50 protein-coding genes and 1 riboswitch (1 of these 51 only partly in view) are annotated in these 57,671 nt (G+C 47.7%); of the genes, 10 read left to right on the top strand and 40 right to left on the bottom strand.

Annotated elements, in window-relative coordinates:
- From icmF to GC097_RS19930, 6 genes are all read right to left on the bottom strand, one after another.
- A protein-coding gene (gene icmF, locus GC097_RS19955; RefSeq protein ID WP_171685058.1) for a fused isobutyryl-CoA mutase/GTPase IcmF crosses the window boundary here: on the bottom strand, positions 1-2,860 show its 5' portion. 377 nt of this gene lie to the left of the window's left edge; the window shows 2,860 of its 3,237 coding nt (coding positions 1-2,860); it begins with the start codon at positions 2,858-2,860; the stop codon falls past the left edge of the window.
- A 29-nt stretch (positions 2,861-2,889) separates the two neighbouring features.
- Positions 2,890-3,798, bottom strand: a complete 909-nt coding sequence (gene prpB / locus GC097_RS19950; RefSeq protein WP_171685057.1) for a methylisocitrate lyase — start codon at positions 3,796-3,798, stop codon at positions 2,890-2,892.
- A gap of 35 nt (positions 3,799-3,833) precedes the next feature.
- Positions 3,834-5,282 (bottom strand): bifunctional 2-methylcitrate dehydratase/aconitate hydratase, encoded by a 1,449-nt coding sequence (locus GC097_RS19945; RefSeq protein ID WP_171685056.1) that lies wholly within the window; start codon positions 5,280-5,282, stop codon positions 3,834-3,836.
- Positions 5,283-5,321: 39 nt separating this feature from the next.
- Positions 5,322-6,431 carry a citrate synthase gene (gene mmgD / locus GC097_RS19940; protein WP_171685055.1) on the bottom strand — a complete coding sequence of 370 codons (1,110 nt, stop codon included), beginning with the start codon at positions 6,429-6,431 and terminating at the stop codon, positions 5,322-5,324.
- 34 nt (positions 6,432-6,465) lie between these two features.
- On the bottom strand, positions 6,466-7,608 hold the full coding sequence (locus GC097_RS19935; protein ID WP_171685054.1) for an acyl-CoA dehydrogenase: 1,143 nt from the start codon (positions 7,606-7,608) through the stop codon (positions 6,466-6,468).
- 207 nt (positions 7,609-7,815) lie between these two features.
- Complete coding sequence (locus GC097_RS19930) at positions 7,816-8,787, bottom strand: Gfo/Idh/MocA family protein (protein WP_171685053.1); 972 nt, start codon at positions 8,785-8,787, stop codon at positions 7,816-7,818.
- Positions 8,788-9,044: 257 nt separating this feature from the next.
- On the opposite strand from GC097_RS19930, the gene GC097_RS19925 reads away from it, so the two are divergent.
- Positions 9,045-9,449, top strand: coding sequence for a CBS domain-containing protein (locus GC097_RS19925; protein WP_171685052.1), 405 nt, complete (start codon positions 9,045-9,047; stop codon positions 9,447-9,449).
- A gap of 96 nt (positions 9,450-9,545) precedes the next feature.
- Here the strand turns inward: GC097_RS19925 and GC097_RS19920 are convergent, their stop codons facing one another.
- Together GC097_RS19920 and GC097_RS19915 are read right to left on the bottom strand one after the other, a co-directional pair.
- Positions 9,546-10,382 carry a sugar phosphate isomerase/epimerase family protein gene (locus tag GC097_RS19920; RefSeq protein WP_171685051.1) on the bottom strand — a complete coding sequence of 279 codons (837 nt, stop codon included), beginning with the start codon at positions 10,380-10,382 and terminating at the stop codon, positions 9,546-9,548.
- Between the two features lie 108 nt (positions 10,383-10,490).
- Positions 10,491-11,996 (bottom strand): DUF4153 domain-containing protein, encoded by a 1,506-nt coding sequence (locus GC097_RS19915; RefSeq protein WP_171685050.1) that lies wholly within the window; start codon positions 11,994-11,996, stop codon positions 10,491-10,493.
- A 141-nt stretch (positions 11,997-12,137) separates the two neighbouring features.
- On the opposite strand from GC097_RS19915, the gene GC097_RS19910 reads away from it, so the two are divergent.
- Complete coding sequence (locus tag GC097_RS19910) at positions 12,138-13,928, top strand: ABC transporter substrate-binding protein (protein ID WP_171685049.1); 1,791 nt, start codon at positions 12,138-12,140, stop codon at positions 13,926-13,928.
- Between the two features lie 9 nt (positions 13,929-13,937).
- Here the strand turns inward: GC097_RS19910 and GC097_RS19905 are convergent, their stop codons facing one another.
- From GC097_RS19905 to GC097_RS19865, 9 genes are all read right to left on the bottom strand, one after another.
- Positions 13,938-15,887, bottom strand: a complete 1,950-nt coding sequence (locus GC097_RS19905) for an ATP-dependent DNA helicase (RefSeq protein WP_171685048.1) — start codon at positions 15,885-15,887, stop codon at positions 13,938-13,940.
- Between the two features lie 146 nt (positions 15,888-16,033).
- On the bottom strand, positions 16,034-16,912 hold the full coding sequence (locus GC097_RS19900) for a radical SAM/SPASM domain-containing protein (RefSeq protein WP_171685047.1): 879 nt from the start codon (positions 16,910-16,912) through the stop codon (positions 16,034-16,036).
- A gap of 83 nt (positions 16,913-16,995) precedes the next feature.
- Positions 16,996-17,790 carry a lipid II flippase Amj family protein gene (locus GC097_RS19895; protein ID WP_171685202.1) on the bottom strand — a complete coding sequence of 265 codons (795 nt, stop codon included), beginning with the start codon at positions 17,788-17,790 and terminating at the stop codon, positions 16,996-16,998.
- A gap of 2 nt (positions 17,791-17,792) precedes the next feature.
- Positions 17,793-18,218 carry an SRPBCC family protein gene (locus GC097_RS19890; RefSeq protein WP_171685046.1) on the bottom strand — a complete coding sequence of 142 codons (426 nt, stop codon included), beginning with the start codon at positions 18,216-18,218 and terminating at the stop codon, positions 17,793-17,795.
- Positions 18,219-18,247: 29 nt separating this feature from the next.
- Positions 18,248-18,724: an HAD family hydrolase gene (locus GC097_RS19885; protein WP_171685045.1), complete on the bottom strand. Its 477-nt coding sequence runs from the start codon at positions 18,722-18,724 to the stop codon at positions 18,248-18,250.
- A 291-nt stretch (positions 18,725-19,015) separates the two neighbouring features.
- Complete coding sequence (locus tag GC097_RS34410) at positions 19,016-19,279, bottom strand: GNAT family N-acetyltransferase (RefSeq protein ID WP_246294355.1); 264 nt, start codon at positions 19,277-19,279, stop codon at positions 19,016-19,018.
- Positions 19,280-19,305: 26 nt separating this feature from the next.
- Positions 19,306-19,761, bottom strand: a complete 456-nt coding sequence (locus GC097_RS19875) for an NUDIX domain-containing protein (RefSeq protein WP_171685044.1) — start codon at positions 19,759-19,761, stop codon at positions 19,306-19,308.
- Between the two features lie 368 nt (positions 19,762-20,129).
- The gene (locus tag GC097_RS19870; protein ID WP_171685043.1) at positions 20,130-22,037 is read right to left on the bottom strand and encodes an ABC transporter ATP-binding protein; all 1,908 of its coding nucleotides are present in this window, start codon (positions 22,035-22,037) and stop codon (positions 20,130-20,132) included.
- Positions 22,034-23,797 carry an ABC transporter ATP-binding protein gene (locus GC097_RS19865; protein ID WP_171685042.1) on the bottom strand — a complete coding sequence of 588 codons (1,764 nt, stop codon included), beginning with the start codon at positions 23,795-23,797 and terminating at the stop codon, positions 22,034-22,036. Before GC097_RS19865 ends, GC097_RS19870 begins: the two co-directional genes overlap by 4 nt.
- Positions 23,798-24,057: 260 nt before the next feature.
- On the opposite strand from GC097_RS19865, the gene GC097_RS19860 reads away from it, so the two are divergent.
- A complete protein-coding gene (locus GC097_RS19860; protein ID WP_312875709.1) occupies positions 24,058-25,677 on the top strand; it encodes a PucR family transcriptional regulator in 1,620 nt (539 codons plus the stop codon).
- Here GC097_RS19860 and GC097_RS19855 read toward each other — a convergent pair.
- The 10 genes from GC097_RS19855 to GC097_RS19810 form a co-directional block, all read right to left on the bottom strand.
- A complete protein-coding gene (locus tag GC097_RS19855; RefSeq protein ID WP_171685040.1) occupies positions 25,674-25,889 on the bottom strand; it encodes a hypothetical protein in 216 nt (71 codons plus the stop codon). The two genes, GC097_RS19860 and GC097_RS19855, sit on opposite strands and share 4 nt — an antisense overlap.
- Positions 25,882-27,321, bottom strand: a complete 1,440-nt coding sequence (hydA, locus tag GC097_RS19850) for a dihydropyrimidinase (protein WP_171685039.1) — start codon at positions 27,319-27,321, stop codon at positions 25,882-25,884. The genes GC097_RS19855 and hydA overlap by 8 nt, the downstream gene beginning before the upstream one ends.
- A gap of 2 nt (positions 27,322-27,323) precedes the next feature.
- Entirely contained in the window at positions 27,324-28,616 is a 1,293-nt protein-coding gene (gene preA, locus GC097_RS19845; RefSeq protein ID WP_171685038.1) for an NAD-dependent dihydropyrimidine dehydrogenase subunit PreA, read from the bottom strand.
- 41 nt (positions 28,617-28,657) lie between these two features.
- On the bottom strand, positions 28,658-30,022 hold the full coding sequence (locus tag GC097_RS19840; RefSeq protein WP_171685037.1) for an NAD(P)-dependent oxidoreductase: 1,365 nt from the start codon (positions 30,020-30,022) through the stop codon (positions 28,658-28,660).
- Between the two features lie 49 nt (positions 30,023-30,071).
- Positions 30,072-31,346 carry a M20 family metallo-hydrolase gene (locus tag GC097_RS19835; protein ID WP_171685036.1) on the bottom strand — a complete coding sequence of 425 codons (1,275 nt, stop codon included), beginning with the start codon at positions 31,344-31,346 and terminating at the stop codon, positions 30,072-30,074.
- A 3-nt stretch (positions 31,347-31,349) separates the two neighbouring features.
- Positions 31,350-32,738 (bottom strand): aspartate aminotransferase family protein, encoded by a 1,389-nt coding sequence (locus tag GC097_RS19830; protein ID WP_246294354.1) that lies wholly within the window; start codon positions 32,736-32,738, stop codon positions 31,350-31,352.
- A 359-nt stretch (positions 32,739-33,097) separates the two neighbouring features.
- Positions 33,098-34,021, bottom strand: coding sequence for a S66 peptidase family protein (locus tag GC097_RS19825; RefSeq protein ID WP_171685035.1), 924 nt, complete (start codon positions 34,019-34,021; stop codon positions 33,098-33,100).
- Positions 34,022-34,109: 88 nt separating this feature from the next.
- Complete coding sequence (locus GC097_RS19820) at positions 34,110-35,030, bottom strand: tyrosine-type recombinase/integrase (protein ID WP_246294353.1); 921 nt, start codon at positions 35,028-35,030, stop codon at positions 34,110-34,112.
- A gap of 124 nt (positions 35,031-35,154) precedes the next feature.
- A complete protein-coding gene (locus tag GC097_RS19815) occupies positions 35,155-35,409 on the bottom strand; it encodes a YolD-like family protein (RefSeq protein WP_171685034.1) in 255 nt (84 codons plus the stop codon).
- A 22-nt stretch (positions 35,410-35,431) separates the two neighbouring features.
- Positions 35,432-35,635, bottom strand: coding sequence for a YwbE family protein (locus GC097_RS19810; RefSeq protein WP_171685199.1), 204 nt, complete (start codon positions 35,633-35,635; stop codon positions 35,432-35,434).
- A gap of 160 nt (positions 35,636-35,795) precedes the next feature.
- On the opposite strand from GC097_RS19810, the gene GC097_RS19805 reads away from it, so the two are divergent.
- Positions 35,796-36,536 (top strand): YqjF family protein, encoded by a 741-nt coding sequence (locus GC097_RS19805; RefSeq protein WP_171685033.1) that lies wholly within the window; start codon positions 35,796-35,798, stop codon positions 36,534-36,536.
- Between the two features lie 106 nt (positions 36,537-36,642).
- Here GC097_RS19805 and GC097_RS19800 read toward each other — a convergent pair whose 3' ends face one another.
- Positions 36,643-37,821 carry an MFS transporter gene (locus GC097_RS19800; protein ID WP_171685032.1) on the bottom strand — a complete coding sequence of 393 codons (1,179 nt, stop codon included), beginning with the start codon at positions 37,819-37,821 and terminating at the stop codon, positions 36,643-36,645.
- A gap of 138 nt (positions 37,822-37,959) precedes the next feature.
- Between GC097_RS19800 and GC097_RS19795 the strand changes: the two genes are divergently transcribed.
- A complete protein-coding gene (locus GC097_RS19795) occupies positions 37,960-38,823 on the top strand; it encodes an AraC family transcriptional regulator (RefSeq protein ID WP_171685031.1) in 864 nt (287 codons plus the stop codon).
- A gap of 138 nt (positions 38,824-38,961) precedes the next feature.
- On the top strand, positions 38,962-39,243 hold the full coding sequence (locus GC097_RS19790) for a hypothetical protein (RefSeq protein WP_171685030.1): 282 nt from the start codon (positions 38,962-38,964) through the stop codon (positions 39,241-39,243).
- A 486-nt stretch (positions 39,244-39,729) separates the two neighbouring features.
- Here GC097_RS19790 and GC097_RS19785 read toward each other — a convergent pair whose 3' ends face one another.
- Positions 39,730-40,449, bottom strand: a complete 720-nt coding sequence (locus GC097_RS19785) for a YebC/PmpR family DNA-binding transcriptional regulator (RefSeq protein ID WP_171685029.1) — start codon at positions 40,447-40,449, stop codon at positions 39,730-39,732.
- 123 nt (positions 40,450-40,572) lie between these two features.
- A complete protein-coding gene (locus GC097_RS19780) occupies positions 40,573-42,612 on the bottom strand; it encodes a Na+/H+ antiporter (protein ID WP_171685028.1) in 2,040 nt (679 codons plus the stop codon).
- Positions 42,613-42,940: 328 nt separating this feature from the next.
- Between GC097_RS19780 and GC097_RS19775 the strand changes: the two genes are divergently transcribed.
- Together GC097_RS19775 and GC097_RS19770 are read left to right on the top strand one after the other, a co-directional pair.
- On the top strand, positions 42,941-43,372 hold the full coding sequence (locus tag GC097_RS19775) for a helical membrane plugin domain-containing protein (protein ID WP_171685027.1): 432 nt from the start codon (positions 42,941-42,943) through the stop codon (positions 43,370-43,372).
- A 21-nt stretch (positions 43,373-43,393) separates the two neighbouring features.
- Complete coding sequence (locus tag GC097_RS19770) at positions 43,394-44,575, top strand: NAD(P)/FAD-dependent oxidoreductase (protein ID WP_171685026.1); 1,182 nt, start codon at positions 43,394-43,396, stop codon at positions 44,573-44,575.
- 68 nt (positions 44,576-44,643) lie between these two features.
- Here the strand turns inward: GC097_RS19770 and GC097_RS19765 are convergent, their stop codons facing one another.
- Positions 44,644-45,099, bottom strand: a complete 456-nt coding sequence (locus GC097_RS19765) for a CBS domain-containing protein (RefSeq protein WP_171685025.1) — start codon at positions 45,097-45,099, stop codon at positions 44,644-44,646.
- A gap of 137 nt (positions 45,100-45,236) precedes the next feature.
- On the opposite strand from GC097_RS19765, the gene GC097_RS19760 reads away from it, so the two are divergent.
- The gene (locus GC097_RS19760; RefSeq protein WP_171685024.1) at positions 45,237-45,662 is read left to right on the top strand and encodes a MarR family winged helix-turn-helix transcriptional regulator; all 426 of its coding nucleotides are present in this window, start codon (positions 45,237-45,239) and stop codon (positions 45,660-45,662) included.
- A 66-nt stretch (positions 45,663-45,728) separates the two neighbouring features.
- Here GC097_RS19760 and GC097_RS19755 read toward each other — a convergent pair whose 3' ends face one another.
- From GC097_RS19755 to GC097_RS19725, 7 genes are all read right to left on the bottom strand, one after another.
- On the bottom strand, positions 45,729-46,661 hold the full coding sequence (locus GC097_RS19755; RefSeq protein ID WP_171685023.1) for an NAD(P)/FAD-dependent oxidoreductase: 933 nt from the start codon (positions 46,659-46,661) through the stop codon (positions 45,729-45,731).
- Positions 46,662-46,836: 175 nt separating this feature from the next.
- Complete coding sequence (locus GC097_RS19750; protein WP_171685022.1) at positions 46,837-47,670, bottom strand: bifunctional 5,10-methylenetetrahydrofolate dehydrogenase/5,10-methenyltetrahydrofolate cyclohydrolase; 834 nt, start codon at positions 47,668-47,670, stop codon at positions 46,837-46,839.
- Between the two features lie 46 nt (positions 47,671-47,716).
- Positions 47,717-47,796, bottom strand: a riboswitch (ZMP/ZTP riboswitch).
- Between the two features lie 52 nt (positions 47,797-47,848).
- Positions 47,849-49,171, bottom strand: coding sequence for an MFS transporter (locus tag GC097_RS19745; protein WP_171685021.1), 1,323 nt, complete (start codon positions 49,169-49,171; stop codon positions 47,849-47,851).
- A 66-nt stretch (positions 49,172-49,237) separates the two neighbouring features.
- Positions 49,238-50,407: a hypothetical protein gene (locus tag GC097_RS19740; RefSeq protein ID WP_171685020.1), complete on the bottom strand. Its 1,170-nt coding sequence runs from the start codon at positions 50,405-50,407 to the stop codon at positions 49,238-49,240.
- 155 nt (positions 50,408-50,562) lie between these two features.
- Positions 50,563-51,525, bottom strand: a complete 963-nt coding sequence (locus tag GC097_RS19735) for a Gfo/Idh/MocA family protein (protein WP_171685019.1) — start codon at positions 51,523-51,525, stop codon at positions 50,563-50,565.
- A gap of 759 nt (positions 51,526-52,284) precedes the next feature.
- Entirely contained in the window at positions 52,285-53,256 is a 972-nt protein-coding gene (gene ltrA, locus GC097_RS19730) for a group II intron reverse transcriptase/maturase (protein ID WP_246294351.1), read from the bottom strand.
- A gap of 632 nt (positions 53,257-53,888) precedes the next feature.
- Positions 53,889-55,412, bottom strand: a complete 1,524-nt coding sequence (locus tag GC097_RS19725; protein ID WP_171685018.1) for an MDR family MFS transporter — start codon at positions 55,410-55,412, stop codon at positions 53,889-53,891.
- A 404-nt stretch (positions 55,413-55,816) separates the two neighbouring features.
- On the opposite strand from GC097_RS19725, the gene GC097_RS19720 reads away from it, so the two are divergent.
- Entirely contained in the window at positions 55,817-56,254 is a 438-nt protein-coding gene (locus GC097_RS19720; RefSeq protein WP_216625832.1) for a MarR family transcriptional regulator, read from the top strand.
- 97 nt (positions 56,255-56,351) lie between these two features.
- Here the strand turns inward: GC097_RS19720 and GC097_RS19715 are convergent, their stop codons facing one another.
- Both GC097_RS19715 and GC097_RS19710 read right to left on the bottom strand, forming a co-directional pair.
- Positions 56,352-56,555 carry a hypothetical protein gene (locus GC097_RS19715; RefSeq protein ID WP_171685016.1) on the bottom strand — a complete coding sequence of 68 codons (204 nt, stop codon included), beginning with the start codon at positions 56,553-56,555 and terminating at the stop codon, positions 56,352-56,354.
- 155 nt (positions 56,556-56,710) lie between these two features.
- A complete protein-coding gene (locus tag GC097_RS19710) occupies positions 56,711-57,628 on the bottom strand; it encodes an aldo/keto reductase (RefSeq protein ID WP_171685015.1) in 918 nt (305 codons plus the stop codon).
- Positions 57,629-57,671 lie beyond the last annotated feature (43 nt).

Raw genomic sequence — 57,671 nt, 5'->3', positions numbered from 1 at the left:
GCACGCCCCCCCGATCGCTAATCCGTTCCAGCTCTTGCAGAACAGCTTCTTCGACCAGGTCCGTCAATTCCTCAATGAGGAATGAGCCCTGCAGCATGTTTTCGTTTTTGACAAAACCAAGCTCCTTCGTAATGATTAACTGTATCGCCATCGCCCGGCGAACTGATTCCTCCGTAGGTGTCGTTACCGCCTCATCATAAGAATTCGTGTGCAGCGAATTGCAGTTGTCGAGCAGCGCCATCAGCGCTTGAAGGGTCGTTCGGATATCATTGAAATCCATTTCCTGCGCATGCAGCGAGCGCCCTGAGGTTTGTATGTGATATTTCAGCTTTTGACTGCGATCGTTCCCGCCATATTTGTGTTTCATCGCTGCTGCCCATATTCTGCGCGCTACGCGCCCAATGACTGTGTATTCCGGATCCAGCCCATTGCTGAAAAAGAAGGACAGATTCGGGGCAAAGTCATCGATCAACATCCCACGGGACAAATAGTACTCCACATACGTAAAACCGTTAGCCAGCGTAAAAGCGAGCTGTGAAATCGGGTTCGCCCCAGCCTCCGCGATGTGATAACCCGAGATGGAAACCGAATAATAATTACGCACTTCCTGATCGATAAAATATTGCTGAATGTCGCCCATCATCCGGAGCGCAAATTCCGTGGAAAAAATGCAGGTGTTCTGTCCCTGATCCTCTTTCAAAATATCGGCCTGCACCGTCCCCCTTACCGATTTCAGCGTTGTCCTGCGTATTTCGGCCGCCTCCAGGCTGGTCGGCGCTCTCCCGCTGCTCTGCGTGAAACGCGCTAATTGATCATCCATCGCCGTATTCATATACATCGCCAAAATAATCGGGGCAGGACCATTTATCGTCATCGAAACGGACGTCATCCCATCGCATAGATCAAAACCGGCATACAGCTTTTTCATATCGTCCAACGTGCAAATGCTGACGCCGCTTTCGCCGATTTTCCCATAAATGTCTTGCCGTTCATCGGGGTCCTCGCCGTACAGCGTGACGGAATCAAAGGCCGTGCTGAGACGTTTTGCTTGATCATTTTGAGACAAATAGTGAAATCTCAGATTCGTGCGCTGAGGCGATCCTTCACCTGCGAACTGACGTTTGGGATCCTCTGCCGTTCGTTTGAAAGGAAATACGCCGGCAGTATACGGAAATTCGCCAGGCACATTTTCGCGGTAGAGCCATCGAACAATATCCCCGGCATCCCTGAATTTCGGCAGGCTGATTTTCGGGATATCCAGTCCCGATAAGCTTGTCGTGGTAAGCTCGGTAACGATTTCCTTATCGCGCACACGGGTGACGAACGATTTGCCCGCGTATTGTTTTTGACGTTCGGGCCATTGCGTAAGCATGCGAAGCGTATCTTTGTGCATCCGATTCTCGTAACTCAGCTTAAGAGCTTGCAGCGCAGCTAAGCTTTCACCCGAAGCTTGCTCTTGCCCAAGGGCAGCAATAGCTCCATCGATCCGGTAGCAGGCGCTCGCAAGCTCTGCCTCTTGGTTCGAAAAAGCATGATACGACCGGACGGTCTGTACGATTTCACCTAAATAACGCGTGCGATCCGCCGGAATGATGACGTGAGTTTTCTGATGCGCAGCGGACGGTAAGCGATTCACCGGCCACCCAAGCGCACATTTGCGGTTCAAAGTATCGATTAATGCTGCGAATAACGTATCCACGCCGACATCGTTAAATTGACTGGCCATCGTGCCATAGACCGGCATCGCTTCGTAAGGCTCATCGAATCTTCCGTGATTTCGCTGCACCTGCTTCTGCACATCCCGAAGCGCGTCCGCCGAGCCTCTCCGGTCGAATTTATTTATCGCCACCAAATCCGCGTAATCGAGCATATCGATCTTCTCTAATTGCGAAGGCGCACCGAATTCGCTGGTCATGACATAGAGCGACACATCGGCAAGCTTCGTAATCCGGTGATCTCCTTGACCGATTCCGCTCGTTTCGATGAGCACCAAATCAAAGCCCGCCTCCTGGAGAACTTGAATGGCCGGGATTAGCGCAGCGGACAGTTCGTTGCCCGATTCCCGCGTTGCCATGCTGCGCATATACACACGGTCGGAATGTACAGCGTTCATGCGAATCCGGTCTCCAAGCAAAGCTCCCCCGCTTCGCTGCTTGGTCGGATCGACCGACAGAATGGCGATCGTTTTATCGGGGTATTGCCGGAGGAACCGCTGCACGATTTCATCCGTTAAGGAGCTTTTGCCCGCTCCTCCCGTGCCGGTAATCCCCACAACCGGGCATGCGGGCACTTCGGCTTGCAGACGATTCTGCCCTTTAAACGAGCTTCCCTCCGGAGCTTCACAAGCGAGTTCTGCCGCTGTAATACGCTTGGCAAGCAACTTGTGATCCTTCCCTGCTTCGACAACTGCTCCTCCCTGTTTCAAATCAGCAACCGTACAGAAATCGCATGCCTTCATCATGAAAGCAATCATCCCTTGAAGCCCCAGTTCTCTGCCATCGTCCGGTGAAAAAAGGCGCGTAACGCCATAATCATGAAGCCGTTTGATCTCGGAAGGCAGAATAACGCCGCCTCCGCCGCCAAACACCTTGATGCCTGCGGCCCCTTTTTCCCGCAGCAAATCCATCATATACGTGAAAAACTCGACATGTCCGCCTTGGTAGGAAGAAACGGCAATGCCCTGTACATCCTCCTGAATGGCCGCCTGCACGATTTCCTGGACAGACCGGTTATGCCCAAGATGGATGACTTCCGCTCCGCTGGCTTGAAGGATTCGACGCATAATCGTTATGGACACATCATGCCCGTCGAATAGCGCGGAGGCGGTGACGAATCTTATTTTATGCTTGCCGGATGACACCGCTGCACCTCCTTCCCTCGGAGTGAGGCCTAGTCCCTTTCAGGCAAAACGGTTTTGGCGATTTTCCGATCCAAATCTTCATACTCATAATAACGAATCGTTTCGTACAGCTCGCTGCGAGTTTGCATCCGGCCAAGAGAGTGTTTCTGAGTTCCGGTTTGCTGAATCTCTTCAAAAACCTCTTCGATCGCTTTGGCAGCCACTCGCAGTGAAGTCACCGGATAAATCACCATGCGAAATCCCCAGCTTTCAAACTGCTGCGCCGTAAAATATGGGGTCTTGCCGAACTCCGTCATATTCGCCAGCAGCGGACAGCTTACTTCTTGGCTGAATCTTTTGAATTCCTCCTCTGTCTCGAGCGCTTCCGGGAAAATGGCATCCGCTCCGGCAGCGATATATTGCTTCGCCCGGCGGATTGCAGCGTCCATTCCCTCCACACTTTTCGCATCTGTACGAGCTATCAGGTATATCGTTGGAGCAGCGGCTTTGATCGCTTGAATTTTTTGCATCATTTCTTGGGCGGAAATCAGCTTTTTACCATTCAGATGCCCGCATTTCTTCGGCATTTCCTGATCTTCGATTTGAAGGGCTGCAACCTTGGCTTCCACCATCTCCTTCGCCGTTCGTGCCGCATTCAGCACACCGCCGAAGCCGGTGTCGATGTCCACCAGCAGCGGAAGACCTGCCGCGCGAACCAGTTCACGGGCACGCTCAGCCACTTCATTCGAGTAAATGAGCCCTAAATCCGGTAAACCTCTGCTAGCCGTATACGCGGCCCCAGAGAGATAGATAGCTTGAAATTGAGCCTGCTTGGCAATAAGCGCCGACATCCCGTCATGCGTTCCGGGAATTTTGACAATCGGACCCGCCTCCACAAGTTGCCGGAAACGGGCCGCTAGCTGCCTTTGATCCGGTTCTTCATCTATCAGCCACGCCATAGGAACCTCCTGCTGCCACCTTTTAAAACCATTGGTCAAATAATGAAAAGCGCCATGAACTCGTGACAAGGCGTTTGAACGAAACGCTCATAATCAAGAGTAAGATTCATGATCTCAGATGCTTTTTTTCGAGGGAAGCGGGTTAAAAGATTATGCTCGAATTTCTCAATCACCTTCGGCAGCCCTTCCGCACGCCGTCTGCGGTGACCGATCGGGTATTCACAGACGATTTTCTCCGTCGAGGTGCCATCCTGAAAATGAATTTGAACGGCATTCGCAATTGACCGTTTGTCCGGGTCCAAATAATCCTTGCTATACTGCTCATCTTCGACGACGACCATCTTCTCCCTCAGCGCGTCAATCCGCGGATCTCTGGCGATGCTTTCTTCATAATGCTCAGCCGTCAGCGTCCCAAACAGCAGTCCGATAGCCACCATATACTGCAAGCAGTGATCCCGGTCGGCCGGATTATGCAAAGGTCCCTTTTTATCGATAATGCGAATAGCCGATTGATGGGTTGTTAGTGTGACAGATGCAATCTCCGAGATTCGATCACGAATCAACGGATGCAGATCCATCGCGCATTCCACGGCGGTCTGGGCATGAAATTCCGCAGGGAATGAGATTTTAAACAAAATATGTTCCATGACATAGGAATCGAGTGACCGCCCTAACGTTAACTCCTTGCCTCGGTACAAAACATCTTGAAAACCCCATGTTTTAGCGGAAAGCGCTGTGGCATAGCCCATCTCCCCGCCGACGGCCATTAAGGCCAGGCGTACCGCTCGGCTCGTTGCGTCCCCGGCAGCCCAAGACTTGCGGGAGCCTGTGTTCGGAGCATGTCTGTAAGTCCTTAGACTAGCCCCATCAATCCATGCATTGGAAAGAGCGCTGCATACCTCCTCTTTGGTTCCGCCCAGCATAGCCGTCGCCACGGACGTTGAGGCGATTTTTACCAGATGCACATGGTCTAAGCCAACGCGGTTTAAGCTGTTCTCTAGTGCTAGCACACCTTGAATCTCATGTGCTTTAATGGACATCGATAAAATATCTTTCACATAGAGCGGCATTTTGCCGTCGGCCACCCTGCTGCGGCTGATATAGTCGGCAAGTGCCAATATGCAGCCCAAATTATCGGAAGGATGCCCCCATTCGGCAGCGAGCCATGTATCGTTATAATCTAGCCAGCGGATCATACACCCGATATTAAAAGCGGCATGCACCGGGTCTAATTCATAGCGCGTACCCGGCACACGAACGCCGCCCGGCAAGCTCGCTCCCGGCACAATCGGCCCCAAATGCTTGGCGCACTCCGGAAAACGCAGCGCGAGCAAGCCGGTGCCAAGGGAGTCGAGCAAAACATGCTGCGCGATACGGTACGCTTCTTCGCTTTCGATGTGCGCGTTTAACGTATAATCGGCAATTTCCTCAATTAAGGGGTCGAAGTTCATCTCCTTATTGGCTAAGTTCTCAAATCCGCTCATGCCCTCTTCGTCCTTTCCGCCTTAATACTTTCGAGCCGCTCAAGGATGTAAATTGCGAGGTCCTGTGTAATGCACACGAGGCCGGAAAAGCCGGTTATGCGCGTGCTGCTCCATCACGTGGCTGCTGACGCCGATCGTACGGGCAGCGAGAAATACAGGCGTGAACAAATCAATCGGAATGCCCAGCAAATAATAGACAGGCGCCGCATAGTAGTCCAGGTTCGGGTGCAGATTTTTTTCCCGCTTCATGAGTTCCTCCCCCACCACGCACATCGTGTAGAGGTCCGACCGGTTTTTCTCTAGCGCAAGCGCGTCCAACGCATCTTTCATGAGCAGGGCGCGCGGATCGGCTTTTTTCATATAAACCCGATGTCCAAAGCCCATAATGCGTTCCTTCCGAGCCAGCTTGCTTAACATCAAGGTTTCGAGTCCCTCGTCGGAGCCTGCCTCGAGCAGCATCTCCATCACCGCTTCATTGGCGCCGCCGTGCAGGTTGCCTTTCAATGAGGCCACCGCGCCAGTAAGTGCTCCATACAAATCAGATTGCGTCGAGGCGATGACCCGCGCGGCGAATGTGGAATTCGGCATTTCGTGCTCACTATAGACGATGAGTGATTGATCGAAAATAGTCTCTTCCATTTTCGAAGGTACCTGACCTGTGATCATATACAAAAAGTTAGCCGTATAAGATAGATCATCACGCGGTTCTACGAACGCTTGTTCTGTAATGGCTTGATACCCATTTGCCAACAGCTGCGGCACTTTCGCGAGCAATCTGATCGCTTTTCGCGTATTTGCCTCCTTAGAACGGTCTTCAAGCTCCTCATCATAGCTGGCTAAGGCTGAAATCCCTGTTCGCAATACATCCATAAGGTCGGTTTTCTTTGGCAGCAATCGAAGAATCGAACAAATGTTCTGTGGCAATCCATATTCCCATTTAATTCTTTCTTCAAGCTTATTTCGTTCGTCCGCATCGGGCAGCGAACCTTCAAGCAAGAGCCCTGCAACATCCAGATAGGTGACATTTTGCGCAAGCTCGATGAGATCGTACCCGCGAACGACGATTTCTTCCTTTTCAACGTCCAGATAAGAGATCGCCGTCTCACTGGCAATTACATTTTCTAGCCCAGGGTAATAGCTGCTGCTCATCTCGTCGCTCTCCCTTCCTCCATTTCTGCCGCCTCTAGTCTGCAAGCAGCATGCGAGAAATAACAATACGCTGAATTTCGTTCGTCCCTTCATAGATTTGCGTTACTTTGGCATCGCGCATAAACCGTTCAACCGGATAATCCTTCGTGTACCCATAGCCTCCGAAAATTTGCACAGCTTCAATACTGACGCCAACCGCCGTATCGCTGGCAAAAAGCTTCGCTATCGCAGCCTCCTTCCCATAAGGCAGGCCTTTGCTTTCCTTCCACGCTGCCTGGTAGGTGAGCAGTCTGGCTGCTTCAATCTTCGTCGCCATATCGGCGAGCTTGAAGGCGATAGCCTGCTGCTGACCGATAGGCTTCCCAAATTGCTTGCGCTGCTTGGCGTAAGCGATGGATGCATCCAGCGCCCCCTGCGCGATGCCAAGCGCTTGCGCCGCGATTCCGATTCGCCCGCCATCGAGGCTTTTCATGGCAATTCGGAAGCCTTCTCCCTCCTCTCCCAGCAGATGCTCCGCAGGTACGCGGCAGTTCTCAAACCGCAGCTCGAGCGTTGGGGAAGAGCGGATGCCAAGCTTCTTCTCTTTGCGCCCGAAAATAAAGCCGGAAGCACCCTTCTCCACGATGAATGCGCTGCACCCGCGCTTCTTGTTTTGGGTATCCGTCATGGCAAAGACAATGTAGATGTCCGCCTCCCCGCCGTTGGTGACAAACAGCTTGGAGCCGTTTAACACATAGCTGTCACCGTCCTTCAGCGCCGTTGTTTTCATGGCAGCCGCATCAGAGCCTGAGCCGCTTTCCGTTAAACTGTAAGCGCCCAACTTCTTGCCTTGAGCTAACGGCTGCAAAAACTTGACCTTCTGCTCTTCCTTCCCAAACTTAAAGATCGCCCAGCTTACCAGCGACGTATGGACGGAGAGCATAACGCCGGTCGAAGCACAAACCCTCGAAAGCTCTTCCAAGACGATGGCATACGTTACAAAATCAGAACCAATCCCCCCATACGCATCTGGCCACGGAATTCCCGTCAGACCGAGCTCTCCCATTTTATCGAACAATACACGGTCAAATCGTTCTTCTTCGTCCCGCTCAGCAGCTGTCGGTTCAACTTCATTTCTGGCAAAATCCCGTACCATCGCACGAATCATCAGCTGTTCATCCGTAAAGGACAGTTCCATATGACCCCCTCCTTCGACATGATGGCTATTCCTGCATGTTTGGCCGAGGATAAGTTCAGTGGTCATCTCCAAAAATTGGACAAGTTGTAAACGCTTCCAACAACATGTTTTATATATACACGCCACGCGGATGGCTTATACCTGACAGGCTTTGAATTTAAGGGTAAATGAAAAAACACCGCTCTTCAGCGATGTTTGCTCTCATTCTTAACCGATTTTTACGGGCATCCCGCTGATTGACGACTCCAAAGCTGCGAGTGTAATCCGCAGCGTGACCGCTGCGTCGGCGTAATCCGTCAAAATACGTGACCGGTCTCCCGTTTTGAGCGCATGCAAGAAAGCATCTGTCTCCAGCTCATAGGGATTCAATAAGTTCTTATACTCCGTTTTCCAAGCTCCCTCGTGGTTGATTAAACACCGGTTTTGTTGAATTTCCAAAACGCCTTTATCCGTAAACAGTTCCAAACCGGAGCGGTGACCGAAAGGCAGCATACACGTATTCGTGATCGAAGCGATCGCGCCGCCGGCTAACTTAAGCGTTACTGCTCCGACATCCGCGACTTCAACACCGTCATGCACCGTATGCATATGACGCTGCGCATAAGCCGCATACACTTCTTCGACTTCGCCAACCAAATAGCGAACTAGATCTACAATGTGCGTCGTTTGCTCAACGAATTGACCGCCGGAACCATTTTGCTTGCGCCACCAATGAACGCCCGGCATATCCCCCAGCCAACTGCCAACCGCCATGCCAACCTTGCGGGTTGCCAAGAGTTCTTTGGCCCTTTGCACTGTATCCGTATATCGGATATGATAACCAACAGAAGTAATGATATCCTTGCTGGCGATTTTCGCTTGAATTCGGTTTACCGCGGCCATCTCGAGTCCGATCGGCTTTTCCACCAAAAACGGCAGCTCCCGTTCGAGTATCGCCTCTTCAATTTCACCATGAGCCAGAGGCGGAACACTGATGTACACAGCATCAGGTTTACTCGTATCCAGCATCTGCTCAATATTGTCAAAAGCTTGCGCGCCGGCAAACTGACGGGCAATCTTCTCCGCCTTTGGCAGTGAAGAACCCAAAAAAGCAACAACCTGCGCATCTTCCCGGGCAGCAAGCAAGCTTGCATGCTTTTCTGCAAACCAGCCTGTGCCGGCAATGGCAATTTTCAACATGTTGTTCTACTCCCCTCAGTGGTTCAAATTCGCATAATTTACCATAAGACAAGTATATACCCTGAGGCTTTTCTTTTCTTGCTTTATTTTTTTTCGCTCATATTGGCTTGGAAATGTTAGTAATCGCAAGGGTTTGGGTATATGATAATGATGTCTCTCCGGTTTATGGAAAGAACTTTCAAAGCCTTTTAGGCAAAAATATGGTTTAATAGATATAATCTTTTGTTTTGAAAATTCCGAGAAAGGTAATAACGACTATGAAAACTGCCTCTTTTCTTTTTCCGAAAGACAAGGTTGCCTTTATCCGATCATCCTCTTCGATGAAAGATGCGATGGAACAATTAGAGCAGCACTACTATACAGCGCTTCCTATCGTCGATGACGAAGGCAAATACGCGGGAACCCTATCCGAGGGCGATCTGTTATGGACGCTTAAAAATACGCCGGGCGTAAGCTTCGATAATATGGATGAAATCCCGGTCAGCGCCATTAAAAAGCATATTCGCAATGAATGTGTATCTATAGATGCCTTTATGGAGGACATGCTGGCAAAAGCTGCCGATCAAAACTTTGTTCCTGTCGTCGATGATAAACAGATTTTTCTGGGTATCATTCGCCGAAAAGATATTATTGCCTATTACATGAATAATATTACGGACTAATTGCTTTATAAGAAGAACCATCAGGATTTTCCTGACGGTTCTTTTTTCACAATTTGATGCTCCTGCCGCGGCTGTTGCTGCTGATTCGATTATATGTCATCTCACCGAAATATACGGAGCAGCAAGCTTGCGAACACGCTCAATCCCGTCCCACATATCGCCGGGACCATCATAGACTAGGGTGATCGGTCCTTCATAACCGGCTTGCTTGGCAATCTCCATACAGCGGATAAAATCTTCTTCCTCCGGTACCCCGTCTTCATTCGTCTGTGCTTTAGCATGGATGGATTCGCTGTAAGGAATCGTTTGGATAAGCGCGTCGTACTTGCCGCTGCCTTTAAAGTTGCCATAATCCGAAGTAAACCCAAGATCATCCCCGCAAGCCTTCAACAATGCAAGGCAGTTACCGGCTACCGAGGTTAAAGCATGGAAATTCTCAGTAACTACTCTTACCCCGCGTGCAGCTGCATACTGGCCTAACTCCCGCAACGCCTCCGCGGATCGAGCCAGCGCTTGTTCATCCGATGGCTCTGCATCGCCTGCAATCACACGAACTCTCTCCGCTCCGGCAAGCGATGCGATATCGATCCACCTTTTGATCCATGCGATGTCCGAAGCTCTGCGATCCTCATCGCTGCTGGAAATATCCCCATACTCAAGAAGCAGCGTATAAAAGCGCAGCCCGGCCTCCGCGAACGATTGCTTCAATGCTTGCAAATAATCCGGGCCTGTCTCAGGAAAATGAAAATGACACACCTCCAACGAGGCAAATCCTTTTGCAGCAAGTACTTTAGGCAGCTCAATCAGCGATAAATGTTCCGGCTGATCCTGCGGAGCCGTGATTTGAGCGCGTGTCGTTTCATCCCATCGAGTCCAACGCAAAGGACCTAGAAGCCGATGGAGACTCCAGCTCGTCAGTGATAAAAATGGCATATTTTCAACCCTTTCTTCATTCCGTATGGTTGTATTTTACCAATCTGCTTCGCTTGTCAACATATGCCATCCCGCAGCTTCCTCTCTTATTATGCTGTTATATTTCCCCTACCTTCTCGCACGATAGCCAGATAGATTCCAGGATGGCCACGTCGTGTTCTCTTGCTCGCCAATAATACGATCGATTTTTAGCTGCACGGAGTCTAGTTCGGGATGCTTCGCTTGAAGCTCCTTTAAGGCAGGAACAACATCGGTAGAGAGTATGCCTAAATAATCCAGATCGATCATACCCGTTTTTTCATAGCGTTCCATATTATTCATGGCAATTCGGTAGTCGATATTCATGTAATTCATGACCAAATAAGCAAGAATGGCCGTCGTTATGTATGCTCTGGACATCGACATCTTTTCCATCCATATCCGGAAAAATGCAAGGATAAACAAGATGCCTAGGAAAATCATGAACCCATGCACGAGCAATCTTGTTTGCGTGAAACCATACGCTTCTTCGTAAAGCGAAAGCCTTCCGTAAGCGGATAAAAGCATTACAATCGTACAGGCAACTAGCATCGTGAGAAGAACTTTGCGAATGGACTCGCTCATTTGGCCGCTTTGACGAATCCAGTGCAGGCCTGGGAATAAAAGCGTCACATTAATCAAGGCGACAACTACCAGTTCAGCAAAGCCCCTGCGAGCGTATTCGGCATAGGCCACACCCGCCGGCAACAAGCCGTCAGTCGCTCCGAATAAATAGGAAAATTGAATAACTGCAAACAATACATACACAACGTTCACACATACGAGCAGCGTTCCTGCAGTGATCGGATCCAGCTGAACCTTATTACGGTTTACTCCAGCAGTTTCATCTTTTGGACGATCAAAAGGGTGAGCGGCTTCGACGACTTTTGGAAACAACATTCCCCACATATAGCAAAAGGTGTATACAGCCGTACAGACCGCAAGAATCGTACGGGCAACCCCGTCCCCCATGGATATCCCGCTGAACCACTCAGGAATTCGCGTGACCCAGGATGAAAAAATACTGTCGGCTGACGCCAACAAACCGATTACAATAAACAAAATAGGCGCTGCCAGCAAAAGTCCTGCCAAGACTTTACCGACTCTTCCCCAAGTCGATTCTTTACCGCTCTCCCGGCTCGGCAGCCACGCCTTGATCATGCCGAATGGCACGGGGAGATGAGCAATCGGCCTGCTGATAACATGCCTGGCCATATCTTGCAGGAAGGTCGCATGGTACCAAGCATGCTTGCTGTTCCTGGATAAGACAATCGTTTGCATCACGATGCAGAGCGGTAAGGCTAGCCCATTAAGCGTATGAAACAAGCTGTTCGCGAACACGGCATAGGTCAACGCTAGTAATGCCACAGGCACCATCAGCAGCCAACCGGCCGTGCTCTGCCCTTTCCATGGCTCAAACCCGCCCAGTCTTCCTTTTATCGAATAAAAATATAGGCCATAGAAGCCACCCACGCTAAGTAAAACTGAAATACCTGCCGGTCGGCCGAGAAATAAATATTGCACCAACAATCCGAATAAACAAGCATACAAAAGCATGAAGCTATACTTTTTTTGCCATGGAGCCGGATCTCTCATTGAACTTCTCTCCTTTGATAAGCCATTTGCAGAAGCTACTAGGAATTGATAATTCCTACCTTTTATTGTAACCTGTAAAACAAGAACAAAAAGTGTAAGTTTAATTTTGATAATTTCATATTTTATGCCGGAGGGCTTTGGGTGAAAATTCGCAAGCATTATTTAACACTTCGAAACGCTTTTCCACATGTCCACGAAGAGTTTCCCCTGGAAACGACGCTCGAAGAGCTGGCGGCACATTTGGACTGTACGCACCGCAATATGGTGCTTCTATTAAAGCGAATGCAGCAGGAGGAATGGCTCGCCTGGCACCCCAAAAAGGGCCGCGGGAATCGCTCGACCCTGCTTTTTCTCATGCGCAAAGAGCAAATGCTGCTGGATGAGGCGAAGGAATATGTGGCTAAGCAAGATTTAAAATCCGCCTTGGAGCTGCTGCAAGCACCCGAGCATCCCGCTCAGCTGCGGGAGCAATTCCAAGAGTGGCTATCGGGTCAGTTTGGGTTTCATTCCGAGCTGCAAGGCCAGAGAAGAACCGATGTCCTGCGGTTTCCTCTCACACAGACTATCCATTCGTTGGATCCTGCTGCAATCCATTATGCCGGGGAATCGCATTTAGTTAATCAGCTTTTTGACGGACTCGTGCGGATGGATGCCAAAGGCGAGCACATCATTCCTCATTTGGCGCATGCCTGGGATGTGGACGAGTCGAGAACGGCCTGGACGTTCTATCTCCGTAAAGGCGTGCGCTTTCATCATGGCCGTGAGATGCATGCCAGTGATGTCAAATATGCGCTGCAGCGTCTTCAGCGCTTAGCTCCCCGCGGACTGTACAGTTGGGCTTACGCGGCAATCACAAATATCGACTGCCTCGATGAAACAACGGTTCGCATCCAGCTGACGGAGCGCAATGAATTGTTTTTGGGCTTTTTGAGTACGAATCGGGCCGTTATTGTTCCAGAAGATGCGTGTGAAGCATTCGGAGGCTGGATGGGTACCGCCCCTGTCGGAACAGGTCCTTTTCGTTTAGCCGGGCATGAACACGGGATTTGGAATTTGGAAGCATTTCCAGCTTATTTTCAAGGCAGGGGGTTCTTGGATCGCGTCGAAGTGTGGACGCTGCCAGAGAACGAACAAATTCATGTATCCGATCTTCAGCAGCCGTTTCAAGTCATGCACAATGTTCGCATTTCGGATATGGAAGCCCGGCGCTGGCAGCAAGTTCGACAATCGGGGATGACGACCAAGTTCATGACGGTGAATGAAATAAAAGAAGGTCCGTTAAGAAACCCTCTCATGCGAGAGGCTCTTCAGTTGGCCCTGGATCAAGCTTATTTGCTAGAGCAGTTGTCCGGCGATGTGATTGAGGCGGCCAATTCTTTCTTCCCACTGTCAGTATCCGATCACAAAGCGCCTGCACAATTACCTGATCAAACAACCTATGTAAAGCAGCTCCTCCAAGCCGCCGGTTACAAAGGGGAACCTTTGAAACTTGCGACCATCCCGCAATATGAAAAGGATGCGCTTCTACTGCAAAACATGTACGCCTTATCCGGCATAACGCTCCAAATCATGCTCATCCCGGCGGAACAATTCAAAGGCGAGCTTCGAATGTCGGCTGATTTAGTACTGTTCGCCATCATGATTGATGAACACCGCGAACTGCGGCTTTACGACATGTACAAAAGCATGCAGCAGCATGCGGCGCCCGAAGTACACAAGCTTCTCGAAGACAGCCTGCGGCTTTTGCGCGATGAAATCGACCCGAAACGCAGAATAACGCTGCTCGAGCAGTTAGAAACACGGCTCAAGCAGCGCTATAGTTTGCTTTTTCTTTATCGGAAGCATCTCAAAACGGCCTATCACCCGTCGATCCGCGGCATTTCGTTTGATTCTCTCGGGTGGGTGCGATTTCGCGACATTTGGTTCACCTAAACCTTAAACTTACAGATCGTGCTTTAACACTACTCCTGATGGCAGTACGCCGGCGATATGCTCGCGAAGACCTTCATTCGTGTGCATCTCCTCGCTGAAGATCGCGATAATCCCGCTATCTTCCCGCGTGCGGATTAAGCGGCCAATCCCTTGTCTCAGCCTTAACAGCATGTACGGAATGTCAACTTCCTCGTAAGGATCTGCGGCCGCTTGCCGTTTCGCCATAAACACAGGATCCTGCGGAGGGAACGGCAGCGCCCAAACGATCACGTTCGACAACGACGGACCCGGTACGTCAAGTCCTTCCCATAGGCTTACAGCGGCTAGCACGCTATGTTCATCCCCCTGGAAAGAAGCGATGAGATGACTGATTTCTTGATCTCCTTCAAATAGAAACCGCAGCTTTGCGCAATCGGTTCGCTGCTGAATCTCCCGCTTAAACCGCCGAAGCTCCTCATGCGTCGGGAACAGAATCAGAGCGCGCCCTTCCGTTCTTTGTAGTAGTTTAACGGCTGTTTCCAGCTTCTCCTGGAAAGTCCCGCCTGCAGGCCATTTCGGAGCGATCACTTCCATCCGCTCTGCATAGTCATAGGGTGAGTCCACGGAAAAGGATAGGTACTTGTCCAGTCCCAAACTGTCCGCCACATAATCAAAGGTTCCCTCGACGGATAGCGTAGCTGATGAGAACACGATTGGCATTTTAGCCGAAAATACTTGCTCTCTGAGCACTTCTTTCACCGTTCTTGGCATGATCACCAAACTGAGACCCGTTATACTTTCCGTTGCCCAACAAATGAAGGCTTGATCGTGGCGGAACAAGGCCAGCGCCTTTTGCATCATTTCCAGATGTTCCTCGACAATCTTAAGCTGGTAGTCGTTCAAAGTGAACATCTCACTTTCAAAGACAAGCTCCTCTTCGATCTGCGATAAAATATCACACAGCCGGTGAATTTCACGCAGAAGCCGTTCGTTCATCACTATTTGCTTGCGGTCCGAGCCCAAAATCGGTTGGCAGCAGCTTTCCAGCACCTCGAACATCAACTCGCTTTGCTCGATCGCCTGATCGATACAGACGGCTAACGTCTCCCGCACTTCCCCTTTTAACAAACGCACCACTAATTCTTCAAAAACGGTATGCTTCAGCTTGTAGGTCAGTGCTTTTTGCGCTGCCGACTCCATTAAATGTCCCTCGTCGAAAACAACCGCGCAGTGTTCCGGCAGCAAAGGAAGCTGGCCTTCCCGCTTGCGGCCCTCGTAGGTCCATACATGCTCCATGTAGAAATCATGCGAACAGATGATGAGATCCGCTGATTTCCGGTACGATTCCCGGGAAAGCGTTTGCCCGCAGCGGTGCCTTTTATCACAGACAAAACAATCCTGATACGCATCCCAGCTTACGCGGTACCACTGCTCATCGTTCAGGTTCGGGTAGTCTTTACGATCTCCATATGCATAAAAGGATTGCAAAGCTTCCCTCGTATGGACGAAGTCAGGGAGACCGGCGTGCAAATCCCGGTATAAACCGGTATCCTCGTGCCCAAACCGGGCTTCATCCAGCTTCTGAAGACAGACGTACTGGTCCGGGGATTTGGCAAGCCGCGCATCGATCACAAGATCCAAGTGCCGCGTTATTTTGTCAATATCGCCGCCGGGCTTGACCAACTGTTCGATCAACGATTCATCCGCACAAGCGATAATGGCCGGTTTCTTCGTAAAACGCGAGTAACAAATCGCATACAGCAAGTAAACAAGCGTCTTTCCGGTCCCTACGCCGGCTTCCGCAAAAATCGTCTGTTTTTCGGCAAAAGCCCGCTCCAGTTGAAACGCCATGTAGATTTGTTCATCGCGTACCTCAAAGCCGGCCTCCGGTAAAACTTCATAAAATAAATCAGCGATCCAGTCAGAAACCTGCTGCATGAATGGCTGTGAATGATCATAATCAAATGGATACCGTCCCACGTTCCGAGCCCCCAACAATAAGTATCAAATCAAACTTCTATTATCTCACTAAGCGGTTGTAAAAGCAAAAACAAATAACAAAAAAAGCTTCTTGCACCCTGCTGAGCCAGCTGGCATGAAGAAGCCTTTCATTCTTTAAACCTAACTTACATGCTGAAACGTTCTCGGTACCCGCATTTGCGGCACAGCTCTTCAACAACTTCCCTTCTGGAGAAGCCCTCGAACAAGCGGTTCGCCCGTTCCCCTTCCACAATCTCAGAGAAAGGCGTGTGGTTAATGTTGCCCAAATTAATGACGCCTTCCCCGTCAAGACAGCAAGGGATGACCGTGCCGTCAACCAGAATACCCGCTTGATTCCGCAGCGCGTGACAGAAGCCGGGCCCTTCGATCTCTTGAGCTTTCAAATCCGGCCATTGAAATTCATGGTCCTGATTCAGATAGACGCGTTCTGCCAGTTTTACACCGCTGCCGCGTACAAATTCCTCATCGATTTTGTAATCAAGCTCGAACTCTTTCTCCAGCATGGTCAGCACTTCGCGATTTCGCTGCCGCTCCTGATTCGTTTGATTGTCCATCGTGAGGTTCCATAGACGGAAAGAGATGATCACATTCGACTTTGCTACGATTTCTTTAGCAAACTTCAAAATGCTCATCACGTAGCCTTCTTTATCCTCAGAACCCTCATGACCGTCAAAACTGTGCAGGGAGAAATTCATTTGCCGAAGCGCCGGCTTATCCAATAGCTTGTGCCGATTTTTGTTAATCAACGTGCCGTTGGTTGTAATATTGACCTTAAAGCCTTTCTCGTGGCTCAAATCGAGCAGCTCGTCGATCTTCGGATGCAGTAAGGGCTCCCCTTTAACATGCAAATAGATATGATCCGTATGCGGTTTGATTTGATCAAGAATATTCGTAAATGTATCTATCTTTATAAAATTGGCTTGCCGCTTCGTTTGCGGGCAAAAAGTACAAGCCAGATTGCATACGCTTGTAATTTCAATATAAAACTTTTTAAACTTCTTCATCCCAAGACTCCGTTTCTAGCTGCGCTACTATGATAATAGCTATTATAACAAGCTGCTCACCTGAAAGAAAGGAATTGAAAGAATTAGAAGATCCATTTCACGATCCAGCCGATAAAATGCGCCGAAGGGATAAGAAACACTTGCGCCAACAAGGTGCCCAGAAAACGCGATGTCATGAGCAGCGCGTAAATTTTCCCTAGCTGCCTGCGCTGGGATTCATCCTGCAGCGCTTTATCGGTAATAAGACCCAGCTGTGGATCGATGAAAATCGTGAGCAAAATCGTCGCGATCCCGTTGATAAGGCCCGATGCCTGGGAAGCGGTAGTTGCAAACTCAGGCAACAAATGTGCCGCATACAGTGATGACAGCACCCCAACGGAGTAAAAGGCTGTCACCAATATATTGATGACCAAGAACCGTTTGGAGACACCGAGATAGCGGAATTGGCTCAGCTTGAATTTGGGCTTTTTCAAATATTTTTTGGTTTGTTTCAGCTGTTCTACGGTCACGCTTGAAATGAGCTTCGGGATAGATCCTGCCACTTCCAAACGGGCGATGACGCGAACACTGAGATTGATAAAAGAAGGAAATAAAGCAATGGCAATCAATGTTCCGATAGAGGAGGCGAATAAGGAAATCCGAAAATATCTTTCTAAATCAAAGGTTGGCTCGGCCTTGGCAAAATCAACGAATTTAGCCGTCATCGGGGCCTGAATTAAATTTGCTGTACGCGAAACGAGCACCACGATGCCAACTAAGGAGAGCGCCACGGCCAGCTTGTTCACCTGCACCCCGGCAAACCGAATGGAGTAGGACAATGTTTCAGCCGTATGAATAATCATCGTCAAAATAAAAACAAGAATGAGCGTATTCGTCATGGTCATTGGTGAGCAAGCTCCTGCAGGCCGCTAATGACGGCTTCCCAGTGCACCTTCATCTCTTCTCTGCGCTGCAAACTGTCCAGTTTTTCTTGATGAAAGGAGATCGTCGTTTTGCCGGGAGAGCCGGCAGGCAGCAGACGAATTTGCAAGGTTGAAGCTTCTGGCCAAGCAGCCGGCTGCCATGTGAGGCGAAGCTGCTCGTATGGTTTAACTACGCGAACAACCCCTTTAAGCCCATCCGCCGTACAGTACGCGCTCCCTTTTTCGAAAGTCATTTCTTCTGCAAGATCCCCCAACCAAAGTTTACGGCCCTGCGGCAAAATCAGCACCTCCCATGCCTTCCCTTGGCTGATAGGAATCGTCCTTCTAACACCGATTTGAAAACCTGCAGAAGCCGTAAGTCCTACGATTTTCTCCGATTTCATAAACTCTCCTCCTTTGCTGATTCACTATATTAGGCGAACTTCTGCACATACTCCTTGAGTTCTATCAAATCCCCGATCGTATGATCCCGCTCGAAATCACCTTCAAAATAGGCGTCTTTCTTCCAAATGCCTTTCATCCCTACCCTACGGCTAGCGCCTACGTCGTTCTCCGGATGATCCCCGATATACGCAGCTTCATTTGGCTGAACACCCAAGTTATTTAAGGCTCTTAAAAAAATCTCTGGATCTGGCTTTCGCAGTCCTTCTATTTCAGATACGAGTACAGTATCCATAGCCAGACCGAATTCCTGTGTGAGCTGCTGATACACCTTGTCCTTCCATACATATCCTCTCTGGTCCAATTCAATGAATCTGTTCACATACTTGTATTTGTCAATGCTTTGAAGCTCAACCATACGAGAATGCTGATGTTTCACAAAAGCTTCCAGGGATGCCTGTCGATCGAGCAGCGTCCCATCCAGATCAAAAATAATGGCTTTTAGCATGGAGCAACCTCTCCTTTTTGACAGAAAATAACTCAGCTAAAAAAAGAATCGGGATACTGAAGCTCCCCGCGCTTATTCTGCAAATAGCACTCTACAACTTCGCATACCATAAAAACATCATCCGGCACTTGAAATTGTTTCAGCCCAAAACCATAATTTCTTGCCGGCATAAATCCAAACTTGGGATAATAGCTCGGATGACCGATCAGCAAAATAGCTCCGTATCCTAAATCTCTTGTTCTGCGGATTCCTTCGCGAATTAGCTGGGAACCTACGCTTTGTTTTTGATAGTTAGGAATTACAGCTATTGGGGGCTAGTACAATAACATCGTGCTCTTCTTTGCTATCTATTATTTTGGCTTTACTTAATAAAACGTGTCCGACAATTTGATCGTTCATTTCCGCAACAATGGAGAGTTCAGGTATAGAACCTTGTGAAGACCGAACGCGCTCAACTAATTGAGCTTCATCCTCTCTGTTTCCAAATGCTGCGACATTCAGGTCATATACGGCCTGATGATCCTTTTTTTCTTCCGTTCTGATCTGTATCTGCATAAGTGCCTCCATCTCTCCCATCCAATTTACTGAAAAGTACTCTCAAAATATGGCCCTAACCCCTCATAAACATATTGGGTTATAACCGTCCTTACCGGATATGGTTGCAGATTATGTGCTTCCATTTCATTCAGCGGTATCCAGTAAAATTCGAGATGTTTTTCTATCGACTCTGGATTTTGCTGATGGTTTATGGCGGGGACGTCTGCAAGAAATAGATGGTTTATCTCTTGATGATACACATCCTCCAGATCAAACTCAGCTTCAACAGCTCCAATGTAAGTCTTCACTTCACTCGCTAAACCAAGCTCTTCTTTGATTTCTCTTGCCAGCGAAGCTCGTATACCTTCATGGAACTCAACGTGTCCGCCAGGAAGGAAAGTATGATCCATTCCGATGCAACGTGCAACTAACAGGAAGTCCCCGCTCAAAATAATGCCTCTGGCCAGGACATGATAGGTTTGTTTTTTGTCTATTGGCATATGCGCTTTTCCTCCTCATACTGCTACAATCAACTATTCGTTTGTCTACCAGTAATTTCCTCCAAATGCTCGAAAATATCCGAAATAGAGAGCGTGATGGTGGTTGCCCTTAATGGTGAGAAGGGCAAAAAGGCCTTTTCGGCAGCGTTTATCGAGTAGTTTCACCGTGAGACGTCCAAAATGATCGTCTCACGTGAAATCACATACCTCGCTAAACGCAGAGTGCAACGAAACGTTGTTTTTCATCGTTAACTTATGCGGGATGGGCCATCTGGCTGCGTTAACGCTGTAAAACATGCTTAACCTTGGCGAGGGAGTCCGCCTAAATTAAAAACAAAGAGGAAGCCCTTTTGGCTCCCTCTATTTATTTACTCTGACTTCCGCTCGTCGCCGTACCAAAGTTCACGGAACGTTGCGCTCCGCTTCAGCAGTTCCTCTGAAGTGCCCTCAGCTTCGACGCGGCCATCCTTCATGACGATGATGTGATCCGCCCGCGTCAGCGCTGTTTTGCGGTGCGAGACGACTAAACACGTCGCATCTCTTCGACGCTGGAACATCCGCTCCCAGAGCTTCTGTTCCGTTTCGACGTCGAGTGCGCTCGACAAGTCGTCGAAGACGTACAGCTCGGCGTCGCGCACGAGCATGCGCGCTGCAGCCGTCCGCTGCGCTTGGCCGCCGGAGAGTTTCACCCCGCGCGGGCCGATGACGGTGTCGAGCCCGTCAGGCAGCTGCGCGACGTCGTACTCCAGCACCGCCGCGTGCAGCGCCTCACGCAAGGTGTCGTTTTGCTCCGCTTGCCCGAGCAAAATATTGTTGCGCAGCGTATCGCTGTACAACCGCGGCACTTGCGCGGTGTAAGCACTCCGCGGCGGAGTAAAGAACGTGCCCGGGTCTTCGACGGGCACACCGTTCCACGCGATCGTTCCCTCCCCTTTGGGCAGCAGCCCAAGGAGTGAGCGAACTAGCGTGGTCTTGCCGGAACCAATTGTTCCCGTTACAACGGTGAACGATCCCCTTTGCAAGCTGAAGTGAATGTCCGAAATGCCTCTGCCTGTATCCCCATAAGCATAACTCAGCCCATTCACATCAAGCCGCCGCAAGGCAGCCTCGCCCCTCTGCACGTCATTTGTGGGTTGCTCCGTTCTGCGCATGCTCCCCTTCGCTCCACTCTCGCTCTCCTCCACTCTGCTCATACCGCCAACCGCTCCACTCACACTCTGCTCAACCACACTCAAGCCTCGCTCCCCAGTTTCCTTCCGTCCGGCTTCCCGGCCCTTGCCTTTTTGCTTCAAATGCAGCGAATTAACCATCGTTAGAACCTTTGCCGAAGCTCCCTGCAAAAGTAACGTTAACCTTTCCAAGGATACGCTCATCTGCTTAAAATACGTAATAAACTTGCCGACATTCGTAATAAATTGCGTCACGAAGGTCAAATAGTAAACGAAAAGCGCGAAGTCTCCGACCGTGAAATCGCCGGCTCTCATTTTCGTACCTGCCAGCAGCAAAATGAGCCCGGTTCCCAAATTCACAGAGTTGGAAAACACCGAATCCAGCAGCTCCGACATTAAACGATCTTTCAACATCGCTTTCCTGCGGTTATCACCGAAACTGCGGAAACGCTCAATGACGCGTTTCTCGGCACCAGCCACCTGAATGGCCTGCACATTGCCGAACATTTCGCTGATTTCTCCTGTCACTTTGGACGTTGCTTCTCTGCTCGCCGCGCGATATTTCTGAAGACGAACCGTCGCTAACTGCGCAGCCGTTATGACTAGTACGATCGGCAGAAAAACGAGCAGCGTCATCTGAGCATCAATGCGAATCAAAATAAAACCGGACACGATTGCAAAACAAGTCAAGCCAAACACATCGACTGACCAGCTTGCGGCCTCCTCGGATTGATCCACATCGTCCCGGAAATGACTGATCGCTTCCCCCGGCGATACCGGAATGGCTTGTGCTCCCGGCTGCTTTAAGACATGCTCAAGCAAGTTTCTTCGCAGCAGCATGCCCATTCGGAAGCGGAAATGAACATCCGTAATAAATCCGATAATAATAAGACAGATTCGCCCTAATGCGGCAGCAATGAGCAGTGCGATTAATCCCCAGACCCCATAGCCGAGACTGGAATGTCCTGTCAAGGAATCAAAAAACTGTTTCGTAATTAAGCCTGGGGCAATCGGAGCCAAATAAATAACCGTCCATGCTAACGCATTTACAAAATAACGCAAACGGCGGTACATAATAAGCCGCCACAAATATTGAAACGTATTCATACCAATACCTCCTCAAGACCAGTAGCAAGTAATTGGCTGAATCTGGAATTTGGATCTGCGGCCAGCTGCTCTCTTCTCCCCGTTTCCATCACTTGCCCGTTATCCAAAATAAGGATATGATCCGCGCGCTGCACCGTGGCTAACCGGTGTGCGATCATGATGCAGGATCTTTCCGTCAACAACTTGGAAACCGCCTTCTCAATCCTTTGTTCGGTCAGCGGATCAAGCCGCGAGGAAGCTTCATCCATAATGACGAGGTCAGGTTTTGTTAAAAAGACGCGTGCGAACGCCAACAATTGGGCTTCGCCTGCCGACAGACTGCCTCCCCCGGAGGCCAACATCGTGACCAAACCTTCCGGCATTGACTCATACCATGAGCCAAGTCCAAGCTCTGTCAAAACATCAACGATTTCTGTATCGGTGATCGACTCATCATAAAAGGTCAAATTATCCCGAATGGTTCCCTGCATAATTTCGATATTTTGCGTCACAAGCGCTACACGTTTGCGAAGATCCGCCAGCTTAAAGCTGCGAATATCCGTTCCGCCGAGCGCAATTGTACCACTTTGCGGATCATAAAACCGCAGCAAAAGCCTCGCCATCGTGGACTTCCCGCTGCCAGTTCGACCAAGCAAGCCGAGGACCTCCCCTGGCTTTAAGCTTAGCTCTACACCTTTCAGCGTAGGTTGATCTCCATCGTAACTGAACGTAACATCGCGGAATTCAACGCTAAGCGGTCCTTTCGGCAGCGACGCGCCTGGCCCATCCTTAATCTCGGATTGAATGGCGAACAATTCCCGAATACGCGAAATACTTGCATCGGCTTTCTGCAAATCTTCCATCTGTGTGCGAATTTTCTCGATAGGTTTTGCCAGCAGCTCCGTGTAAAAGAAAATCAAATACACCGTACCGAGCGAGATGTTCTGGCTGTACCACAGATAGGCGCTGATTCCAAAAGCCAGAGCGTTGCCCAGCGCAAAAACGAATATCGACATGTTCCACATTGCGCAGAAGCCAAGAAACGCTTTAACACGCAAAGGAAGCATCTTTCTAAGCATCGTATAGAAGCGATTCATGACGAAACCGACCGCTCCATTGGCGCGAATATCTTCCGTCCCTTCCAAATGCTCGCCGATAAAACCATAAAACTCCGCGTTGGCCTGCCGCCAGCCCGCCCATACGGGGACAGCGAATTTGCGGATCCACTGGATCATAAAAACAGCAAAAACGACAAAAAAAGCCATCCCCGCTCCAATGATCCAGTTCTCCCGGAATAATAAAACAATAATGCCTGTCATAAGGAGCAAATTACCGAACAGATGAATGATCATACTGGAGAAGAAATTCGCCAGTGCATTCACATCGCCATCTACACGTTCAATAAGTGAGCCTGACGTATGCGACTTATGAAAGGACATATCGAGCGACAGGCAGTGCGCCGCTAAATCAACACGCAACTTATTCGTCGTTTTCCATCCGACATTTTCACTGTAATAGGTCGCTATAACGGAAACAAGCTGCTGTACTAGCGAGAAACCAATAAAGAATATGGCGGCTGTAATCAGCGGCTGCATCGCACTGCCGGCTTGGGCTTGATCGATAAAATAACGAATAATTTGCGGATTGACGAGCTGTAATCCAATTGAAGCGAATAAAAGCAGCGTTAGTAAAGCGAGCGTACCTTTCTGAGGAAACAAATAGCGGCTCAACAGCTCCGAATATTGTCCCATCGAGTTATTTTTCTTAGGTTTTGCTTTCATTATGTAGGGCCTCCAGTAGTAATTATTAATGGCATTAATTATTAATGCTCTTTAATATTGTCCTCCTCTGCCAATCGTATATCCAATCATACTAAATTGAGCTACAACCGACAACGCACGTTTTTTTCGCAAAAAAAATGCCAAAAAACCGCAATCTCTCGCGGCCACCACTAGTCATTGAAAACATTTTATAATAAACTTAAACTACGAAATCGGCTCATATGTTACCTTCCTTAACACAAAGGCGGTGGATGGAATTGGTGCAGACACTTATGCAATTAACCGTGAAAGATATTTTGCAGCGTCCTTTGTTTCAGCAAGCCGAAGCCGTCGCCACAGAAGAAGCCTTAAACCGCACGGTGCGATGGGCTCACATTATGGAAGTCCCCCAGGTCGGCCGTTTATTGAATGGCAATGAACTGATCCTCAACACAGGGATTGGCTGGCATGATAATGAAGAATTAAGCCTCTCCTTCCTCCAACAGTTGATAGACAGCGGAGCATCCGGACTCTGTATCGAAATGGGGCCGTATACGAATTTGCCCCTCGAACGAATGAAAGAGCTTGCTCTGCGCGAACATTTTCCACTCATTTTTTTTCATGAGCAAGTCCGTTATATTGATATCACGCAAGATTTGCACGCCCATTTCATTCATCAGCATTACAACATGGTGTCCGAGCTGGAAGCCCTCTCCGCACAGTTGAATCAATTGCTCCTTTCGGGGAAAGGGTTGCGGCCAATCTTGAAGCTATTGCAGCAAACTACGAAAGTGCAGGTCGCTTTTTTTCCGTTTGGGGAGGAAGCCCGTTTTATCCCGGACATGCCGAAGGATGAAGCCCATGCTTTTTATGAAAAATGGATTTTCAGGGAAATCTTTCGTCAGCCCGAGCTGAAAGGCCGGCTTGCGCATCGCCCGATCTTAGCCTTGGATCGTCTGTTTGCCGACCTGTTATTGTACGGAGAACAGGAGTTAAGCGAATTTCAGATTCTTGCGCTAGACCGATTCGCAACCGCCATTGCGCAGGAAATGATGCGTACCACCTACATCGAGGAGAAAAAGCGCTATAAACAGGATCTTTGGGTAACCGGCTGGCTGAGCGGAAAGCATTCGCAACAAGATATTCGAGACTACATGCTGGCTCAAAAACCTACCGTAAAACTCGACCAAGCCGTTGTATGTGTGTTTGACACCTCTTCTGCCTTGCAAAATACCAACGATCATGAAGCGCAGGTGCCGCAGAAACATATGGCAGCGCGCTCCATTTTCGAAAGTGAAGGCTTCTATTTGGTCCCTGCCTTATTCGACTCTTATCTTGTATTCATCCTCCTTAATCAATTGGGGACGGCAGCGACCGTGCCATTTCAAGATCGCCTCCTGCGAGCACTCCAGCGATTGCGGAAAACAGAGATCGTCCCAGAGACAGCTCCTTTCGCCCCTCTTTTGGGGATTGGCAAGGTCATAAGTGATCTTACCCTGCTCAAGGAAAGCTATGAAACCGCCTTGGATACAATTAACATTCAGAAAGATATCGGGGTATTAAATATGCCCTTCTATCATGAACTGCATGTCAACAAAATCATTCACACCATGAAGCAAACCGGGCGATTGACTTCATATATTGACGAATATCTCGGGAGCTTGCTTCGTTACGACCAAGAAAAAAACGGCCAGCTTATGAAAACCTTGAAAATGTATTTAGCTTTAAGCGGTTCCAAACAGGAGACTGCCAAAGAGCTGTTTATTGTGAGGCAAACCCTCTATCATCGGCTCGATAAAATAACACGACTGCTAGGCGAAGATTTCATGCGCTCAGACAAACGGATAGCCATTGAACTTGCGCTTCACGGGTATGAATACTTGCATGGCATTATCGCTTAGTTATGTTCTTGTCCTTGCCGTATGAGCAGCGTAGCATAATATTTCCTCGCATTCGCTGTTTTCAGATGCAAGGTGGCCGTTTCGCCGCCGGGGTGTTCGAGCTGAAGCCACGCGCCCTCCAGGTCCTCCTTCACTCCCACAATGTTAAACTTCTGGGCGGCAAAACCATCCAACTTGCGTTTCTCCAGCATAAATTGTTCGTGTTCAGACATGCGTCGTCCCCCTTTGATCGGCAGGTTGCTTAGAGGTTACTTGGAGGGATGAGGACGGGTACGTTTCCCGCTTCAGGAATTGCCCAATACCCGGAGTGCCCACGAATTGTTTGTCTCTGATCACGTACTCCCCTCTAGACAGCACGGTTACCGGCTCACCTGTAATTTCAAGTCCTTCAAAAGGATTGTAATCAACATTCATATGGTGCGTTTCTGAGGAAATGACGCGAGTTGCCTGCGGATCAAAAATAACGATATCTGCATCGCAGCCTACGGAAATCGTACCTTTCCTCGGAAATAAACCAAACAGCTTGGCACTTCGGGTAGAAACGATATCTACGAACTGATTTAGCGTGATTCGCCCTTTTAGGACTCCTTCCGAGAACAGAATAGAGAAACGATCTTCAATACAAGGACCGCCATTCGGAATTTTGCTGAAATCACCTAGTCCAAGCTCCTTTTGACCTTTGAAATTAAAGGAACAGTGGTCGGAACCTAACGTCTGGAGCTGACCGTTTTTAAGAGCCGTCCAGAGCGCATCTTGATGAAATTGCGGGCGCAGCGGTGGCGACCACACATACTTCGCTCCTTCGAAATTCGGCTTTTCCAAGTAGGACTGATCCAACATTAAATACTGCGGGCAAGTCTCTCCCCAAACATCGACCCCTTGATTTCTCGCTTCAGCAATTTGCTGGACGGCTTCTTCACAAGTCACGTGAACGACATAGAGCTGTGAATTTGCCAGAGCGGTAAGCTTGGCTGCACGTCCCGTCGCTTCTCCTTCAATCAAGGATGGGCGCGTCAGCGCATGATAAATCGGCTCCGTGTTCCCGGCATCCAGTGCTTCTTTGATCAAGTAATCGATAACGTCGCCGTTTTCGGCATGAACCATAACAAGTGCGCCGTGCCGCTTGGCCTCGAGCATTGTCCGATATAATGTACCGTCGTCGGCTTGAAACACATTTTTGTAAGCCATAAATACTTTGAGTGAGGTGATTCCTTCGTCATGTATCATGGTTGGCAGTTCAGCCAGCACGTCATCGGTAATTTCTGCAATCATTAAGTGAAAGCTGTAATCAATAACGGCCTTGCCCTTGGCTTTATTATGCCAGGTCTGTACAGATTGGCTTAGCGGAACGCCTTTATTCGTCAAACAAAAATCAATAATCGTCGTCGTCCCTCCGAACGCTGCTGCCTTCGTTCCTGTTTCGAAATCGTCGGCTGTCACGGTTCCGCCGAAAGGCATTTCCAGATGCGTGTGCGGATCGATTCCGCCAGGGAACACATAATGTCCTTGCGCATCGATGATGTCGGCGCCTTCTGTCTCAAGATCGAGGCCGATTTGCACAATGATCCCGTCCTCAATCCGAATATCCGCCTGATATTGGTCTGTGGCCGTCACGACCGTGCCGTTCCTAATGAGTTTGGCCATAGTTATACCGCCTCCTTTTTGTTGGAATTACCTTCCGACAACTTGGCAATCGCCTCCTGCCTTTCGTTCCAGGTCATTGGCGGTTCGGTACCCACAACCTCAACCATGGAGATTGCTCCTTCAATTGGACAAACAATTGCGCATAAATTACACCCAACGCAGTCTTCTTCACGCACTTGCAAATAGGACTGTCCATTCTCTCCGGTCAGCATCTCAATACACTGGTGAGACGTATCCTCACAAGCAATATGACACTTGTTGCAGTTAATGCAAGTGTCGTTGTCAATTTTAGCTACAACCGCATAGTTTAAATCCAAATTTCCCCAATCCGAATAGCGGGGAACGGATTTTCCGATCAGCTCCGTAACGCTGGAGAGCCCTTTATCGTCCAAATAGTTGTTCAAACCGTCGATCATATCCTCGACGATCCGGAAGCCGTGATGCATGGCGGCTGTACAAACTTGCACACCCGTAGCGCCCATTAGCATAAATTCAACGGCATCTCGCCAATTGGAGATACCGCCAATTCCCGAAATCGGTATGCCAACCTCCTGATTTCGCGCACAATCCGCAACCATATGCAGAGCAATCGGCTTAACAGCAGGACCGCAGTAGCCGCCGTGAGAGCCCATCCCACCAACATGAGGGATCGTATTCCACGTATCGATATCGACGCCAGCCAATGAATTGATCGTATTGATCAAGGAGATTGCGTCCGCTCCGCCTCGAACCGCCGCCTTCGCAGTGCTCGTAATGTCCGTAATATTCGGCGTCAGCTTCACGATGACCGGTGTCTTCGCCGCTTCCTTCGCCCACATCGTCTGCGCCTCCACAAGATCAGGCTGCTGCCCGGAGGCTGCCCCCATTCCACGCTCGGCCATCCCGTGCGGGCAGCCAAAGTTCAGCTCAAGACCGTCCACGCCGACTGCCTCGACCTTTTTGACAATTTCATGCCACTTTTCACGCTTTGGCTCAACCATGAGGGATACGACGAGCGCATGATTCGGAAACCGCTTCTTCGTTTCGTAAATTTCTTTTAAATTGACCTCAAGCGGACGGTCTGTAATCAATTCGATATTGTTAAATCCGGCCACGCGTTGTCCATTGAAATGAACGGCTGCAAAACGCGATGAAGTATTAATAATCGGATCTCCGAGCGTTTTCCATACGGCGCCTCCCCATCCGGCTTCAAAAGCACGCTGAACTTGATATCCGGTATTGGTCGGGGGAGCAGATGCCAACCAGAAAGGGTTTGGTGACGTTATGCCCGCTAGATTGATGCGTAAATCTGCCATGCAGTATCCCTCCTGTTTGATTAACTAATCATAAAGTGCTGTTAAGCAGACTCGTTCTGTGCGTTAATCAAGTGCCGGTAGATCGCGTAAGCTGCTTGTTTTCCCTGTTGAGCCGCCGAAACAACCATGGCCTCACCCTGACCTTCTCCGAAAATGACATCTCCTGCCGCATAGACTTTCGGATTCGAGGTTTGACCCGTTTGCGGATTCACCGTCACTGTCCCCCGGATATGTGCTAGCTTGAATTGATCGACTAGGGACTCATGCCGTGTTTGCCCGATCGCTTTGATCACAGCGTCAACGGGATGGAAAAATTCAGACCCTGCAATGGGAACAGGCCGTCTGCGCCCTCCCTCAACATCAATCAACTCCATCCGCAGGCATTCCATAGCCGCGACGCGGCCGTTCTCATCCCCAATGATCCGTTTCGGAGCGGTTAACCATTTGAATTCGACGCCATCTCCCTTGGCGAAATCAAATTCAAACTCATATGCGGTCATTTCTTCTTGTGTTCGCCGATATACGATTTGTACTTGCTCAGCTCCTAGTCTCACCGAGCATGTAGCAGCATCAATGGCTGTATTTCCGGCTCCGATGACCGCTACGCGTTTTCCAATCAAGTCGGCATTCAGATCCGTACCGATTTTCGTTGCTTCAACGAAGTCAATCGCATCATAGACACCAGCTAAAGCTTCGCCTTCGATACCGAGCATCGGCACTTTCGACATGCCAACCGCAAGAACAACAGCCTCATAGTCTTGCAGCAGCTCTTCAGCCGTAATATCCACCCCGACCCGCGTGCTCATCCGAAATTCAACGCCGAGCTGGCGTATCTGCTCCACTTCCCAGAGTGAAATTTCCTGCGGCAAGCGGAAAGAAACGATACCATACGTATCCAAGCCTCCAGCTTGCGCTTTCGCCTCGAACACCGTCACCTTGAATCCAAAGCGGGCAAGCTCGCGGGCTGCCGAAAGGCCGGCAGGACCACTGCCGATAACTGCGGCAGATTTCCCATTCTCCGCCCCCGCTTTGAACAATAACTGCTCGTTCTTCATCGCCCAGTCGGTTGCGTAGCGCTGCAATTGCCCGATCAGGATAGGCTTGGACGAATAATTAAGCACGCAAGCCCCTTCGCAGAGCTCCTCTGTCGGGCATACTCTCGAGCAGGTAGCCCCAACCGGATTTGCCTCCATAATGGTGCGAGCAGAACCTTTGAGATTACCGAAGGCAATCTTTTTAATGAAAGAAGGAATGTCAATTCCTGTCGGACAAGCGCGTATGCAAGGAGCATCATAACAATACAAGCATCGATTTGATTCTTCGATCGCCTCTTTCGGCTTCATCCCCGCTTTGACTTCAGCGAAATTGCGTTTCAAATCATTTAGCGAAATATATGATTTCCCCATTGGCTGCACCTCCGCGCGTGATAAGCTCATTATTGGATCATAGCTTCAATCAGGTCTGCGATACTGTTTTCTCCTTGGCGATGCGGCTCGCTGTCCGGTACAAAAGCTCCGTTCCCAGTGTGATATCTTCCGGACTCGCGTATTCCTTAGGGTTGTGGCTGATCCCCTCCAGGCATCGAACGAAGATCATCCCATAGTCGCACACGTAGGACATCGCAAGCGAATCATGAAAAGGACCGCTCATGAGCTCTGGCGGGGAGAATCCCATTGTCTCCGCTTCCTCACGCAAGCTTTGCATGATCCAACCTGCACAATAGCGTGGCTCGCTGTTCGTATCCTCACGAATGGTATAATGAAGACCATGCTCGCTTGAAACATTCTCGATGACACTTAATAGCTCGGCCTCGAGTGCGTTTCGGCGTGATAAATCAATATCGCGAAGATCAATCGTGAAGGATACTTTTTCCGGAATGATGTTGCGTGAATCGGGAAAAACAGTAAGAGAGCCTACCGTGCCTACCGTCGGAGCCCCAGGAATCTGCTGCACAAGCTCGTTCAGAGCGACGATGACTTTGGCGCTGCCGAGAAGCGCATCATGGCGCATCGACATCGGCACCGAGCCGGCATGACCGGCAAAACCGGTCATTTCAACCGTGAGCCATAACGGACCCGAGATGCCAGTCACGATACCGATTGGAGCATCAAGCGATTCGAGAATCGGCCCTTGCTCAATGTGCAGCTCCAGGAAAGTACCGATGCGGCCCGGTTGGAACGTATAGCCCTCGAAATCAGCAGGGTTGCAGCCGAATTGCATCAATGCTTCACGGCGGGTAATTCCGCTTTTATCCGTGCGGTCGAGCTCATTTGCTTCCAGCGTTCCTGTCATTCCGCGGACGCCGAACAAGCCCTTATTAAAGCGACATCCTTCCTCATCGCAGAATGCCACAACTTCAATATCGCACTCAGGCGTTCTACCGGACTCCACCAGACTGTGAACCACCTCAATCGCACCGAGTACGCCAATCGCGCCATCGAACCGCCCGCCATAGGGCTGCGAATCAATATGAGAGCCTAGCATGAGGACCGGAGCGTCTGAATCCCTGCCTTTCAGCTTCCCGATGAGATTGGCAAACGGATCGATATAAGCTTCCATGCCGGCTTCTTCCATCCAGACTTTTACAAGCTCCACGCCTTCACGGTCTTCCTTGGAGAGCGCCAGCCGGCAAACGCCCGTTTCTCCGATTTTTCCAATTTGCGCAAGCTCCTGAATATGCTGATGCAAGCGTGCAGCGTTGATTTGTATCCGAGGGGGTGTAGACAACATCCTTCATCCTTTCTCCTCATTGACATCGAAAACAGCAAGCAAAGTGTCTACAATAAACCTTATGTCTTCATCTGTTGAGGAGAACGGGGGACTTAGCGTAAGTATGTTGGCGTAGCCAGGTACGGTGTCGCCATTTTTTCCGACCAGCAACCCCTTTTGTTTACAGGCAGCGATGATTTTCACTACGCGTTCCGCCATCGCCGGCTGCTTTGTTTTCACATCTTCAACAAGCTCAATGCCCATCGCCGAACCGAAAATCCGGATTTCACCTACATGGGGATGCGAGAGCAATGGCTTCAAGCCGTCTTTAAAAGCGTTTCCGATCGCAGCGGAGCGTGCCACCAGATTTTCACTTTCCAGAATCTCGATATTTTTCAATGCCACAACACAGGAAACCGGATTGCCTCCAAACGTGTTTATATGCCGTAAATGACTTGTCGGTTCTTGATTATTTCTGAACGATTCATATAATTCGGCTGAAACCGCCGTTGCCGATAGCGGCGAATATGCGCTAGTCATGCCTTTGGCCATCGTTACGATGTCCGGCCTCACGCCATAATTGAGGTGGCCAAACTTCTCGCCGGAACGGCCGAACCCGCATATCACTTCATCCACAATCAGCAAAACCTCATACTTATCACATATGCGGCGAACCGTCTGCAAATACTCGTCCGGCGGAACAATCATGCCGCCTCCCGTAATCACAGGCTCCATAATGACACCGGCAACGGAATCCGCGCCTTCCCAAACGATCGTATCCTCAATCGCTTTGGCGCATTGCAAGCTGCAGTTCCCTTGCGTTTGGCCGAAAGGACAGCGATAGCAATACGGTGGCGGAACATGCTGGAACCCGACGCCAAGAGGCTCATATTTCAGCTTGCGCTGCGCTTGCCCCGTCGCTCCTAAAGCCCCCATCGAATTCCCATGATAAGCACGATGCCGAGAAATGAATTTATGCTTCGTCGGTTTCCCGTTCTGATGGTGGTATTGCCTGGCAATTTTGAACGCCACTTCATTGGCATCGGACCCCGAATTGGAGAAAAAGATCCGATAGTCGCCATCCAGCCATTCATTAATCTTCGCTGCCAATTCGATGGCCGGGCTATGGGATTGCACCATGGTCGAGTAAGCGAGCTTCATCATCTGCTCTGCGGCCGCTTCGGCAATCTCCTTCCTCCCATGCCCCACATTCACGCACCATAACCCGGACATGCCATCCAAGTAGCGGTTGCCCGCCACATCCGTCACCCAGCTTCCTTCACCGGAAGCAACAATCATCGGATTCTCGTTATGTGGTGACATGTGGTGCCAGACATATTTGCGATCTTTCTCGAGCAGCTCATCCCAAAACGGCAGATCACTCGTTTCGCCACTCATTTCATCATTCCGCATAAACAGCCTCCTCACCTGGCGACACTCTTACATAAATATCTCCTGTTTTATTTGTATGTGAATATAGATGGAGACATCCCTTGCTACTAAGGGTTAAATGATCTTTTTTCATTCAATCAGATGAAACACGCCTGCGATTTTTTAAATAACTATATATGTAATAGTATATAACTCTTAACTTTTTTTTCATTATACAAAGTGTTTCGAAATCTCCTGCCTCACTTGACAAAGTGTATAGTCTCACTTCTAAAATAAATACCCCTGACTCTCCTTCGAGTCAAGGGTATAAGTTTTAACTACATAATATATATTATGTAAACAAATTTCTACTTTAGCCATCTATTCCCCACGTTCTGGGATTACTGTTTAACAGTGGGTTCAATTACAGTAAGCGTGCTATTGTATGTGTTGAGATCTACAACTGCGCCAATCGGAATTGCCGCTTTATAGTAACCGTGAGCCGTACTTAAGTTTGTCATAAGAGGTTTACCCAGGGGGTACAGTAATTCGTTGATCAGATCCTCAAATGACGTTTTATACGAAGTAGCGCAATTTGTGCACTGGCCTATAATGATGCCCAGGCAATCATGAAATTTCCCGGCCATAATCAATTGTGTTAAATACCGGTACATCATGTTCGTTGGTTCATGCGTATCTTCGACGAGAATAATTTTTCCAGAAGTATTGATTTCATATGGTGTTCCAAGCGTGCCGACGAATGAAGTAAGGTTCCCTCCTACAATTGGCCCCTGCACATGGCCGGGAACCAGACTTTTCAGCTGCATCCCGGGCGGGTTCTGAATCGCTCTCCTACTTACAAGGGTCGACGTAGCTGCGAAAAATTGATTGAAGTTATACGTCGGTGTACTCGTATTAAAATCAATTAAAAGCAGGCTTTGGAATGTAATTAAGTTTGCAAATTGATAAAGTATGTTTAATAAGATGGTAATATCGCTGTAACCGGATATTATTTTGGGATTTGAATTAATTATTCGATAATCCAAATAGGGTAAAATATCCTTTACACCAGTACCTCCTCTTGTTGGAAGTATCATTCTCACGCTCGGATTTGCAATCATCGTCATAAAATCTTCAGCCCGCTGCTGAGCAGATGCGGCAACAATTCCACCGTATAAATAGGCATACTTCCCCACTATGACTTTAAAACCCATATTTTCAAGCGTACGAATTCTTGAATCAATAATGCTTGCGTCAAGCGGACTACCTAACGTAACGATTCCAATGGTGTCTCCGCTTCGCAAGATTGAGGGCTGAATTGCCATTAGGATGCCTCCTGCCAATTCCTTGTACTGCAAAGGTTAATACTCTCTGTTGCCTTATATGCGCTGCTTGAGCAAAATATGACTCTGATTAAATACCCATTCCTGCCGGAATAAATGCTGTGACCCGATTCATCGCCTCTTGTTTTTGCTTATCTGCAACATGCGTGTAAATTTGTGTTGTCTGTATGCTGGCATGCCCAAGCAATTCCTGCAAAGTTCGAATATCCGTCCCCGCGAGAACCTGCATGGTGGCAAATGTATGCCGAAGCTTATGGCTGGAAATTGATTTTCCTTGAAGCTCTGAATAATGTTTCTTCAATTCTTCGAAATGCTTCTCCGCAATCGTTTGAATCATGCGAACGCTGATCCGGCGGCCAAATTGTGAGACGAAAAAAGGCTGCTCTCCTTTACTTCGGGCATCCAAACGCTCCGCCAGCGCTTTATTCAGCACTTTGACCAATTCATCAGGGAGAGGAATCAGACGCCATTTCCGCCCTTTTCCATATACAAGCAGCGATTTGGTCGTTTGGTTGAAGTCAGATGTATTCAGTCTATGCAGTTCGCTCACCCGCAGTCCCGCATAACTCATCAGCAGAAACATGGCAACATTTCGAATTTGATACTTCCCCTCAATAGACTGCAGAAAAATCGATAACAGCTGCTCATTAAGGAAGGTTGGAATTTGATTCTTCTCTACCTTCGATTTCTTAATGTTGAGGGTCGGGTTGTGGTTCGTCAACTGAAGCTCAATCAGCGATGAGAAAAAAGTCCGGATCGATGACAAGTATCGATTACGAGCAGCATCGCCTGCCCCACCCTGCCGCATTTTCGTTAAAAAACGCATAATATCGATCGTTTCTATCGCGGACAAAGATTTTTCTATCGTTGAAAGAAATAAGCGAACATCCCCCAAATATGCTTGTTGCGTTCGTTTGGTAAAACCTTGATCCTTCATCCAGGTATCAAACAGCTCCAAATAGTCGTCAACATACTCAAACTCTTGTCCCAAGTGAGCTCACTCCGTTCGTTACAATCTAAGTTGCGTTAAATATAGATTTAGTGCAATTTTTTTGGCGGAAAAAAACGGCACTTGAGCACCTTTTCCATGGAATCTGTGCCTGGCCGCCAGCCTTCTAATCTCTTGGGTATTCAACTTTCATAATATCCATAAAAGGTACTTTATCGATTTCCCCGCTGCTTGTTTCTATATGTACACGGCCTGTTCGTGAATCCATTGTTGTGATGAGCCCGCGCACATGCTCTTCACGTCCCCACACCGTAAGGACAATCTCCGAATTCTCCATCTTTGCTTCCGACAATTGATTGCCGATCTCTTCCAAAACAAATTCATCCCGCGTTGGTCTTTTTGCTACTTTTGCTTTTGCCATTCTCGCTCCCCCTGTACCTTAATCACCTAACTGGCGATAAAATTTCTTTGACCCTTCCAACTTGTCCATCAGTCAATCTTACTTTTATGCCATGAGGATGTGTCGGCGAATTCGTTAACAAATCTTTCACAATCCCCCGAGTTAGCTTACCGCTCCGCTGGTCCTGCTTCAACACGATATTGACTTCAATTCCCGGCAAGACATCTTTTCGATTTTGTCCATTCATGCTGTGTATGTCGCCTGCTTTCTTTCCAGATTGTGCTTCATTATACCATAATTTCTCCGCAATCCCCACATCTGTACGCACAATGGCATGCCTCTTTACAACAAGCAGGCTAACTCATACGATTATTGTAATAAATACTTCAGTTAAAGGAGCTTCAACTATGAGTCGTCCATGGCCTCTGTTTGCAAAACCTTGGATCATGCATCAAGTTTGGAACGATCTGTTATTCGCTCACTGGTCTATCCCCGTCAACATGATAAGAGAACATATTCCAGCTCACATTCCCATCGATACGTTTGAAGATACCGCTTGGATAGGCGTAGTTCCTTTTCATATGTCCGACGTTACGTTAAGAGGCATTCCTCCGCTGCCCTACTTCTCATCTTTTCCTGAAATCAATGTCCGAACCTATGTAACGATGGATGGTAAACCAGGTGTCTATTTTTTCAGCCTAGACGCCCACAACAAAATTGCCGTTGAAGCAGCACGCTCTTTTTTTCATCTTCCGTATTTCTATACCAAAATAGAAGTAAAGGAACTAACAAAAAACACTATCCGCTATCATAGTGTCCGTCAGGATCCTCGCGCTCGAGAGGGTGAGTTTTTAGCTGAATACCGTCCCATCTCCCCCACCCGGCTAGCTATGCCTGGAACTTTAGAATACTGGCTGACGGAGCGTTACTGCCTTTATTGTCAGGATCGCCGCGGAAACGTTTATCGGGGGGAAATCGATCATGATCCATGGCCGTTACAGTCTGCTGAGGCTGACATCGCCATCAATACGCTGCCTCATTCTTTTGGCATCAACCTTCCAGAACACACTCCCGTTTTACATTTTGCCAAACAATTAAAAGTAAAGATTTGGGCTCTTGAGAAGCTCAATGGCTCTTTCAATACTTGAAAAAAAGTCGAAATATACAGTGAATTTTATTTAATGACATTAATGATTAACCACATTAAATCAAGTGAAATTCGACTTCATTGCGCAAAAAACCTTTATTTTACGCCTATTCGCTAACATCAACCTCACCGCTTTTATTCGAAAAGTAAGGGATCAGCAGAGCGCTTGAGAAACTGAAAATCATTACAGCTTTAAATACAAAGCCTTTGAAATCAGTAATCCCTAGAATAAGCGCTAACATCACAATGCGAGAACAAACTAGCAGAAGTTCCCGCCATACCATGACCCGCGCCTGGTGAATAGGTGCAAGATGATTGGTCGCTACGAATTGCCGCGAACTCCAGATCGTGAAAAAGAAAAACAGCCCAATTGTCGTTAAAATATTTGAGAGAATCAAAATTGGAGGCTTAGGAAACAGCGCAAGCAAAAAGCCCGCCGCGGCCGCCAGCATTCCGAATGTTAGCCACCAAGAATCGCTTACCCGGCGTGTGCGGCTGAATCGTTGATAGATAAACACGCAAACTACGGTAAATGCTGTGTACATGATCTGAAGAAGAGCAATCATCAATTTGTCACTAGTTACAGAAAACGTGAAAATAAGGGAAAATATCCCCTGAAATTGAATAAAGAACCCGCCTGCAATGAGGGATGGTATCATCCATTTCAAGCGTGTCGTATTAAAAACTCGGCCGATGGAAAAATGGCTAAATACGGCTTCTCCCGCATCTTTTAATGAAATTCGAGGCACATAGAACGACATAACAATCATTATCGCGATAAAAAGAAACATCACTAGGAAAGATCCCGAAAACCCGATCCATTTAATCAGTATCGCAAATAGCAGTGGATTGAGGAACGCAATCAGTTGACCGAACACATTCGTGGCTGAAAAGAAAGCTGTAAACTCCTCTCCCTTACCAAAAAGAGAGATCCCGATATTTTGCGCCGCTGCATATAATCCGTTCGTAATTCCAACTGGCAGCGCAATCAGGGATAAATAAAACACTTTGGGTTCAACATGTACATAAGACAGCAAAACAAAAGTAATTCCGGCACAAATCGCTGAAGCCCTCATCACTGAGCTAATATTGAATTGAGCCAGCAGTTTGGCGCCATACATAAAAGCAAGTCCCCACGCTAGAAACAGAATCAAATTAAACCAGGCGACATCGAAGATTTGCCGATTTTTTTCCCATATAAAAAGATTAATAAAAATACCCATGTAATTGAAAATGACGCTCGAACTTACGTTCATCATTAATAATCGTTTCAGCGATTTTGTCATTGTAGTCTCTACCTTCAAAATTATTCGTCAGTGCGGTTTCCATGGATAAAGTAATCAGATACAATAAAATGAGTTAACATTCTATATTACAGGCTAAATCAACGATAACACGGAGTTATTACGGAGGGAATGTACGATATGCCAAAATTCATGGACTATATGATCAGTCCTTATCCGCTTCGGATCATTACGCTGCCCATCGATTCCAGCAAGCTGAAACTGCAGTCTTTGATTATATTAAATGTTGGGCATCTGCCTGGACGTATATCTTTTCGACATCAGTCTACCTTCTCTAAATGGGCTTTTATTTACCTGTCCGGCGGCAAAGGCTCTTATCAAGCAAATGACGGACCCGTACAACGTGTGGGAAGCGGCAGTCTGCTTTTCTTGCGGCCTGGTGTCGTTTATAATTATGGCCCTGATCAAGGCGGCTTTTGGGATGAATATTATTTTACATTCGAAGGCACTCGAATCGAGGAATGGCTTGGCAGTTGGTTGACGAATGTTGATGTAGCGAAGCAGGTCGGACATGAGGACGCCACCCAGCACAACCGGATCGAGCGCATCTTCATGCTGATGGAGAGCGGTTTGCCCGATAATGCCGATCGCGCAGCGCTGCTGATGGAAACTTTGCTGTTTGAGTTTATCCTGAAAGATCAGGCGACGGCCGAGACGACGAAAACCCAGCAAGTAATCGACATCATGGACGATCTTGGGGACTCCCTTTTCCGGACTTTCGATGCGAAAAGTATCGCTAAACGGCATCATATCTCAATCTCTACGCTCCGCAGAGTCGTTAGCGAATATACCGGCTACCCGCTAAACGCGTATATCAACCGTTTGAAAATAGCTGAAGCGAAAAACATTCTGTTGAATACCGACGATACCGTGAAGGAAATTGCGGATTCTTTGGGGTTCAAAGACGTGTTCTACTTTTCCCGATTATTCAAAAAATACGTCGGAGTATCTCCTCTTATTTACCGAAACACGATGCAGCTTTAAATTTGTTTACATAATATTATTTATGTAATGTAATTGCGATCTTTTTTTCAAAATGAGTGATTCATCCTAGTACGACTTGTCATTGAGCTACATATGATAAAGCAGTAGTAAATCTTCCCAATGGGGAGGTGAATCCAAATGACATTCGCACTTACAGGATGGATGCTCTACGCTATGTTTGCTGTTCTTGGCTTTATGGGCTTAAGTTTCTTATACAACTTGTACAGATCCCTTAAAGCAGGTTCGTTCTCCAGTTCCTTGTTTCTCCCTTATTTGAAAGACTTGCTGTATTATGTGTTCCCATTGTTTCTGCTTTCCAACATGATGGGCCTTGACCCTACTGGTTTCTTAATGTTAACTGGTTATTATGTTGGCGCACTCGGAGTCGTACTCAAATATTTGGAGAGCTTAAAGAAATGATTTGTAACCGCATTCAACAATGCTTATATATGGCTCATCAGAGAGCCAGAAGCTGCCGTGATCTCATGGCGGCTTTTTTATATTTTTGCAGGGAATAAATGGTGAGAATGGCTCTTATCCGCAGTTAGCAAGCAGGCTTGGGAACGGCTCATCTTGAGATTCGTTTGTTTGGGAACTACAGGCCGCTATTTCAGCAAAAGTGACACATTTCCAGGCACAATGGGAACTACAGGGTGCTATTTTACCTCATGAATCCAAATATCTATCCGAGTGTGAGTAATAGAGGATCATAGTTCCCTCCCCCTCGTCCAAAAGGCTGTTTCTAGCAAAATAGCTCCCTCACAGGTCTCATCATCGCAAACCTTCTAGAGAGGGACGTTCACTCCCGAATACTAAAATAAGGAGGAAGCCCAGCTTCCCCCTCAAACCTAAACCATATAAATATGTATTGAAAATACACTTTGATAAATCAATCTTTATGCAATCTTAGTCCTCAAGCTCCACGTTATGATAAACCTGCTGCACGTCCTCTAAATCTTCCAACGCATCGATCAATTTATCGAATTGCTTTTGTGCGTCTTCCGGCAGGGAAACGTTGTTTTGAGCCAGCATCGTTACTTCTGCAATGGAAAACTCCGTAATTCCAGCATTTTTGAATGCTTCTTGCACCGCATGGAACTGCTCGGGGTCTGCATAAACCATGACCATCTCGTCTTCTTGGACGATGTCACGAATATCAACATCAGCTTCCAATAGAAGCTCCATAACGTCATCCATGCTCTTCTCTTCAATCCCAATAACAGCAGTGGCATCGAACATGTAAGCCACAGAGCCGCTTACGCCCATATTGCCGCCACTTTTGCTGAACGCTGAACGAACAGCTGGTGCGGTACGGTTCACGTTATTCGTCAGAGCATCCACGATGACCATCGAACCGTTAGGTCCGAAGCCTTCATAACGAAGCTCCTCATAAATTTCATCGGAGCTGCCTTTGGCTTTATCGATTGCGCGATCGATAATCGCTTTCGGTACATTATAAGTTTTCGCACGTTCGAGAACGACTTTTAACGCACGGTTAGCTTCCGGATCCGGTTCGCCCTTCCGAGCGGCTACATAAATTTCAAGTCCGAATTTCGCATAAATTCTACTTGTATTTGCGTCTTTAGAGGCTTTCTTCTCTTTAATGTTATTCCACTTACGGCCCACGTTTGTTCCCACTTTCTTTTTTTTATCTCATTACACATAATAACCTATTTTTATTCTAAATGTAAAAATAAAATCGCGAATTTCCGTACCCGGATCGCTCAGGCTCTTTCTAATCATTCAATGTCAACCAATCTCCTCAAGCTCGTACAGCGTAGCCTCCCTGTTGCGAATGACCCGTCTGAGCAGGGATGCCATCTCACGTGTAATGTCTCCTCGCTCGAAAAACGCCTGCACGGCATCGCGCTCCGCCTGAATAGCGATCCAGTGCACTTCGCGGAGGCAATCGTTGAACGACGCGTCATTGCGCCGCGAACCGAATGTAAATCTGCGCAGCCTGTCAAGCGTTTGCTGGTAATAATCAAGCACGCCTTCGGCTGCTTCGTCGCTTTGAAGCGCGCAGCGTTTGGAGAACTCATCGACAACAGCTTGGCTGCATTGCATTTTCAGCGAACGGATCTCGACCATATCGGGTTCGACGAAACTGGCTGCCACACGTGGTTGGGAGTAGGACGTCATGACCATTTTTAATCGCCGCCAAATATTTTTGACAATAACTTTACCCAGATCCAATTTATTAGCGAGAATGAGCTCGAGTTGCTCCAACATTTTCAAATAGTAATTTGCTTGTTCACGGCTCACTTGCCCGCTCTCCAAACGTTCATTTACATACTTACGCTCGATATTCAGCGCGAGCAGACGCATCCCGGCTTCTTCCTGCTGAAAACGCGGGAGACGCTTCACTCTGCCGTCCTTTTGACCAAGCTGCTGCATCATGAGTTTATAGTCGCCAATTACGGTGTTCACGGCCAATTCATTCTTCTCCGAGCTGGTTTTTTGGAGTGCACGTACGGCGGCAGCCAAAACCTCGATCTGCCACTCGCGCTCCAAGCGCTCTTTCTCGGCATCGCCAGCTGTATTTTTCTTCTTAGCAAGTAGCGGAAGGACGATGCTCGCGGTAAGCAGCGATAACAGGATCACTGACGATGCAAGAAAAATGATAAGATCTCTTTGCGGAAAGGGATCGCCATTTTGCAAAAATAGCGGAATAGAGAACGCACCCGCCAGCGTGACCGCTCCACGAACGCCAGAAATGGTCGTTAACGTCAGGATGCGCAGGCTTGGCACCGCCTGATTCTGATTCCCGAACAAGCGCCCGCCTCTGGTGAAGATGAATGTCCACCCAAAACGCAGTACCAAGAGCAGAGCATAGATGAGAATCGCGTATCCGATGACCTTGAAATTATCGAAATTCGGGTCACTCAGAATCGTTCGAGACACACCAGGGATTTGCAGGCCAAGTAGGACGAAAACCAATCCATTTAACACAAACAAAATAACGGACCACGTTGCGTTGGAGACGTTCCGGAGGTTCGGCATCGTAAACGCGATGCGCTCGTTCTCGATGGCATGCACCAGACCTCCCGCAACAGCGGCCAAAATGCCCGATAGTCCAAGCTCCTCCGCAATCAGAAAGAGTAGAAATGGCGTCAAAATTTGCAAAAGCATGTGCATCGTCTCATCCTCGAGACCTGCCCGGCGCAGCAGATGGCGAACGACAATAATGAGGAAAGCTACAAGGGCTCCGACCAGTAAGCCGCCAATGGAAATGACCAAAAAGCTGAGACTTGCTTTCGGCAACGAAAAAACACCCGTAACTGCCGCGGCAATAGCGAACTTGAACGCGACCAGACCTGAAGCATCATTCATTAAAGCTTCCCCTTCGAGCAGCCGCTTCAAGCTTTTAGGCAAATGAATGCGCCCGGCTAAGGCGCTAACTGCTACGGCATCCGTTGGAGACAGGATGGCCGCCAACCCGAAAGCAGCAGCTAGAGGTATTGAAGGAATTAACCAGTGGGTGACATACCCCACGACGCATACGGTGATGAAAACAAGCCCGACAGCAAGGAGCAGAATCGGAGCACGCAGTCTCCATAGCTCGTCGCGCGGCGTATGTTTGCCATCGTTATACAGCAGCGGGGCAATGAACAGAATGAAAAACAATTCAGGTTCCAGGTGCAAGTGAACACCTAACGGTACGATTACCAGAATTGCCCCTAAAGCAATCTGGATAAGTGGTACGGGTATGAACGGAACATAGCGGTTCACGACATTGGACACGCCAATCAGAACCAGCAGCATGAGAATGATAATAAAAACGTTCAAAGTTAACGCTCCTTCCCCATTACGATAAATTACGAAAATTGCTTTTAGTATTTCAATATTTTTCTAAAGAATCCTTCCCGGAAACCCTTCATTCCTACAGAACTATTTTCCCCAATTTATCGAATGTTCACGAATTTGAAATATTTTCAAATATAATTTTACTGGCAAACGGTGTAAAATATCTAAATACGGTTTAAATCCAATTGTGTCGATGTTGATTGGCATTTTCATTTGTGAAAAATGTTACAACCATTTGGGAAACATCTGTTTCACCCGTACACATTGTGACAGTACCCGATTTTTTTTCAACGCAAAGGAGGATTTTCACATGTCACAAACATCTGCTGTTCAAGAAGTAGCTGCAACGGCCGCTGCGGAACCAAAATCGTTAGACGTACTTGACCAATTGCTGAAGCCTGAGGTGCAACAATCTCTGACTGTACTGGTCGACAACCTGCCTAAATTGGCGGAAATGGTTACTGTGCTAACCAAAGCGTATGATTTTGCACAAAACGTAGCAACGGACAAAGTATTGATTAACGATTTTGCCCAAGGCATTGGCGAATTTGTTAAGCCCGTACAAGAGAAAGCGAAAGACATTGCGTCCGCGGCTATTGAAGCCGGTGAGCGCTCCCAGGCTGAAGCAGGATCAACAATCGGTCTCTTCGGTATACTAAAAATGCTGAAAGATCCTGAAGTGCAGAAAACTCTTCGTTTTGCACAAGCATTCTTGAACGTACTATCTGAACGTAAAAATTAATACGGACTAGGGATGATAACGATGGCTAAACAAATACTTATTCTTGGCGGCGGTTATGGCGGCCTTTTGACCGCACTGACAGCTCGTAAACATTTGACGGCTTCAGAAGCAAACATAACAATCATCAACCGCTTTCCAACACATCAAATTATTACGGAACTGCACCGTCTTGCCGGTGGCACGATTAAAGAGCAAGCTGTTGCGCTTCCATTACAAAAACTGCTTGGTGACAAACATGTCAATATCGTTGTAGATACGATTAAAGAAATTAAACCAAATGATAAACAAGTCGTTACAAGCAGTGGCGCTGTACATACTTACGATGCGCTTGTCGTTGCTCTTGGCAGCGAAACGAACTACTTCGGCATTCCGGGTCTGGAAGAGAACAGCATGGTACTTAAATCTGCTGCGGATGCTAACCGTATTCGTGAGCATGTTGAAGCTCGTCTTGATGCTTATAAAGCTTCCGGCAATAAAGCTGATGCAACCATCGTCGTTGGCGGAGGCGGTCTGACAGGCGTTGAGCTTGTTGGCGAATTCGCTGATAAACTGCCGGAAGTTTGCCGCAGCAAAGGCATCGATTTCAGCGATATCTCCATCTATTGCGTGGAAGCTGGCCCTGCCATCCTTCCGGTATTCCCTAAAGTACTGATCGAGCGTGCGGTAACCAGCCTTGAAAAACGCGGAGTTACTTTCCTAACTGGCGTAGCGATTACGGAAGCGACTAAAAACACGGTCTCCCTGAAAAGCGGACAAACCATCGAGTCGAACACGATTATTTGGACTGGCGGCGTGAAAGGCAACCCGGTTGTCGGCAGCTGTGGAATCGCAGAAGACCGCGGCCGTGCTACTGTCACATCAACGCTTCAATCCACTTCCCACGCGGATATCTTCCTGGCAGGCGACTGCGCGGTCGTATTCCCTGAAGGCAGTGAAAGACCGTACCCTCCTACTGCTCAACTTGCTTGGCAGATGGGTGAAACGGTTGGTTACAATCTTTCCGTTCTTATCAAGGGTGGCGCTATGGACACATTCACCCCTGTATTCTCCGGAACGCTTGGAAGCTTAGGCCGTAAAGACGGAATCGGCACAATCGGCGGAAACAGCACGCAGTTGAAAGGCTTGCCTGCTTCCCTGATGAAAGAAGCGAGCAATGTTCGCTACCTGTCCCACATTCACGGTTTGTTCGCTCTTGCTTACTAAGCATTAAAAAAGGATGTCCCTTAGCCTCTCTCGGCTATTCGGGCATCCTTTTATTTTTCCGTTTTATACTACAAAAAAGACTGGAAAGAATGGCGAATAACGTCCCCCCGGCTGATAATGCCGGCTAATACGCCGCGGTGCAGGACAGGCAGTTTTTTTATTCGCTTTTTACCTAATATGGCGGCAATTTGCTCGATTTCCTCTTCAGCGTCGACAGCTATCACTTTCTTCTGAGCGATTTTCATGACATTCATCGGGAGCAGATTTTGAACTCTTTCGTGGAATTCTTCGCTGTCTCCTTTGATCACAGCCGTGTAAATATAAGAGCCGAAGACATAGTCATCATGCTTGCCGATATAGCGCATAATATCTCCATCACTAATGTAAGCGGTTACCTCATTCCGATCATTAACGACGGGAAGCCCGCTGATTCGGTACTTAATAAACTTCTCAATCACACTGCGGACAGGGTCATCTTCCTTCACTTTGTAAACTTGGCGGACCATGATTTCTTTGGCTTTCATGACCGTTCCCCTCCAATATGAATTGCCTTTGGATTTATCTAGATGTATAATGCAACTATATATTTGTATTATACAACTATACACCGTGAAGTTCAATTACCCTTCAATAAAGACTAAGAACTAAGATGAGGTAACTTATGACAATTCATCCTGCCGAAACGATTGAAGTCGAACTGACCATTCTTATGCGTCGATTCTTGGCTGCCACAACGAATAAAAAAGTCGGCAATCTGGATCGTTCCGCTTATCTTTTGCTCCATCAAATCTCCTCTTATGGATCTGCCGGTGTGAAAGCTTTGGCGGAAGAGTTTCATCTGGATATGTCGACGATCAGCCGTCAAACCGCTGCACTAGAGCAGAAAGGATACGTCTATCGGATACCGGACCCTCAAGATGGACGCGCCTACTCTTTGCAAATTACCGAATTCGGCGCCAAGGAACTCGCTTCCAACAAACAAGTCCGATTCGAACTTGTTATGGAGCTGCTCCAGGAATGGTCCTTGGATGACCAGATGAAATTTGGAGAACTCCTTAGTAAATTTAACCGGACTTTTCTAGAGTAAAAAAAGGCCACCCATTTTGAATAACGAATGGACAGCCTTTTTTTTCGAAACAATCATAAAGATCGATTACTCAGATTCACCTTTGGTATCGGATGGACTATTCCAGGCTTCGGCAAGCAGTTCATTATTGATGCCTACACCGGCTAGAGCCCCCATCGATGCTGCGGCAATCGCCTGATACATTTGTGTTGCCGCATCTCCTGCACTATAAATGCCAGGTACATTTGTTTTACCGAAAGCATCTACGACAATCGTGCTTGTTTCTGTCACTTGGCAGCCTAATTCCCGCGGCAAATCTGACCCGGGAACCAGGTTTGGTGCAAAGAAAATGCCCGTGCAGTTTAATTGGGTGCCATCCTTCAGAATGACTTGCTCCACCATACCATCCTTCGAATTTATTTGCTGAATAGGAGCATCAAATACAGGCACGTTGTGAAGCTTCAACTCTTCGCGCTCTTCTTCCGTCAATTCATCTGGTCCGTTTGTGCAGACAACGTAATGAGGGGTCCAGCCTGCCAGCATTTTGGCCGAGTGAAGCGCTCTAGCCCCTTTCCCAATGAGAACAAGATGTTGGTCTCTCAATTCCCAACCGTCGCAATACGGGCAAACAAAAGCACTTTTGCCGTATACCTCTTGCAAGCCGTTGATTTCTAATGGTACATCCTTCATCCCTACAGCAAAAAGCAGCTTTTTAGTTCGGAAAGTTGATCCCTGTCCTGTCGTAATCTGAAAATTACCATCCTCGCCCGAGATCGTATGAGCTGTTTCCTCTACAAAATGAACAGACGGATAAGCTTGAATCTGTTCCTTCGCAATTCGCCGAAACTCCCCCGGAGAAATGCCATCACGCGTTAGAAAACCGTGAGACTCACGAGTAACCCGATTGCGCGGTCGTCCTTCGTCGATCACGACTACACGTTTTCTTGCCCTACCTAATACAAGCGCCGCGTTCAATCCTGCTGGCCCTCCGCCAATAATGGCTACGTCAAAAAATTGCATGACTTTCACCCTCCTATATAACAACTATTAAAGACCCTTAATATCTATAATAACACTTGAAGATTTTAAGATCAAGTTATCAGCGACATAAAGAGACCGTCCCATAATGGTCATCAATCGAACCATTTAGCGGGAGATTTCCCCGTTAGGACAGCCTCTCATAACTGATTTTGAACTATCTCTCAGCAGCATCCACTGTATGTTTAAGTAATGTTGCAATGGTTACAGGTCCAACACCAGCTGGCACAGGTGTAATAGCGCTAGCATTCAGCAAGCAGCTTTTGTAATCTACATCTCCCACATTCCCTGCATTGTATCCGGCATCCAGCACAATAGCACCTTGCTTGATCCAACTGCCCTTGACGAAATTAGGTTTCCCCACAGCCGCAACAACGATATCGCCTAAACGTACGATCTCTTCGAGATTAGCCGTTCTAGAATGACAAGTTGTAACCGTCGCATTACTGTTAAGTAGCATGGCTGACACTGGCTTCCCGAGAATCGGGCTCCTTCCAATCACTACGGCATGTTTACCTGCAACTTCGAGGTCGTAATACGCCAAGATTGCCATAATTGCTGCAGGTGTGCAGGATGGAAATTGAGCAATGCCGAATGCATTCTGCGCATACCCCAGCGTTGTAACGCCATCTACGTCTTTCTCAATTCGAATGGCATCAAATGCTGTCCGCTCGTCAATATGAGGGGGAACTGGATGTTGGAGCAGAATACCGTGCACATTCGGATCCTCGTTAAGCTTGTTAATTTCTTCGATTAATTCACTCGTAGTGGTATTCTCAGGTAAATCTACACGGATGGAGCGCATACCCAGCTTTCGGCATGCATTGCCTTTCATCTTTACATAAGTGGCTGAAGAAGGATTACTTCCAACCAAAACTGTCGCTAAGCAGGGAACAATCCCTCGTTTGGATAGAACTCCTATTCGCTCCACAAGCACCTCTTTCATCCAGTCCGCTACTCGATTACCGTCTAGAATTAATTTCTCTGTCATAGGAATCAGCCCTCTCTAAACATAAAGAGGCAGGGATGATAATCCCTACCTCTGCCCAGGCGTACGGCTGTATACATATGTGCTCCCTCGTGGTACTCCACGTTTACGCCAGTCGCACATACAAGTCATTTCATTAATTATATTCTGAAAATCACAGAACAGGCAAGATCTACTTTTCCTAAACCGCTGTTTTCTCCGAAACAGACAACTTGTACCAGAACAGCATAGCCACAGAAACCAATCCGATTACCAGCAGTAAACTGTATACGTGCCGGTATGCTTGAAGAAGACTCGATTTCTTTTGTACTTCAAGCAAGATTCCACACACCGCTACTGAGATCGATCCTCCGAAAAACTGAATGAGCTGCATGAGTCCCATTCCTGAACCAATGAGCTCTTTAGGCAAAATACGCGAAGTCTCATTATTCAAAGACGATATCGTTGCGGAAAATGCAGGTGAAAAACAAATATATCCAAGGAGAATTACCATTGGCGAAAATCCGAGCATCATGCAGAAACCTAGCATGACAATGGACAATACCATATGGCCAATGAGCAGAAAGCGCAAGTTGCCGTACCGATCAATCCATCTCCCTACATAGCGCGTCAAAAAAGCGGATAGCACCGCACCCGGTGCGATCGTTAAGCCGATCTTCATAGCCGAGTAGTGGTACAAGTTGGCCAGAGCCAGCGGCATCAGGAACAAGTTGCCCAAGTTCAAAACCAAAATGCAAAACCCAATCACAACGAGCAGCCGAAAATCGTTTCTTTTCAGCAGAACAGGATTGATAAACGATTGTTTCCCCCGTCTCATGTGCCATAAATGCGCCAAGAATGAAAGGCAGCTGACCGCAAGCCAAACAAGCGACATTTGTGTCACGGCTAACAGCAAGGTGGCCGCATTGACAACCGTTAGCAGGGCCCCGAGAATATCGAATCGAAACGGCAATCCAGTTTCTTTCGGAAGCAATCGAAGCAGAATCGGAAGGATCACGAGGACAAGAACCGTAATTGCGAATAGCCCATTCCAGCCCCAATATTCCGAAATTAGTCCGCCTACAATCGGACCTAATCCGAAAGCCATCGCACTCCCTGCCGAGATCATGGCGATCGCGGAGCCGCGCCTTTCTAACGGAACATAGCGGCTGGCTAGCACCAATCCGAGCCCTGCCATTACGCCAGCACCCGCAGATTGTAGAATACGCGCCATCAGAAGGATATGAAAATCGTGTGCAAAAATGCCTAGAATAGATGACAAGCCTAGCACAAGCAGGCCTACTGTCAATAATTTTCGTATCGGCACCGTATCGGTGAGTCGGCTGTATATCACAGTGGATAACGCATAACCGATGGAATAACTTGAAATCACCCAAGAGCCGAGATCTGCGGAAATCTGTAGATCTTGGATAATACTTGGGATGGAGACATTAAACATCGTAGTATTCATCACAACGATAAATAAGCCGATCGTCCAGACCGGCAGCACAACTTTGTCGTTCATTTCTTCACGTCCTGTCTGAATCCTCATGTGGTTTGTATACAGCATTCCAAAAAATGTATCGCATTATTACTTTTCCGTTCCTTGTAATCCTACATGCATAACGGTCCGATTTCCACCCCATGTGGAGATAAAATCGACCTGATATCGACACGAGCGGCTCTCATAATTGCTATGACCCCATTTATCTTGCGCCGTACCGTTGCCCGGACTGTGTATATTCTCCAGATAATCGACTTTCCCGTCCGAGTCATCATAAGCGATACCAAAGTCCCGCCATTCATCATGGGCGGTTTGTAATTCATGAACCGTATAAGAACCGCCGATCTCCAGATATCCGGTTAAGCCCGCATTGGCTTTCGTGCTGTTCCAAATGGCCCGGGTTAATGCGCTGCCGCCAGTAATATCATAGGACTGCTCCGCAGCTAGGACAGCACCGTCAATTTTAGCTTTCTTTTTCGCAGCTTCTTTCTCTTCGTTAAGTTTGGTCATATGCTCGCCGGTTAAGAGAGCAAGAATGTTCTGAATGCTTTCCTTCGCTGCCCTAAGCTTCTGACTAAGCAGTGTTTTCTTGTCTTGTTCAAGTTCAGGGTTATTTTCTTTTTCCCAAATGGCCGCGTGTCTATTCTTATCAGCTTGAATCAGATCAGATGCTAACGAAATGTTCACGGCAATAATACGATCCAAATCGAAAACACCTTCGGTTTGCACCTTTGAGATATCCGCAGCCAGCTCCTCATTGGTTTGATCATAAGTTCCTACATCATAACTTTTGTAAGGCGTAACTTTTTTCGCTGTAACGTATTTGAAAATACCTCGAATATTCTCCGCGCTTTGATCGCTGGCAAAACCATGCTTGTCAAATTGGGCTCCCGTGCAATTCTCACTGAGGGTTTTCCATTCTGAATGGCTTAATTCCCTCGGAATGTTCTCAAACTGTTCTGTTGTCGCGCACCAGGAATAAAAACTTTTGACATCAGAAGAATCCAAGTCACTCCAATTTTCCGCGATTGCATCCATAATCTTAGTTTGCTGAGGTTTTTTGCTGGGCCAAGGCATAGCTTGAATCACCGGTGACCCGACAATTAGCTGCTGAACAGCCTTATTTCCGATCGTACGTTGCAATTGGATGACCGAGTTGTACTGACTTTGCCCTGCTTGGGTCTGCACATTCGCACTTCTCTTAGTGCCTTCTATGGAAGGTTGTTTAAAAGCTTGATTGCTTGAACGTGTATACAATTGGTTTCCCCCACATCCGACTATCCACTTATGAAAATATCGTATCACATCTTCCACTTTGTGGATATATATACAACCTCAATGGACATGGAGACTGGAAAAAAGCCTGATCCAGTAAGCAGCAATTGTCTGCTCCGAATAGGCTTTTCTACAAATTAAAACGGTTTATATCCGGCTGCTTGATAAATCATCTCGGTAAACTTGACAACCTTCAAGGCAAAAGTACCCGGCACCTTCACCTCATGGCGTCCAAGAATGGCATCGATAAAGCTTTTATCTTGGTTCGTTTGCGGTTTGGGCAGCTCGGGTACGACGGGCTTCTGACCGAAGCGTTGAATGGTAATTTTGCCATTGTCATAAAAAATACCGCCGTCTTCGCCGCAAAATACATAGGTTTCATGCCAGCGTGGCGCAAAACCGATAATGTTCAATCCGCCTACAGCGCCCTCCTCGAACCGGATCGAAGTGAAGGAATCGATTTCCACTGGCGCTCCTTGCAAATGCAGGCTCGGCTTAACCTCCACCGGCGTGAGTCCCGTCGTCCACAGCAGCATATCAATGATGTGACTGCCGGAATCCATCAGCATGCCGCCGCCGGATAACTCTGGAACTTGTCTCCACAAACCAGTCGTTAATTGCTTCCAGTCTTGATACAGAGATGCCGTTATCGATGTCAATTTCCCAATCTCGCCGCTTGCAATCGCGTCGCGAATGTACAGGAACTCCGGCTGGAAATGACGCTGGTACGAAACCTGCATCACTTTCCCCGCCTGTTCCGCTGTTGCAATCAAGAGCTCCGCTTCCTCCGAGGAACAAGTCATCGGCTTCTCAATTAGCACGTGCAGCCCTTTATGCAGCGCATCAGTCGCCTGCTCGAAGTGCATCGTGTGCGGAGAGCATATGACAACAGCATCTAATTCGGTCTGATCCAACATCTCCCGATAGTCCGTAAAATGCTGCACATCATCAAGCTCGAACTTGGCAGCGAAGTTCTCCCGGTTCTCTGCACTAGTATCGGAGAGTGCAACGATCTCCGCTTCCTCTAATTCCAGCAGTTGACGCCCGTGCACTTGCGATATTCCGCCTGTTCCAATCATACCAATACGAATTTTGCTCATTGGACAGCAGCCTCCTATTTCAACGGATCAAAATAACCCTTTAGTACAAGGTATTATAAATACTGTTCCAGAATACCCTGTCTTCGAAAAGATTTGCCTAATTATCGAAACCAACGAATTAACTTGGCACCAGCTAAACTTGAAATCCGCCTGTTAGTGGGAACTCTGTTCCCTTATTTCGGCGAAAAGTGGAATTTCGGGCGTTCAAGGGGAACTACAGGGTCTTATTTCTCCTCAGTGATCGAACTAGCTGCTCAGATGGAGAAATAGAGGACCCTAGTTCCCGTCCACTTGCCCAAAGGGCTGTTTCCAGCAAAATAGTCGAGTAGGCGGGGCCTTTCCGTCTCGGATTGTGCCCCTTACCCCTCACAGATCCGTACGTGCCCAATTAAGGCATACGGCTCTTCATGCTACCTTACAGAGTTACTTTTCTTTGCAAATAGATTCACGGTTATTGACGGTTTCGGAAATGGGTTTCGGGCGAGAAACATGGCGAACTTTTCCTCCGTAAAGCTTATCTTCTGGCTTCTTCGGTTTCTCCACTTCAGTACCAATCGCTCGACTGCTCTTAAGTACGATGTTATTCCTCCGATGTTGTCCGACACTCCATAGTAATTGTAATGCCCCACTAATTTACTTCTTATGGTCTTCATCAGTTCTACTTCTGAGGTGTGTCGGTTACTTCGAATCCATGTCTTGAATTCCTTCACCTTCGCCCTAAATTTCTTTCCACTCGTTTTCCTCATGAGTCTTGAACGTTCACTCTTGCCTTTGCCCCAGTAATGCGTAAACCCTAGGAAGTCGAAAGGTTTCTGGTTTCTTTAAACCTACCTCTTTGCACGCCACTTCCGACTGCCTTCCGAATCGGATGATCTTCGTCTTTTCTTCTGCGATCTCCAGCCCGAACTTTTTCAGCCTCATAACCAATGCCTCGTAGAACCGCTTCGCATCCCATTCTTGTTCAAAACAACATACAAAATCATCCGCGTAACGCACCATTTCTGCCCTTCCTACACATTCTCTCTTTACTGTCGTCTCAAACCATAGGTCAAGTGCGTAATGCAGATAAATGTTAGATAAAATCGGCGAAATGAGTCCCCCTTGCGGTGCTCCTTCATCTGTTGGCTTAAACTCTCCGTCTTCCTGCACGCCCGCTTTCAGAAACTTCTTAATTAGTCTTAAGAGATTAGGATCGGCTATGCGATGCTCCAGAAATTTCATCATCCACTCGTGGTCCATATGATTGAAAAAGCCGCGAATATCTGCGTCCACCACATACCGTATGGGTTCTTTCATGATGATCTGGTCAAGTGCTCTTATGGCATCATGTTGGCTTCTTCCAGGTCGAAATCCAAACGAACATTCCATAAAATCCTGTTCGTAAATAGCTTGTAGAATCTGGTTTATTCCGTGCTGCACGATCTTATCCTCGTACGAAGGGATACCTAGCGGGCGCTTGCTCTTCTCATCTTTTGGGATGTATGTCCTTCGAGATGCCTGAGGTTTATACGCATTACGTTTCATTCTGGCTATGAGATCATCGAGGTTCTCCTCAAGCTGGACTCCATACGCAGCCTTCGTGACTTTATCAACTCCCGTCGCTTTGTCGGCTGGTAATTTTAAGTGACTATCCCTAAGCATTTGCTTATTCATCAGGTGAGCTAAGGATGTGAACCGTTCTTTGGGTTTTGCTTTTGCAACCTCTGCTATTCTTGCTAGTTTCGTTTCCATTTGTCCTCCGCCTCTGTGTGCTGTAAATGTGTCTCTACCAAGATCAGTAACATGTAGCCGCCTTCCCTCCGCCGACATTACATCGGTTTCTCTGGTACTATGCAGCTATCCGACTCCCTGCGTACCGTTTGGCATTCTCCTTTTTGATTAGTTGTTTGCCATACTCTCATGTACCTTCCTAAAAAGTACTTGTTCATGAAAGAGTCGCAGGGTCTCCCAGGTTCCCGTGTAACCATTGTATAGCATGCCTGGCTCTATGACCCCGGGGAAGCTTGGTTACGCTAGCCACTTTTTTTTTTTTTTTCTTCGCTAAACCAAGTGTTGCCTTCCAGTGGGCGCAGACTGTCGACCTTCCCATCGTTACTAATTTCGAGGCTCCATCACTTTCAGGCCTACTACCTAACTGTCTACGCTTAGCACCCGACATTACTGGCGGTAGCCCAAGACTCGCTATTGGTGGCATGGCTTTTGCCTTTCCAGGCAGGAGTTCCACCTGCTAAATTACACGACTTTACCGTTGGTCGCTCGCGCCCTGTAGTTCCCCTTCCCTTCCAGCGAAGCATGGACTGGACCCCAAAACATATAAATTCAGACAAAAAAATCCGCCATATAGGCGGATTGATGGACATTCTTTAATGTGACGCCGAATATTCTTCGAGTTCAGAAGCCGGGTCGAATTTATCTTTACTCATAGCAAATGCAGCTAGCAGAGCAATGACGGACGGGATAATTGCCCAAGCAAATGTATGAACGATCGACGAGGAAAGCGCCACTGTAATCTTATCAAGCACCTGAGGAGGGATCTGCCCCCGAGTCTCCGGTGTCAAAATTTTACGGGGATCGCTTAGATCGAAACCTTGTGGCATCCCACCGCCGCTGCCGAAAACGGAAGCTAATTTATTCGTAAACGCGTGACTTTGAATAATACCGAAAACCGTAATCCCTAGCGCCATTCCCAATGAACGCATGAAATTAAGCGTCGAACTTGCAGAGCCGCGCTGCCGCGCAGTAAGGCCATGAATCGCAGCATTGCTTAAAACAGAGAACGATGCGCCAATTCCAAGACCGACAAGAATCATGAATATCGTGACGATGAAACGGGATGAACCTGTCGTTAACGTCGTGAGCAGTGCAATACCTACAACAAGAAGCGCTAATGTCGGAATCATGATGGATCTATATCTAAACTTAGACAGCATAGAACCACCACCCGCGGCAGTTACGACGGATCCAAGCATCATGGGAAGCAAGACAAGCCCAGAGTTCGTAGCCGATCCTCCAAGAACACCTTGAATGAAGATAGGAATGTAAATTGAGGCGGTAATGAACGCTGCTCCAGCAAACATCCCCATGACATTACTCGTTGCATAAAGACGATTTTTGAACATGCCGAAGGTGATGATTGGTTCTTGGGCACGTCGTTCGATAAATACAAAACCGATAATAAGAATCGCAAAAGCTGCGAATAAACCAATGATTGTACTCGAATTCCAAGCATATTGCTTGCCGCCAAGCTCAAGTGCGAACATAAGGCAAACGATGGAAGCTACCAGCGTTATGGCGCCAAGGTAGTCGATCTTTTGTTTGGAATGCTGGACAGACTCTTTGTAAAAGAAAGCAATCATCACAAATGCAATCAGTCCCAGCGGTAAATTGATGTAGAAAATCCATGACCAATGGATATAATCCGTAATATAGGCCCCAAGCAGTGGGCCGAAAATACTGGATAAACCGAATACAGCACCGAACAAGCCACCCATTTTCCCGCGCTTATCCGCCGGAACGACATCAAACATAATCGTAAATGCAATTGGCATCAGTGCGCCGCCGCCAATCCCTTGTATGGCGCGATAAATACTAAGCTGTACGATAGAGTCTGCCGTACCGCATAAAGCAGAGCCGCCCATGAATACAAGGATACCAAAGATAAAGAAACGCTTACGCCCATACATATCCGATAACTTCCCGAAAATCGGCATTCCAGCCATCTCTGCTACCAAATAAGCGGATGTCACCCACATCAACTTGTCAAAGCCGCCTAGATCCCCGACGATCGTACCGATTGCTGTTGCTACGATCGTGTTGTCCATTGAAGCCATTAGGATAGACAACAACAAACCTGCAACGATAATACCTATCTTATTTCCCTTTACCACGTGTCATGTTCCCTCCAAGTTTCGTCTACTACTGCCTAAAATCAGATCCGATGGAGAAGCCCTCATTCTGAACCTACAGGACCTCTATCGTAAACCTCCTCCCCTAGCACTTGCAATACTTCATCTCTAGATCGGGCAGCAAATTTTCATCTACAGATAGCATACCTAATCCATGGCAAGTTTCGCATCGTTCTCCAGGCGTATTAAATGAGAATTGCTTTGCTATGTCCCTTTGCAAACTAGTCATGATTTCGTTAAAATAAATACATATCACCAGTTGTCAAGTATCTTGGTTTCCGTTTATCTCGATGACCAAGATATATTCATCTTAAAAGGAGGGTGGTCTTTTGTCAAGCGATCGACAAGATCAACCAACAGAGCTGCAGGAAACTTTCACCTTGCGCATGCGAGGACTAGGAAACCGAACCGTATTATATCAGCAGCACGCAGCAGCATCTCTGGGGCTATACAATAATGATTTTATTGCCATAGATTTTTTGCACGAAAAAGGTCCCATCACCGCCGGGGAGTTATCCAAATTAACCGGTCTTACGACAGGCAGCGTTACTGCATTAATTGACCGTCTTGAAAAGAACGGCTTTGTACGCAGGCAAAACGACCCCAACGATCGTCGCAAAGTAATTATTGTTCCTTTATATGAAAAAAAAGCTGAGATCAGCCATACGTACCTTCCTCTGCATGCGGCGATGGTTAAGCTAGCCTCCTCTTACACGGATGAGGAGCTTACGTTTATCTCACAGTTTTTAAGCAATGCAAGCGAGGTCCTGGAAGAGCAGATGCAACAACTCAGCTCTTCGATTCGCAGCAAATCTTCTTCCTGAACCTTTGCCTTGCAAGCAAAAAATGGCGATATGCCAGGTCGTCACAGAACTACGCGGCACCGCCTTTTTGTATGTATCTCTATCTATAATGAGTAGCTCATTCCTGTTTAGCATATGCCTTGGTTTCATTTTTTCGCCGCTTCATTACGTTATTTACTAAGTTTTGGGTTGCGTCTTGCGTGGAATCAAACACATTTTCTATGGCGTTTTGCACATAGTTTGTGGCTGATTGTCCAACGTTATTAAAAACGCTCGTCTTGTTTTCTACAACGTTTTTGAGGTCCTTAGGGTGTTCAGACATCATTCTTACCTCCCTTTTCGATTCGTATATGGATTAATTTCCCTATAAGAGCCGACTTTTATTCATAGCTTAGATTCGAATACTGAGTATGCACCGCCTCCCTATAGAATGCAAAACCACCGCATCCTAAGATGCGATGGTTATTAAACTCTCATTTATGGAAGCACATTGCCTGCTGCCGTAAAAATCTCATACCACTCTTGACGAGTCAGATGAACGTCGGTTGCTTTGCAGCAATCGATTAAACGATTGATATTCATCGTTCCGGTAACCGGCTGCATCCGCGCAGGGTGGCGTAAAATCCAAGCGATGGCTATCGTCGTATTGCTTACTTCATATTTTGCCGCGATTTCATCGATCTTCTTGTTCAATTCCGGGAACTTATCGTTCCCTAGAAATACGCCTTCGAAGAATCCATATTGGAAAGGCGACCAAGGCTGAATGGTGATATCGTTCAGTCTGCAATAGTCGAGCACATTCCCGTCCCGGTTCACGGAAGAATCATTCAGCATATTCACATTCATGCCATTCGAGATCATCGTGGAGTTCGTGATGCTTAATTGCAATTGATTGGCCACAAGCGGCTGCTTGACCGACTTCTTCAGCAGTTGAATTTGCAAAGGTGTTTGATTGGAAACGCCGAAATGTCTAACTTTTCCTGAGCTTTCAAGAAGATCGAATGCCTCAGCCACTTCTTCAGGTTCAACTAGGGCATCCGGACGATGCAACAGCAAAATGTCCAAGTAATCGGTTTTTAACCGTTTCAAAATGCCGTCTACGGACTCCAAAATATGTTCTTTGGAAAAATCGAACATCCCTTTGCGAATCCCGCATTTGGATTGCAAAATAATTTTCTCGCGAATATCATCGTTCATATGGATGGCGTCCGCGAATATTTCTTCACAGTTGCCTCCGCCGTATATATCTGCGTGATCAAAGAAGTTGGCTCCTTCTTCCAGAGCTGTTTGGACGAAATTTTTCGCCTCTTTCTTATCCAGCGAATTAATTCTCATGCAGCCTACCGCTAAAACAGGAACTTCTAGTAAGCTCGTACCAAGCTTCATGGTTCTCATAATGATGTAATTCCTCCTCTAGGCTTTTCTTACCATTGTTCAA

The sequence above is a fragment of the Paenibacillus planticolens genome (genome assembly GCF_013141725.1).
Taxonomy (GTDB): domain Bacteria; phylum Bacillota; class Bacilli; order Paenibacillales; family NBRC-103111; genus Paenibacillus_E; species Paenibacillus_E planticolens.
The sequence above is the reverse complement of the archived record's forward strand: the minus strand, read 5'-3'. Positions and strand labels throughout refer to the sequence as shown.

Excerpts from the sequence above, each read along its gene's own strand:
- mmgD (WP_171685055.1), bottom strand. The coding sequence starts at position 6,431 with ATGAGCAGCAGCTATTACCCTGGGCTAGAAAATGTAATTGCCAGTGAG.
- GC097_RS19815 (WP_171685034.1), bottom strand. The coding sequence starts at position 35,409 with ATGGCAAAAGCAAAAGTAGCAAAAAGACCAACGCGGGATGAATTTGTT.
- GC097_RS19875 (WP_171685044.1), bottom strand. The coding sequence starts at position 19,761 with ATGCCAATAGACAAAAAACAAACCTATCATGTCCTGGCCAGAGGCATT.
- GC097_RS19765 (WP_171685025.1), bottom strand. The coding sequence starts at position 45,099 with ATGAAAGCCAAAGAAATCATGGTCCGCCAAGTTTACAAAGTGAAGGAA.
- GC097_RS19830 (WP_246294354.1), bottom strand. The coding sequence starts at position 32,738 with ATGCGGAATGATGAAATGAGTGGCGAAACGAGTGATCTGCCGTTTTGG.
- GC097_RS19745 (WP_171685021.1), bottom strand. The coding sequence starts at position 49,171 with ATGAACGACAAAGTTGTGCTGCCGGTCTGGACGATCGGCTTATTTATC.
- GC097_RS19900 (WP_171685047.1), bottom strand. The coding sequence starts at position 16,912 with ATGAAGAAGTTTAAAAAGTTTTATATTGAAATTACAAGCGTATGCAAT.
- GC097_RS19890 (WP_171685046.1), bottom strand. The coding sequence starts at position 18,218 with ATGAAATCGGAGAAAATCGTAGGACTTACGGCTTCTGCAGGTTTTCAA.
- GC097_RS19865 (WP_171685042.1), bottom strand. The coding sequence starts at position 23,797 with ATGAAAGCAAAACCTAAGAAAAATAACTCGATGGGACAATATTCGGAG.
- GC097_RS19920 (WP_171685051.1), bottom strand. The coding sequence starts at position 10,382 with ATGCCATTTTTATCACTGACGAGCTGGAGTCTCCATCGGCTTCTAGGT.
- GC097_RS34410 (WP_246294355.1), bottom strand. The coding sequence starts at position 19,279 with ATGCAGATACAGATCAGAACGGAAGAAAAAAAGGATCATCAGGCCGTA.
- hydA (WP_171685039.1), bottom strand. The coding sequence starts at position 27,321 with ATGGCCAAACTCATTAGGAACGGCACGGTCGTGACGGCCACAGACCAA.
- GC097_RS19715 (WP_171685016.1), bottom strand. The coding sequence starts at position 56,555 with ATGTCTGAACACCCTAAGGACCTCAAAAACGTTGTAGAAAACAAGACG.
- GC097_RS19770 (WP_171685026.1), top strand. The coding sequence starts at position 43,394 with ATGGCTAAACAAATACTTATTCTTGGCGGCGGTTATGGCGGCCTTTTG.
- GC097_RS19800 (WP_171685032.1), bottom strand. The coding sequence starts at position 37,821 with ATGACAAAATCGCTGAAACGATTATTAATGATGAACGTAAGTTCGAGC.
- GC097_RS19760 (WP_171685024.1), top strand. The coding sequence starts at position 45,237 with ATGACAATTCATCCTGCCGAAACGATTGAAGTCGAACTGACCATTCTT.
- GC097_RS19895 (WP_171685202.1), bottom strand. The coding sequence starts at position 17,790 with ATGACGAATACGCTCATTCTTGTTTTTATTTTGACGATGATTATTCAT.
- prpB (WP_171685057.1), bottom strand. The coding sequence starts at position 3,798 with ATGGCGTGGCTGATAGATGAAGAACCGGATCAAAGGCAGCTAGCGGCC.
- GC097_RS19945 (WP_171685056.1), bottom strand. The coding sequence starts at position 5,282 with ATGAGCGGATTTGAGAACTTAGCCAATAAGGAGATGAACTTCGACCCC.
- GC097_RS19930 (WP_171685053.1), bottom strand. The coding sequence starts at position 8,787 with ATGTTGAAAATTGCCATTGCCGGCACAGGCTGGTTTGCAGAAAAGCAT.
- GC097_RS19870 (WP_171685043.1), bottom strand. The coding sequence starts at position 22,037 with ATGAATACGTTTCAATATTTGTGGCGGCTTATTATGTACCGCCGTTTG.
- GC097_RS19915 (WP_171685050.1), bottom strand. The coding sequence starts at position 11,996 with ATGAGAGATCCGGCTCCATGGCAAAAAAAGTATAGCTTCATGCTTTTG.
- GC097_RS19790 (WP_171685030.1), top strand. The coding sequence starts at position 38,962 with ATGACATTCGCACTTACAGGATGGATGCTCTACGCTATGTTTGCTGTT.
- GC097_RS19775 (WP_171685027.1), top strand. The coding sequence starts at position 42,941 with ATGTCACAAACATCTGCTGTTCAAGAAGTAGCTGCAACGGCCGCTGCG.
- GC097_RS19840 (WP_171685037.1), bottom strand. The coding sequence starts at position 30,022 with ATGGGGAAATCATATATTTCGCTAAATGATTTGAAACGCAATTTCGCT.
- GC097_RS19835 (WP_171685036.1), bottom strand. The coding sequence starts at position 31,346 with ATGTTGTCTACACCCCCTCGGATACAAATCAACGCTGCACGCTTGCAT.
- GC097_RS19855 (WP_171685040.1), bottom strand. The coding sequence starts at position 25,889 with ATGTCTGAACACGAACAATTTATGCTGGAGAAACGCAAGTTGGATGGT.
- GC097_RS19750 (WP_171685022.1), bottom strand. The coding sequence starts at position 47,670 with ATGACAGAGAAATTAATTCTAGACGGTAATCGAGTAGCGGACTGGATG.
- GC097_RS19925 (WP_171685052.1), top strand. The coding sequence starts at position 9,045 with ATGAAAACTGCCTCTTTTCTTTTTCCGAAAGACAAGGTTGCCTTTATC.
- GC097_RS19810 (WP_171685199.1), bottom strand. The coding sequence starts at position 35,635 with ATGAATGGACAAAATCGAAAAGATGTCTTGCCGGGAATTGAAGTCAAT.
- GC097_RS19885 (WP_171685045.1), bottom strand. The coding sequence starts at position 18,724 with ATGCTAAAAGCCATTATTTTTGATCTGGATGGGACGCTGCTCGATCGA.
- GC097_RS19720 (WP_216625832.1), top strand. The coding sequence starts at position 55,817 with ATGCGAGGACTAGGAAACCGAACCGTATTATATCAGCAGCACGCAGCA.
- preA (WP_171685038.1), bottom strand. The coding sequence starts at position 28,616 with ATGGCAGATTTACGCATCAATCTAGCGGGCATAACGTCACCAAACCCT.
- GC097_RS19710 (WP_171685015.1), bottom strand. The coding sequence starts at position 57,628 with ATGAGAACCATGAAGCTTGGTACGAGCTTACTAGAAGTTCCTGTTTTA.
- ltrA (WP_246294351.1), bottom strand. The coding sequence starts at position 53,256 with ATGGAAACGAAACTAGCAAGAATAGCAGAGGTTGCAAAAGCAAAACCC.
- GC097_RS19735 (WP_171685019.1), bottom strand. The coding sequence starts at position 51,525 with ATGAGCAAAATTCGTATTGGTATGATTGGAACAGGCGGAATATCGCAA.
- GC097_RS19755 (WP_171685023.1), bottom strand. The coding sequence starts at position 46,661 with ATGCAATTTTTTGACGTAGCCATTATTGGCGGAGGGCCAGCAGGATTG.
- GC097_RS19825 (WP_171685035.1), bottom strand. The coding sequence starts at position 34,021 with ATGGCAATTCAGCCCTCAATCTTGCGAAGCGGAGACACCATTGGAATC.
- GC097_RS19935 (WP_171685054.1), bottom strand. The coding sequence starts at position 7,608 with ATGGAACTGTCCTTTACGGATGAACAGCTGATGATTCGTGCGATGGTA.
- GC097_RS19805 (WP_171685033.1), top strand. The coding sequence starts at position 35,796 with ATGAGTCGTCCATGGCCTCTGTTTGCAAAACCTTGGATCATGCATCAA.
- GC097_RS19795 (WP_171685031.1), top strand. The coding sequence starts at position 37,960 with ATGCCAAAATTCATGGACTATATGATCAGTCCTTATCCGCTTCGGATC.